Source organism: Pacificimonas pallii (assembly GCF_019204005.1).
Lineage (GTDB): Bacteria > Pseudomonadota > Alphaproteobacteria > Sphingomonadales > Sphingomonadaceae > Pacificimonas > Pacificimonas pallii.
Genome location: NZ_JAGSPA010000004.1, coordinates 226,614 through 280,000, shown reverse-complemented (window position 1 = coordinate 280,000; position 53,387 = coordinate 226,614). Strand labels below are relative to the sequence as shown.

At 62.9% G+C, this 53,387-nt stretch carries 52 protein-coding genes, 1 tRNA gene and 1 rRNA gene (2 of these 54 cut by a window edge); 19 read left to right on the top strand and 35 right to left on the bottom strand.

The window, feature by feature from the left end; translation table 11 throughout:
* Positions 1-507, bottom strand: a 16S ribosomal RNA gene (locus KCG44_RS13220) (it extends 980 nt beyond the left edge of the window).
* Positions 508-1,092: 585 nt separating this feature from the next.
* On the bottom strand, positions 1,093-1,518 hold the full coding sequence (locus tag KCG44_RS13215) for a CBS domain-containing protein (protein ID WP_218446577.1): 426 nt from the start codon (positions 1,516-1,518) through the stop codon (positions 1,093-1,095).
* Positions 1,519-1,615: 97 nt separating this feature from the next.
* Here KCG44_RS13215 and KCG44_RS13210 point away from each other — a divergent pair, with 97 nt between their 5' ends.
* The gene (locus tag KCG44_RS13210; RefSeq protein WP_218446576.1) at positions 1,616-1,888 is read left to right on the top strand and encodes a hypothetical protein; all 273 of its coding nucleotides are present in this window, start codon (positions 1,616-1,618) and stop codon (positions 1,886-1,888) included.
* Between the two features lie 53 nt (positions 1,889-1,941).
* On the opposite strand, the gene KCG44_RS13205 is transcribed toward KCG44_RS13210, so the two are convergent.
* The 5 genes from KCG44_RS13205 to hisS all read right to left on the bottom strand — a co-directional run bounded on the left by KCG44_RS13205 (position 1,942) and on the right by hisS (position 7,881).
* A complete protein-coding gene (locus KCG44_RS13205) occupies positions 1,942-3,348 on the bottom strand; it encodes an OprO/OprP family phosphate-selective porin (protein WP_218446575.1) in 1,407 nt (468 codons plus the stop codon).
* A 114-nt stretch (positions 3,349-3,462) separates the two neighbouring features.
* Positions 3,463-4,173 carry a DUF4167 domain-containing protein gene (locus KCG44_RS13200; protein ID WP_218446574.1) on the bottom strand — a complete coding sequence of 237 codons (711 nt, stop codon included), beginning with the start codon at positions 4,171-4,173 and terminating at the stop codon, positions 3,463-3,465.
* Between the two features lie 187 nt (positions 4,174-4,360).
* Positions 4,361-5,233, bottom strand: a complete 873-nt coding sequence (gene prmC / locus KCG44_RS13195; RefSeq protein ID WP_218446573.1) for a peptide chain release factor N(5)-glutamine methyltransferase — start codon at positions 5,231-5,233, stop codon at positions 4,361-4,363.
* A gap of 219 nt (positions 5,234-5,452) precedes the next feature.
* The gene (prfA, locus tag KCG44_RS13190) at positions 5,453-6,544 is read right to left on the bottom strand and encodes a peptide chain release factor 1 (protein ID WP_218446572.1); all 1,092 of its coding nucleotides are present in this window, start codon (positions 6,542-6,544) and stop codon (positions 5,453-5,455) included.
* Entirely contained in the window at positions 6,541-7,881 is a 1,341-nt protein-coding gene (gene hisS, locus KCG44_RS13185) for a histidine--tRNA ligase (RefSeq protein WP_439651449.1), read from the bottom strand. Before hisS ends, prfA begins: the two co-directional genes overlap by 4 nt.
* Positions 7,882-8,053: 172 nt before the next feature.
* Here hisS and rpmG point away from each other — a divergent pair, with 172 nt between their 5' ends.
* On the top strand, positions 8,054-8,221 hold the full coding sequence (gene rpmG, locus KCG44_RS13180) for a 50S ribosomal protein L33 (RefSeq protein WP_218446570.1): 168 nt from the start codon (positions 8,054-8,056) through the stop codon (positions 8,219-8,221).
* A 78-nt stretch (positions 8,222-8,299) separates the two neighbouring features.
* On the opposite strand, the gene KCG44_RS13175 is transcribed toward rpmG, so the two are convergent.
* Both KCG44_RS13175 and KCG44_RS13170 read right to left on the bottom strand, forming a co-directional pair.
* Entirely contained in the window at positions 8,300-9,685 is a 1,386-nt protein-coding gene (locus tag KCG44_RS13175) for a diguanylate cyclase (protein WP_218446569.1), read from the bottom strand.
* Between the two features lie 13 nt (positions 9,686-9,698).
* A complete protein-coding gene (locus KCG44_RS13170) occupies positions 9,699-10,061 on the bottom strand; it encodes a response regulator (protein ID WP_218446568.1) in 363 nt (120 codons plus the stop codon).
* Positions 10,062-10,177: 116 nt separating this feature from the next.
* Here KCG44_RS13170 and KCG44_RS13165 point away from each other — a divergent pair, with 116 nt between their 5' ends.
* The 5 genes from KCG44_RS13165 to KCG44_RS13145 all read left to right on the top strand — a co-directional run bounded on the left by KCG44_RS13165 (position 10,178) and on the right by KCG44_RS13145 (position 13,531).
* The gene (locus KCG44_RS13165; protein ID WP_218446567.1) at positions 10,178-10,423 is read left to right on the top strand and encodes a DUF3572 family protein; all 246 of its coding nucleotides are present in this window, start codon (positions 10,178-10,180) and stop codon (positions 10,421-10,423) included.
* Positions 10,420-11,061, top strand: coding sequence for an HAD family hydrolase (locus KCG44_RS13160; protein WP_218446566.1), 642 nt, complete (start codon positions 10,420-10,422; stop codon positions 11,059-11,061). Before KCG44_RS13165 ends, KCG44_RS13160 begins: the two co-directional genes overlap by 4 nt.
* 9 nt (positions 11,062-11,070) lie before the next feature.
* A complete protein-coding gene (locus tag KCG44_RS13155) occupies positions 11,071-11,535 on the top strand; it encodes a RidA family protein (protein ID WP_218446565.1) in 465 nt (154 codons plus the stop codon).
* Between the two features lie 37 nt (positions 11,536-11,572).
* Positions 11,573-12,316 (top strand): glycerophosphodiester phosphodiesterase family protein, encoded by a 744-nt coding sequence (locus KCG44_RS13150; protein WP_255536565.1) that lies wholly within the window; start codon positions 11,573-11,575, stop codon positions 12,314-12,316.
* A gap of 72 nt (positions 12,317-12,388) precedes the next feature.
* Positions 12,389-13,531 carry a GNAT family N-acetyltransferase gene (locus KCG44_RS13145; RefSeq protein ID WP_218446563.1) on the top strand — a complete coding sequence of 381 codons (1,143 nt, stop codon included), beginning with the start codon at positions 12,389-12,391 and terminating at the stop codon, positions 13,529-13,531.
* A gap of 9 nt (positions 13,532-13,540) precedes the next feature.
* Here KCG44_RS13145 and KCG44_RS13140 read toward each other — a convergent pair whose 3' ends face one another.
* The 4 genes from KCG44_RS13140 to KCG44_RS13125 form a co-directional block, all read right to left on the bottom strand.
* Complete coding sequence (locus KCG44_RS13140; protein WP_218446562.1) at positions 13,541-13,828, bottom strand: hypothetical protein; 288 nt, start codon at positions 13,826-13,828, stop codon at positions 13,541-13,543.
* A 48-nt stretch (positions 13,829-13,876) separates the two neighbouring features.
* On the bottom strand, positions 13,877-14,632 hold the full coding sequence (locus KCG44_RS13135; protein ID WP_218446561.1) for a sensor histidine kinase: 756 nt from the start codon (positions 14,630-14,632) through the stop codon (positions 13,877-13,879).
* Positions 14,633-14,952: 320 nt separating this feature from the next.
* A complete protein-coding gene (locus tag KCG44_RS13130; RefSeq protein ID WP_218446560.1) occupies positions 14,953-17,064 on the bottom strand; it encodes a malate synthase G in 2,112 nt (703 codons plus the stop codon).
* Between the two features lie 2 nt (positions 17,065-17,066).
* Positions 17,067-18,479: a helix-turn-helix domain-containing protein gene (locus KCG44_RS13125; RefSeq protein WP_218446559.1), complete on the bottom strand. Its 1,413-nt coding sequence runs from the start codon at positions 18,477-18,479 to the stop codon at positions 17,067-17,069.
* Between the two features lie 196 nt (positions 18,480-18,675).
* On the opposite strand from KCG44_RS13125, the gene KCG44_RS13120 reads away from it, so the two are divergent.
* Positions 18,676-20,271 (top strand): isocitrate lyase, encoded by a 1,596-nt coding sequence (locus KCG44_RS13120; protein ID WP_218446558.1) that lies wholly within the window; start codon positions 18,676-18,678, stop codon positions 20,269-20,271.
* A gap of 193 nt (positions 20,272-20,464) precedes the next feature.
* Here the strand turns inward: KCG44_RS13120 and KCG44_RS13115 are convergent, their stop codons facing one another.
* Positions 20,465-22,108: an alkaline phosphatase D family protein gene (locus tag KCG44_RS13115; protein WP_218446557.1), complete on the bottom strand. Its 1,644-nt coding sequence runs from the start codon at positions 22,106-22,108 to the stop codon at positions 20,465-20,467.
* Between the two features lie 50 nt (positions 22,109-22,158).
* Between KCG44_RS13115 and KCG44_RS13110 the strand changes: the two genes are divergently transcribed.
* On the top strand, positions 22,159-22,749 hold the full coding sequence (locus tag KCG44_RS13110; RefSeq protein ID WP_218446556.1) for a TIGR04282 family arsenosugar biosynthesis glycosyltransferase: 591 nt from the start codon (positions 22,159-22,161) through the stop codon (positions 22,747-22,749).
* Entirely contained in the window at positions 22,742-23,416 is a 675-nt protein-coding gene (locus tag KCG44_RS13105; RefSeq protein WP_218446555.1) for a TIGR04283 family arsenosugar biosynthesis glycosyltransferase, read from the top strand. The genes KCG44_RS13110 and KCG44_RS13105 overlap by 8 nt, the downstream gene beginning before the upstream one ends.
* Before the next feature lie 247 nt (positions 23,417-23,663).
* On the opposite strand, the gene KCG44_RS13100 is transcribed toward KCG44_RS13105, so the two are convergent.
* The 5 genes from KCG44_RS13100 to KCG44_RS13080 form a co-directional block, all read right to left on the bottom strand.
* Positions 23,664-23,750: transfer RNA gene (locus tag KCG44_RS13100), tRNA-Leu, on the bottom strand.
* Between the two features lie 173 nt (positions 23,751-23,923).
* Positions 23,924-24,490, bottom strand: coding sequence for a CarD family transcriptional regulator (locus KCG44_RS13095; RefSeq protein WP_218446554.1), 567 nt, complete (start codon positions 24,488-24,490; stop codon positions 23,924-23,926).
* A gap of 291 nt (positions 24,491-24,781) precedes the next feature.
* Entirely contained in the window at positions 24,782-25,117 is a 336-nt protein-coding gene (gene fdxA / locus KCG44_RS13090; RefSeq protein WP_218446553.1) for a ferredoxin FdxA, read from the bottom strand.
* 208 nt (positions 25,118-25,325) lie between these two features.
* Positions 25,326-25,661 (bottom strand): RNA-binding S4 domain-containing protein, encoded by a 336-nt coding sequence (locus KCG44_RS13085; RefSeq protein WP_255536563.1) that lies wholly within the window; start codon positions 25,659-25,661, stop codon positions 25,326-25,328.
* Positions 25,658-28,177 carry a helicase-related protein gene (locus KCG44_RS13080; RefSeq protein WP_255536562.1) on the bottom strand — a complete coding sequence of 840 codons (2,520 nt, stop codon included), beginning with the start codon at positions 28,175-28,177 and terminating at the stop codon, positions 25,658-25,660. The genes KCG44_RS13085 and KCG44_RS13080 overlap by 4 nt, the downstream gene beginning before the upstream one ends.
* Positions 28,178-28,475: 298 nt before the next feature.
* On the opposite strand from KCG44_RS13080, the gene KCG44_RS13075 reads away from it, so the two are divergent.
* Positions 28,476-29,921 carry a peptidoglycan DD-metalloendopeptidase family protein gene (locus KCG44_RS13075; RefSeq protein ID WP_218446552.1) on the top strand — a complete coding sequence of 482 codons (1,446 nt, stop codon included), beginning with the start codon at positions 28,476-28,478 and terminating at the stop codon, positions 29,919-29,921.
* A 107-nt stretch (positions 29,922-30,028) separates the two neighbouring features.
* Here the strand turns inward: KCG44_RS13075 and holA are convergent, their stop codons facing one another.
* Genes holA through KCG44_RS13055 form a run of 4 tightly spaced genes read right to left on the bottom strand, consistent with a single transcriptional unit; the run spans position 30,029 to position 34,534 of the window.
* Positions 30,029-31,099 (bottom strand): DNA polymerase III subunit delta, encoded by a 1,071-nt coding sequence (gene holA / locus KCG44_RS13070; protein ID WP_218446551.1) that lies wholly within the window; start codon positions 31,097-31,099, stop codon positions 30,029-30,031.
* On the bottom strand, positions 31,096-31,587 hold the full coding sequence (gene lptE / locus KCG44_RS13065) for an LPS assembly lipoprotein LptE (RefSeq protein ID WP_218446550.1): 492 nt from the start codon (positions 31,585-31,587) through the stop codon (positions 31,096-31,098). Before lptE ends, holA begins: the two co-directional genes overlap by 4 nt.
* Positions 31,584-34,094 carry a leucine--tRNA ligase gene (leuS, locus tag KCG44_RS13060; RefSeq protein ID WP_218446549.1) on the bottom strand — a complete coding sequence of 837 codons (2,511 nt, stop codon included), beginning with the start codon at positions 34,092-34,094 and terminating at the stop codon, positions 31,584-31,586. The genes lptE and leuS overlap by 4 nt, the downstream gene beginning before the upstream one ends.
* A gap of 11 nt (positions 34,095-34,105) precedes the next feature.
* Positions 34,106-34,534, bottom strand: a complete 429-nt coding sequence (locus KCG44_RS13055; protein WP_218446548.1) for a DUF3576 domain-containing protein — start codon at positions 34,532-34,534, stop codon at positions 34,106-34,108.
* A gap of 255 nt (positions 34,535-34,789) precedes the next feature.
* Between KCG44_RS13055 and KCG44_RS13050 the strand changes: the two genes are divergently transcribed.
* Positions 34,790-35,500, top strand: a complete 711-nt coding sequence (locus KCG44_RS13050) for a porin (RefSeq protein WP_218446547.1) — start codon at positions 34,790-34,792, stop codon at positions 35,498-35,500.
* On the opposite strand, the gene KCG44_RS13045 is transcribed toward KCG44_RS13050, so the two are convergent.
* Entirely contained in the window at positions 35,497-36,036 is a 540-nt protein-coding gene (locus KCG44_RS13045) for a thiamine phosphate synthase (RefSeq protein WP_218446546.1), read from the bottom strand. The genes KCG44_RS13050 and KCG44_RS13045 overlap by 4 nt on opposite strands.
* 22 nt (positions 36,037-36,058) lie before the next feature.
* On the opposite strand from KCG44_RS13045, the gene KCG44_RS13040 reads away from it, so the two are divergent.
* From KCG44_RS13040 to KCG44_RS13030, 3 genes are read left to right on the top strand one after another with little or no spacing between them, the layout of a single operon-like run.
* Entirely contained in the window at positions 36,059-36,721 is a 663-nt protein-coding gene (locus KCG44_RS13040; RefSeq protein ID WP_218446545.1) for a YggS family pyridoxal phosphate-dependent enzyme, read from the top strand.
* Positions 36,721-37,410: an HAD family hydrolase gene (locus tag KCG44_RS13035; RefSeq protein WP_218446544.1), complete on the top strand. Its 690-nt coding sequence runs from the start codon at positions 36,721-36,723 to the stop codon at positions 37,408-37,410. Before KCG44_RS13040 ends, KCG44_RS13035 begins: the two co-directional genes overlap by 1 nt.
* Position 37,411: 1 nt before the next feature.
* The gene (locus KCG44_RS13030) at positions 37,412-38,023 is read left to right on the top strand and encodes a glutathione S-transferase family protein (protein WP_218446543.1); all 612 of its coding nucleotides are present in this window, start codon (positions 37,412-37,414) and stop codon (positions 38,021-38,023) included.
* Position 38,024: 1 nt separating this feature from the next.
* Here KCG44_RS13030 and KCG44_RS13025 read toward each other — a convergent pair whose 3' ends face one another.
* Both KCG44_RS13025 and KCG44_RS13020 read right to left on the bottom strand, forming a co-directional pair.
* Complete coding sequence (locus tag KCG44_RS13025) at positions 38,025-39,470, bottom strand: ArnT family glycosyltransferase (RefSeq protein ID WP_218446542.1); 1,446 nt, start codon at positions 39,468-39,470, stop codon at positions 38,025-38,027.
* A 38-nt stretch (positions 39,471-39,508) separates the two neighbouring features.
* A complete protein-coding gene (locus KCG44_RS13020) occupies positions 39,509-40,633 on the bottom strand; it encodes a glycosyltransferase family 2 protein (protein ID WP_218446541.1) in 1,125 nt (374 codons plus the stop codon).
* A 111-nt stretch (positions 40,634-40,744) separates the two neighbouring features.
* On the opposite strand from KCG44_RS13020, the gene KCG44_RS13015 reads away from it, so the two are divergent.
* Complete coding sequence (locus tag KCG44_RS13015; protein WP_218446540.1) at positions 40,745-42,073, top strand: O-antigen ligase family protein; 1,329 nt, start codon at positions 40,745-40,747, stop codon at positions 42,071-42,073.
* Here the strand turns inward: KCG44_RS13015 and KCG44_RS13010 are convergent.
* The 8 genes from KCG44_RS13010 to KCG44_RS12975 form a co-directional block, all read right to left on the bottom strand.
* A complete protein-coding gene (locus tag KCG44_RS13010; protein ID WP_218446539.1) occupies positions 42,070-42,327 on the bottom strand; it encodes an ATP synthase F1 subunit epsilon in 258 nt (85 codons plus the stop codon). The genes KCG44_RS13015 and KCG44_RS13010 overlap by 4 nt on opposite strands.
* 1 nt (position 42,328) lies before the next feature.
* Complete coding sequence (gene atpD, locus KCG44_RS13005) at positions 42,329-43,783, bottom strand: F0F1 ATP synthase subunit beta (protein WP_218446538.1); 1,455 nt, start codon at positions 43,781-43,783, stop codon at positions 42,329-42,331.
* 17 nt (positions 43,784-43,800) lie between these two features.
* Positions 43,801-44,679 (bottom strand): F0F1 ATP synthase subunit gamma, encoded by an 879-nt coding sequence (locus tag KCG44_RS13000; RefSeq protein ID WP_218446537.1) that lies wholly within the window; start codon positions 44,677-44,679, stop codon positions 43,801-43,803.
* Positions 44,680-44,802: 123 nt separating this feature from the next.
* On the bottom strand, positions 44,803-46,332 hold the full coding sequence (atpA, locus tag KCG44_RS12995) for a F0F1 ATP synthase subunit alpha (protein ID WP_218446536.1): 1,530 nt from the start codon (positions 46,330-46,332) through the stop codon (positions 44,803-44,805).
* A gap of 3 nt (positions 46,333-46,335) precedes the next feature.
* Complete coding sequence (locus KCG44_RS12990; RefSeq protein ID WP_218446605.1) at positions 46,336-46,875, bottom strand: F0F1 ATP synthase subunit delta; 540 nt, start codon at positions 46,873-46,875, stop codon at positions 46,336-46,338.
* 214 nt (positions 46,876-47,089) lie between these two features.
* Positions 47,090-47,710 (bottom strand): peptide-methionine (S)-S-oxide reductase MsrA, encoded by a 621-nt coding sequence (gene msrA / locus KCG44_RS12985; RefSeq protein ID WP_218446535.1) that lies wholly within the window; start codon positions 47,708-47,710, stop codon positions 47,090-47,092.
* Positions 47,707-48,216, bottom strand: a complete 510-nt coding sequence (gene msrB / locus KCG44_RS12980; RefSeq protein WP_439651448.1) for a peptide-methionine (R)-S-oxide reductase MsrB — start codon at positions 48,214-48,216, stop codon at positions 47,707-47,709. Before msrB ends, msrA begins: the two co-directional genes overlap by 4 nt.
* 152 nt (positions 48,217-48,368) lie before the next feature.
* Entirely contained in the window at positions 48,369-48,722 is a 354-nt protein-coding gene (locus KCG44_RS12975; protein WP_218446533.1) for a GntR family transcriptional regulator, read from the bottom strand.
* Positions 48,723-48,849: 127 nt separating this feature from the next.
* Between KCG44_RS12975 and KCG44_RS12970 the strand changes: the two genes are divergently transcribed.
* On the top strand, positions 48,850-49,455 hold the full coding sequence (locus KCG44_RS12970) for a hypothetical protein (protein WP_218446532.1): 606 nt from the start codon (positions 48,850-48,852) through the stop codon (positions 49,453-49,455).
* Positions 49,456-49,480: 25 nt separating this feature from the next.
* Here the strand turns inward: KCG44_RS12970 and KCG44_RS12965 are convergent, their stop codons facing one another.
* A complete protein-coding gene (locus KCG44_RS12965) occupies positions 49,481-50,071 on the bottom strand; it encodes a nitroreductase family protein (protein WP_218446531.1) in 591 nt (196 codons plus the stop codon).
* Positions 50,072-50,215: 144 nt separating this feature from the next.
* Between KCG44_RS12965 and KCG44_RS12960 the strand changes: the two genes are divergently transcribed.
* Complete coding sequence (locus KCG44_RS12960) at positions 50,216-52,213, top strand: TonB-dependent receptor (protein WP_218446530.1); 1,998 nt, start codon at positions 50,216-50,218, stop codon at positions 52,211-52,213.
* 125 nt (positions 52,214-52,338) lie between these two features.
* Positions 52,339-53,387, top strand: the 5' portion of a protein-coding gene (locus KCG44_RS12955) for a peptide MFS transporter (RefSeq protein WP_218446529.1). Its footprint extends 568 nt past the window's final position; 1,049 of the gene's 1,617 nt are visible here — the first part of the coding sequence; its start codon is at positions 52,339-52,341; the stop codon falls past the right edge of the window.

Here is a 53,387-nt window from a genome sequence, read left to right as displayed (position 1 = left end):
GTAATTCCGAATAACGCTAGCCCCCTCCGTATTACCGCGGCTGCTGGCACGGAGTTAGCCGGGGCTTATTCTCCAGGTACTGTCATTATCATCCCTGGTAAAAGAGCTTTACAACCCTAAGGCCTTCTTCACTCACGCGGCATTGCTGGATCACACTTTCGTGCATTGTCCAATATTCCCCACTGCTGCCTCCCGTAGGAGTCTGGGCCGTGTCTCAGTCCCAGTGTGGCTGATCATCCTCTCAGACCAGCTACGGATCGTCGCCTTGGTGAGCTTTTACCTCACCAACAAGCTAATCCGGCGCGGGCTGATCCAGGGGCGATAAATCTTTGGACCGAAGTCATTATACGGTATTAGCAGTCATTTCTAACTGTTATTCCGTACCCCTGGGTACATTCCCACGTGTTACGCACCCGTGCGCCACTAAGTCCGAAGACTTCGTTCGACTTGCATGTGTTAGGCATGCCGCCAGCGTTCATTCTGAGCCAGGATCAAACTCTCAAGTTCATGATTGAATGGCAGGCCCGGACCGAAATCCAGACCAATCACCCAATGTTCAAGGAGCCAAATTCCTGCACATTACAAATGGTGTGTTGTAAGGACAGGTAGATGGCTTATTTGGTTACCGCAGTATCCGACCCCTTGTTGGTCAGACTACGGGCCGCCGCCCACATGTCCCTTCTTCATTATACGACAATGAGAAAGAGCGAAACGTGCCCCTTCCGACCTTGCGGCCGGACTACCGGTCGAGAGACAAGTTGGAGCGCTGCAGGCCGCTGTGTGCGTCGCTGCATCGTTGAGTGGCTTATATGGGCTGGGCTGGCAGATCGTCAACAGCGTTTTGAAAGAAAAGTGCGCCGTTCCCGCAATGCTTTGTAAACAAAGGGGATAAAAGCGCGTCCGGGTACCGTAGGGGCGCCCGCGCCGGTTGATAGATCGCCTTATGGCAGGAAAATATGACAGATTCGCGTGAATCACGTCTCGCGACTCCGTTGGACCCACCGATTCCCGTTACCGATTCTCCCGGCGCGGCGTTGGCACACCGGATATGTGCCCGCCGCGAATCACGCCGCCGGTCGCAGGGGGACCGGCTCAGCTGTGCGCGATATAGTCTTTGAGGGCGTCAGCCTCACGCACCGCCTCTTCGATGCGGCGCTTCACCAGATCGCCGATGGAGACGATGCCGAGAAGCTTGGCATCCTCAACAACCGGCAGATGACGGATGCGCCGCCGCGTCATGCGGGAGAGCGCGCTGACGACCGGATCGCTTGGCGGGACGGTGATCACATCGGCCGTCATGATCGCGCTCGCCGGACCATCCAATATCCCCGGGCCGCGCTCGGTTATGCAGCGGACGATATCGCGTTCCGAGACAATGCCCGCAATATGGTCGCCGATCATGACCAGAACAGCGCCAATGCGATGCTCCACGAGAATCTTCGCAACTTCTGAAACGGACTGGTCCGGTCCGACGCTGATCACGTCGCCGCGTCCTTCGATTATATTGCCGACAAACATATGCGTCCTCCCAACGGTCGCGCCGCGTCACCTTGCCCTACCCCGCGCGATCACACCCGGGTTGAGCATCGCGCAAAAACAGCGCAATGAAAAGGGCATGGCAAGAATATCCGCAAAACGCCGCTTCGGCTGGCTGTTCGGCTGCGCGGGCACGGCGGGAATCGCCGTCGCCGTCGCCGCGCTGGCATGGATATCGAAGGACGGCGCGGCGCTGCCCCTGCACATGATCATATCCGTCAGTCTGGCGTCGATCATGTCCATGCTGCTGGCCGCTGGACTGATGGGACTGATTTTCCTGTCGAGCGACAGCGGGCACGACCAGATCGCCGCCGATGAAGCGGCGAAGCAGGAACCGGAAGGCTGGCAATAGCCCCCCCCCGGGATCCCTGCGCCTCGCGTCTTGCTTAAGCCGGTGCCCGCAAATCAGAAGTCGACGAGCATGCCGACACCGACGCTGTCCGCGGAATAGCCGCCTTCGACAGGGTCGACCGCGACCGCGAACGGTCCGCCGTCGATGGACAGATGGTTATAATTGAGGAAAAATCGCAGATACGTGTCGGCGTACCAGTTCAGCGCCGCCTGATAAGCCGTCTGCTTGCCGCCATCGATACTGCCGTCCACAAGGTCGATATGGTCGAGCCGCGCCGCGATCTGCCAGGCGCCGGCACCGCCGGTCGCGATGCTTTCCGCAACCTTTGGACGTCCGAAGGTACCGTCCTTATAGGTACGCTGGCCGCCGGAGAGGAAATATCCGGCCTCGACATAACCGCCCCAGAAACCGGCGTCGGGAGCCGCGCCAAGGCCATCGACATTGGCGAACATCACTTCACCGGCGACGTGAAGCGGGCCGGACAGCACCGCGGCCTCAGCACCGTAAAGCGTGTCGGAGGCGGCCTCCAGGCGGTCCGTGTTCACAAGGCGCAGGTCGGTGGAGTGGATGCCCGGTCGTTGACGATAGCGGACCGTCTGGGCCTCGTCCGCGAATTCGGTGTGCTGGACACTGGCGCCGATATGCAGCTGCGTATCCTTGCCGAGGACGGGCGCATAGACGGCACGGGCCGCAAGGCTCCACTGGTTGTCGCCGTCCTCGATCAATGAACCGAGGTCGTTCGCAAACACGCCGCCGCTCAGGAACACGTCACCCGCGGCATAGTCGACGCGAATGCCGGCGCGGCGTTCCAGACCGAATGCATCGGTAAGGGCCGAACGCTCGATGAAGGTGATGTACCTTGAGGAGGTGAGCTCCTCCAGACTGACACCGGTATTCTGGTTGCCGATCGCCACCTTGGCATCGCCAAAAGACAGATAGGCGTAGGCATCGGCGAACTCGACCTCATTGTCGGCAAAGTCGACTTCGAGCTTATAGCCGATATTCGTGCGGATCTTACCCTCGACACCAAGACGGGCGCGGCGAAGTTCGGTGGTCCAGCCCCTGCCCTCATTGTCGATCGCATCGGGTACGCTCAGATGACCGCCGGCGAACTGCAGCCGTCCGCGCGGCTTGAAACTCCAGCCGTCACCGGAAATCACCGGCGCGCCCTTCCAGGCGACCTGGGAGACGTTCTTCTCGGCGGCGACCTCCACCGCACTCAGCCGGGTATCCTGGCCTTCGAGGACGGCCGACTGCGTCTCGGCAATGGCGGCCTGCCGCGCGTCACTGGTGGCGGTTTCGGCGCGAAGGGCCTCGACCTCCGCGCGAAGGGCCGCGAGCTCGGCCTGTAGCGCCTCGATCTGCTGCAAGGCCGCGTCGACGTTCCTATCCTGAGCGGCAGCGGGGAGGCAAAGCCCGGTTGTCAGCAATAGTGCCGCGGACAGATTGCGGAATATCATATGTTCAGCTTTCGAAAGAGGGGGCTTTCGACGCCAGATACTGAGGTTCGATGGCGCTTCCGTGACGTTTATGTTGTGCTTTTATGAAAGTGCCGTGCCTCTGTTACAAAACTGTCAAAGAAACGAGACCGAGGCGTCAATTGTATCCGGACCGCGCTCGTCGTCTTTCTCGTCATCCCGGTCCGCGGCCTTCTTGCGCGGAGCGGCCTTGCGCGGCTTGCGAACCGCGCGAACCGGCTTCTTGTCATCGCCCTGCTCTTTATCATCGCTGTCCGCCGAGGCATCGTCGGCCTTGCGGACACGATCAGCGGCCGGTTTCCGTCGCGCCCGGACAGGCGGCTTGCGCGCAACGCTGTCGTCACGCCCGTCATCATCATCGTCCTGATCGTCATCGCCGGAATCAGCGCCGTTATCGGCATTGCGGCCACGACCGCGCTGCTGCCGGTTATCGCTGCGATTGTCGTTCCGGTTGTTTTGGCCACGCCCGCTGCGCTGCTGCCGGTTATCGTCATCATCGCCGATGTCGTTATCATCGGAATCGTCATCGTCGTCGTTCTGATTCCGGTTACGGCCACGGCCGCGCGAATTCTGCTGCTCGTCCTTTTTGGACTGCATCTCGGCGACGACGCGGAAATAGTGATCGGCGAACTGCAGATAATATTCCGCCTGCACGCGCTCCCCGGTCTGCGCCGCGTCGCGCGCCATATTCTGATATTTCTCGAGAAGCTGTTTCGCGTTACCGCGCTGACGCTGGAAGTTCTGCGGCTGGCCGCCCTGCGGACGTCCGCCGGAACGGCGGCGACGACCCTGTTGCGCATTTCTCATGAGACGAATGTTATCCTTACCCATGCCGACCGGTATCCGGAACGGCGCGCGCTGTTATTGCGCATCTACAGCGGCCGCATGTCTGTTGGCCGGTGTATGTCGGAGGTCGCAGACGCGTTATCCACCTGTCAGGTGTGCATCCACGGTTCCGAACATAGCACGAAGCTTGTCCTTGCCAAGCCTGAAATTACGATCTGGTAAAGGAAAGCGCCCGCTCATGTCCGGCAAGGTCTTTCCGGCCGTCCGCGAAACGCAGCCCGTTCTTCGCCGCCATATCCCTAACAGCAGCCCCCTGCCCTGCACCGATTTCAAGAATCGCGACGCCGCGCTGCGTCAGCCGGGCGGCCAGTTGCGGCACGATGATGAGATAGTCGGCAAGGCCGTCTGCCGCCGCGAACAGCGCGGGATGCGGTTCATGCTCCCTGACCCCGGGGCCAAGAATATCCGCAGCATCGACATAGGGCGGATTGCACAGGATGAGGTCGAACGCTTCTGTCAGTTCCGCGCACCAGTCGCCGCGTCTGAACATCGCGCGGTCCGACATGCCAAGCGTTGCCGCATTCTCCATGGCAACGGCGAGCGCGGCTGGGCTTGCGTCTATGCCGGTACCGCCCGCATCCGGAAATTCGCTGAGCGCGGCCAGCAGGAGACAGCCGGATCCGGTGCCGAGATCGAGAATCCGGTGCGGGGGACGATCCCCGAAATGCGCAAGCGCCGCCTCGATCAGGCTTTCACTATCGGCGCGCGGAATCAGGGTGTCGGGCGTCACCTTCAACGCGAGTGACCAGAATTCAGCCTGCCCGGTAATGTAGGCAAGCGGCTCGCCCGCCGCGCGGCGGGCGATGAGGGCACGATATGCGTCCGCATCGATCTGGTGGCGCCTTGCACCAAGAAGAAGCGCGCTGCGGTCGGCGCCGATGACATGCGCGGCGAGCAGTTCCGCATCGAGGCGAGCCGTTTCGGGTTGAGCGGACGCGCTCAGTTCACGTGCTGCTGTGGATATGAGCGCGAAAAGCGAAGTGCCGTGATGACCGCCCTCATACCGAACTTGTGTCAGCATCCCTTTTTTCCTTCGAGTGGAGGAAAACCCGGCCGCGCAGCGTCGCCATGTTCAGACATCCGACCCTCAATATCGAAGCTGACATAAATATAAAGCGTGCCGAACGGCTTGCCTGCACGGAAATGGACGGCGGGATTCGGACGGCGCGGCGCCATTGGGGCATGAAACAAGATGGATGCCGAAACAAGTTCAGCATGACGTCCAGGGGTAGGCTCGCGCCTACCCGTCACCCAGCCCTGCCAGCCGCTCAGCCTCATCTTCCGCGATCAACGCGCCGACCAATTCGTCCAAGTCACCCTCGATGATCGTCGGCAGGCGGTGGAGGGTAAGGTTGATGCGATGGTCGGTGACGCGGCCCTGCGGGAAATTATAGGTGCGAATGCGTTCCGAGCGGTCGCCGGAGCCCACCATGGACTTGCGCGCGCCGGCGCGTTCATCGGCCAGTTTCTGGCGCTCCAGTTCGAACAGCCGCGCACGCAGGACCTTCATGGCCTTGGCGCGGTTCTTGTGCTGCGATTTCTCATCCTGCTGGATCACCACGAGACCGGTGGGAATGTGCGTGATGCGAACCGCCGAATCGGTCGTGTTCACGGACTGGCCGCCGGGGCCTGAAGCGCGGAACACGTCGACGCGCAAATCCTCATTATTGACCTGAACATCGACGTCCTCCGCCTCCGGCAGCACGGCGACGGTCGCCGCGCTTGTGTGGATACGGCCGGAGGCTTCGGTGGCGGGCACGCGCTGGACGCGGTGCACGCCGGATTCGAATTTCAGCTTCGCGAAGACGCCCGCGCCCGACACATTGGCGATCACCTCCTTAACGCCGCCGGCATCCGCGCCGGACATATCCATGGTTTCGACCTTCCAGCCCTGCGCCTCGGCATAGCGCGAATACATGCGGAACAGGTCCCCTGCGAACAGCGCGGCCTCCTCACCGCCGGTACCGGCGCGGATTTCCAAGATCGCACTGCGATCATCCGCGACATCCCTGGGTAGCAGCAGGACCGCAAGCCGCCGTTCCGCCGCCGGCAGCCTGCCGCGCACGTCCTCCAGCTCCGCCTCGGCGAGTTCGCGCATCTCCGCATCGCTTTCACCATCGGACGCGAGTGCCTCCAGTTCGGCAAGTTCCTCGCGGGCGCTGCGCACTTCCCTCGCCGCCGCGGCGACGGGATCAAGCTCGGCATATTCCTTGGACAGCTCGACAAAACGCTCCGCCGCCAGTTCGCCGGAGGCCATGTCGGATGTCAGCTCGGCATGGCGCGCGATGATGGCGTCGATGCGTTCGTCGGGGACGGTGGGCGTGTCGCTCATCGCGCCTGCCCCCCCAGATTGCGCGTTCGCCAGGCCGGAAAGTCCGGCACGTCGCCGTCATGTCCGGTCAATGCGACAAGGCGCAGTTCCGCGAGATAACCGCCGACGAACCCGGCCTCCGCCTGCGGAATGCGGACCTGTTCACCGGCGACGAGATCTTTGACCTGCATGGTGTCGTCCCGCATTTCATCGGCACCGATGATGATCGCGAGGCGCGCGCCGCTGGCGCTGGCGCGGGTCATGCGCTTCTTCATATTGCCTGCCGCGAAGGTTTCGACCGCCACGCCGCCGCCTTTGCGCAGCGCCGCCACCAGGCGCGCACCGCGCGCACTCGCCGCGTCATCCATCGGGATGAAGGCGAGATCGACCCCTTCGGGCGCAGGCGCATCGATCAGCATGGCGAGGCGTTCGATACCCGCCGCCCAGCCGACCGCCGGGGTATGCGGGCCGCCCATCGCCTCGATCAGGCCATCATAACGGCCACCGGCAAGGACAGTGCCCTGCGCGCCGAGCGCGTCGGTGACAAACTCAAAGGCGGTATGACGGTAATAATCAAGGCCCCGCACAAGCCGCGGATTGCGCGTCCATGCCACGCCCGCCGCATCGAGGCCGGAGGTCAACGCCGCGAAAAACGCCGCGGCTTCGGCAGTCAGGAAATCATCGATCACAGGCGCATCCGCGACGAGCGCGCGGTCGCCCTCGTTCTTGCTGTCGAGAATCCTGAGCGGATTCGCATCAAGGCGCCGCTGGCTGTCTTCGCCCAGGCTGTCACGGTGCCCGTTGAAATAGGCAAGCAGCGCCGCCTGCCATGCCGACCGGCTTTCAGGATCGCCCAGCGTATTCAGTTGCAGCGTCACATTCCCGGCGACACCGAGTTCTTCGATCAGATGCTGGCCCAGCGCGAGCAGTTCCACATCGGAATCGGGACCAGCGGACCCGATAATTTCCGCATCGAGCTGGTGAAACTGACGGAAGCGCCCCTTTTGCGGCCGCTCATACCGAAAGCAGGGTCCCGTTGCCGCCAGCTTCATGACACCATGCTGCTGCCAGCCGTTCGACAGATAGGCGCGCGAGATTCCGGCGGTGAATTCAGGACGCAGCGTCACCGAATCGCCAGAGCGATCCTCGAACGTGTACATCTCTTTCGAAACGACGTCCGTCGTCTCGCCAAGCGAGCGCGCAAAGACGCCGGTATGTTCGAAAACCGGAATATGGACGGAACGGAAGCCGTAAAGGCGGCGGACCCGCGCGAATGTGTCGACGACGTGGTCGAAGCGGGCGGCTTCCTCGGCAATGAAATCATTCGTGCCGCGAATGGCGGAAGGCTTGTTACTCATGAGCGGGGACATAGGGCGCTGGCCTTCGGAAGACCAGCGCGGAAGACGTCGCGGACAGACTCGGGCGCGCTTGACTTTTTACCGGGGCGGGGGCATTTGCGCTCGTCATGCTCGCGGGCGCAGCAATGCCGCCCGCGTTTTCTATTTTAACGAAGTAAAGGGAACGGGCGCCATGGCGAAACCGGCAAACGTGAAAATCAAACTCGTGTCGACCGCCGATACCGGCTTTTTCTACGTCACGAGAAAGAACCCGCGCAACATCACGGAAAAGATGGTCATGCGCAAATATGATCCCGTCGCGCGCAAGCATGTCGAGTTCAAGGAAGCCAAGATCAAGTAAGCGCCGGGCGGGCGCTATAACGGCCTGCCCCAACTGTTTCAGCGATTGCGGGTCCGGCAATGGGCAGCGGTTTCGGGATCAGCCGCCCGTCATATTCTCGCTTGTCCGGTTCATGCGGGCGTTTTCGACCTGTGTCTGATTCCGCCCCATGTCCTTGGCGACGTACAGGGCCCGGTCGGCCCGCGTGACCAGATTGTGCATATCGCCGTTCGTCGTCAGCGTGGCCACGCCAATGCTGATCGTTACGCCGACTTCCTGCCCGCCCACATTGATGCGGGTCTCCGCCACCAGCAGGCGAATCCGCTCGGCGACATGCACGGCCTCGTCTGAATCGATCCCGGGAAGCGCGACGGCAAACTCCTCGCCGCCAAATCGCGCGGCAACATCGACGCCGCGTATATTGGCGGCAATGGTTTCCGCCACGCGCCGCAGCATATGATCGCCGGCGGTATGCCCGTGCTGGTCGTTCACATCCTTGAAACGATCGAGGTCGAGAAGCAGCAGTGATAGCGGGGTCGCATCCGCATGCGCCGCACTTGCCAGCAGTTCGAGCTGGTGCGTCAGATAATGCCTGTTGAACAGCCCCGTTACCGCGTCGGTGGTCGCCAGCCGTAAAGACGCGTGCATATTGCCGCGCAGACGGTCGGAGAATTTCTTGCGCCGGATCATGTTGCGGATGCGCGTCTCGATCTCCAGCCGCGCGGAAGGCAGCTTCACGCATTCATTGGCACCCAGATCGAACGCCCGCGCAATGGGCGCGACCCTTTCATCAATGCTGGCGGCGAGGACGGGCAGCCCCCGCGTTTCGGCCGAGCCCCGCAGCCGCGCGAGCAGTTCCAGACCGTCCCGCTCATGCGCGGCGATCGGCAGCGCCACGAGATCCACTTCGGACGACCGGATCATGTCGAGCGCGCCGTCGATGGGCAGCGTCCGGATCGCGCCGAAGGTCGCAAGTCCGGGTTTCAGAGCGGTGAGGAGAGCCGAGCCATTATCCACCAGCGCGATGGTCCGCGCACGGTGCGGTGCCGATCCATCATAAAGTGGCACCAGCGCGGCGGAGACGTCCTCGGGCCCGCACATTTCATCAATCAGCTCTTTCTGCCTGAGGAGCGCGCGCACGCGGGCAATCAGTTCAACGGCGTTCAGCGGCTTGCAAACAAAGTCCTCCGCCCCGGCCGCGAGCCCCTCGGCGCGCGCCTCTGGCTCTGCGATCGCCGTCACGAAAATGACGGGCAGCATGCGCGTTTCGCTCAGTGCCTTCAGCCTGCGGCAGACGGAATAGCCGTCCTCCCCCGGCATCATGACGTCAAGCAGGACAAGGTCGGGCTTTTCCCGCTTGGCGATTTCGACGGCTTCCTCGCCGCTGCTCGCCTTGATCACATCGTAGAATTCATCCTCGAGAATAGCCTCAAGCAGCAGCAGATTGGTCGGCAGGTCGTCAACGATAAGGATACGTGCTGTCATCTAATAAGAGTTCCTATATGTACTGACGCACGATGTCGATGAAGCGAGCGACGGAGATCGGCTTTGCGATATACGCCTCGCAGCCGCCCGCCTTCATGCGCTCCTCATCGCCCTTCATCGCAAAGGCGGTGACGGCGACGACGGGAATGTCGGCCAAAGCGGGGTCGGCCTTCAGCCAGCCCGTCACTTCAAGGCCGGACACTTCCGGCAACTGAATGTCCATGAGAATAAGGTCGGGCCGCTGCTTGCGCACCATGTCGAGCACACGCCGTCCATCGCGTGTCTGCATCGTCTCATACCCATGTGCCGCCAGCAGATCGCAAAACAGTTTCATGTTGAGATCATTGTCCTCGACGACGAGAACTGTTTTCGCCATGTGTGTGGGATCCTTCCCGAACCCTGCCAGTTGCCAGCAAATGCAATTGCAAGAGCGTAACCCGCATAAATGGTGGTAGCTGAATGAACCCTTTACCAAGAGCTAGCAAAAGCAACATGCCAGACCACGAGGTTCTGGCGATATCGGCGATAGCGCATATCGCGTCGGACGAAAACCTTCTTGGCCGGTTCATCGACCTAAGCGGCCTGGATGTGCCGCAGCTGAGGTCCGGTCTGACGGACGCGGGCACCCAGCGCGCCGCACTGGAGTTTCTGGCCGCGCACGAACCTGACCTGATCCGCTGCGCCGAAGTCCTTTTGGTGGACCCCGCAGACCTGATCCGTGCAAGAGACGCCTTATGAAACCCCTGTTGATCTCCGACTGTGACGAAGTCCTCGTGTCGTTCGCGGCGCCCTTTGGCGCGCATCTCGAAGAGGCGCACAATATGCGACTGAGGCTCGACAGCTTCGCGCTGTCCGGTAATGTCCGGCACATGGCCGATGACAGCCCGGTCGCCGATGACGCGATGCCAGACCTTCTGATGGATTTTTTCCGGACCGGCATGCACCGCCAGACCGCCGCGCCCGGCGCGGCCGAAGCGCTCGCGGCGCTGGACACGCTCTACGATATTGTTATCCTGACCAATATCGAGGACGAGCATCGCGAGCGCCGGAAGTCACAGGTGAGGGCACTCGGCATGGACTATGAAGTCTATTGCAATCGCGGCCCCAAAGGCCCGGCGCTGAAGCGGATCCTGGAAGCGCATGGCAGTCCGCCCGCCGTTTTCATGGACGACCTGCCACCGCACCATCAGAGCGTGAAAACCGAGGTCCCGCATGTGCACTGTATTCATATGGTTGCCGATGCGCAGCTTCGCCAAATGATCCCGCCTGCGGCACATGCCGATGCCCGCATTGATGACTGGCCCGACGCAAGGGTCTATCTGGAACGTCTTATCAACGAGGAAAACCTTGCACGGACCGGGGTCCGTGTAAGATAGGAGCCGAATATGACCATTGAAGAAAAACTGAACGCCCGCGGGCTCACCCTGCCCGCCGCACCCGCCGCCGCCGCAAACTATGTCCCCTTCGTAAAAGCGGGCGGGCTGCTCCACATTGCAGGGCAGATACCGTTCGATGCGAATGGCGAGTTGATGTGCGGTACGGTGGGCGACACCGTGACAACGGATGAGGCCTATGCCATCGCCCAGCGCTGCGCGCTTGCCATCCTTGCCCAGACAAAGGCCGCCCTCGGCTCGCTGGAGGCGATTCGCCAGGTCGTGAAGCTGAACGTTTTTGTCGCATCCGTGCCGGGATATACCGAACAGCCGAAAGTCGCGAACGGCGCCAGCGACCTCCTCGCGGAGATTCTGGGAGAGCCGGGCCGACATGCCCGCAGCGCCGTCGGTGTGGCGGCACTGCCACTGGGCGTCGCGGTCGAGATAGATGCGGTGATCGAATTCGATGCTGATTGAAAGCAGTCGGAAAGCACGTGACGCACGGGAAGCCAAAATGGCGATCCTGTCTGCGAAACCCTTTGCGCATCGCGGCCTTCATGCGGAAAATGGGCCGGTGGAAAATAGTGTCGCCGCATTCGAGGCGGCGATCAACGCCGGTTTCGGTATCGAACTGGATGTCCAGTTGACGCAGGAGGCCGGGGCCGTCGTGTTCCACGACAGCACGCTGGAGCGGCTTTCGGAGGGGACCGGCCCCGTGCTGCACAAAAGCATGAAGGCCCTGGAGGCCATAAAGCTCAGGAACTCCGACGAAAAAATCCGGACGCTGCAGGATGTGCTGCTGCACATTGGCGGCCGTACCCCGGTGCTGATCGAGGCAAAGGTAGGTCAGGCAAGTCCGCTGGCACTGGCGCTGGCGGTTCGCCGCGCGCTGGAAGGATATGTCGGCCCTGTTGGCATCATGTCGTTTCATCCAGCGGTCTCGCGCTGGTTTCATGACCATTTTCCGCTGATGCTGAACGGGCTGGTCGTCAGCGAAGAGCCGGATACGGCCGGTTCCGCATGGCGTGCCAGCGCGCCCGCACGATTCTTCGCCATTCAGCGGGCCAGGCCCAAATTCATCGCCTATGATGTCCGTTCGCTGCCCAGCCGTCTGGCGCGGCATTTCCAGAAGCCGGGCAAACGCACCTTTACCTGGACGGTTCGCACCGATCAGGACATTGCCGTCGGCCGCGCTCATGCCGACCAGCTGATCCTTGAAGGGCACGCCGCCGCGCAGCTTGCTGGCCGGAAAGACTAGCGCGTCACTTCCAGAGCGCCTGCGTGAACATGCCGCTTTGCACATGTGCCGCTGACCATCGAGTCTGACCGAATGGCCGCTCCCCGCATCGAACTGGTTCCATCCGCCAGCGCCATCCCGGCCGCGGCATGGGATGCCTGTGCTGGCACCGGCAATCCGTTCGCAACGCACGCATTCGCCCATGCCCTTGAGCAATCGGGCAGCGTCAGTGCGCAGACGGGCTGGACGCCCGCACATCTCGCCGTCCGGCCCGATGAGGCCGCGGACCCGGTTTCGGTCATGCCCGCCTACGTCAAAACCCACAGCCGCGGAGAATTTGTCTTCGATCATGGCTGGGCCGAGGCGTTCGAAAGGGCGGGCGGGCAATATTATCCGAAATTGCAGATCAGTACGCCCTTCACGCCCGCTACGGGACCGCGGCTGCTGACACGCAGCGACGCCGACCCCGCCCTGCTCCTGAAGGGTGCGGAGGCGGTATGCCGGCATCACAGCCTGTCATCGGCCCATGCGACGTTCATACCGCCCGAGCAATTGCCGGTGTTCAGGGATGCGGACTGGCTGATCCGGCATGGTGAACAGTTCCACTGGTTCAATCGCGATTATCGCACGTTCGATGATTTTCTGGGCGCGCTTTCGTCCCGCAAGCGCAAGACCATCCGCCGGGAACGCCGGGGCGCGGCGGACAGCGGCCTGCGGATTCTACAGCTGCGCGGTGCGGATATTCGCGAAGAGGACTGGGATGATTTCTGGGTTTTCTATCAGGATACGGGCGCGCGGAAATGGGGGTCTCCCTATCTGACGCGGTCCTTCTTCACGCTGATGTCTCAAATGATGGCGGACCGCCTGCTGCTGGTGGTGGCGCGCATGGAGGGAAGGACCGTGGCCGCCGCGCTGAACTTCATAGGAGGGGACTGTCTTTATGGACGTTATTGGGGCACCGTCGTCGACGTGCCGTTCCTGCATTTCGAACTATGCTATTATCAGGCGATCGACTTTGCGATCGCGCATGGACTGGCGCGGGTCGAGGCGGGCGCGCAGGGTCCGCACAAGCTGGCACGGGGCTACGAACCCGTGACGACATATTCTGCGCATTTCATCGCCGATGCCGGATTGCGGACAGCCGTGGCGGAATTTCTGACCCATGAGCGCGACATGGTCGCCCGTGATATCGAGATCATGCGCGGAATGACGCCCTTTCGCAGGGACGAAGGCTAGTCTCGTCAGCTAGGCGGCGACGGCCGTCAGGAAGGTGCGCGCATTGCGCTGCGCTTCCGAAATCTGCTCATGAGTCATTTCCGCGGACACTTCGCTGCGGTCCTGCTTGGCACGCTCATCGCCCTTGAGCGCGGCGAGATTGAACCATTTATGCGCTTCGATCAGATCGACATCGACACCGGCACGGCCCACCGCATAGGCAACGCCCAGCTCGTAAAACGCATCCGGGTCGCCGCTCATCGCCTTCATGACCTGCTGTTGCAGAAAGCGCGCGTCTCCATTTTTGATCCGTCCCATTTTTCCGTCCCATCCGTTCTGTTGGCGCAATCAAAGCACCGATGGTGTTCAAAAATGGTTAACGGCCGGCGGCCTGCTGAAGATGAAGCTTTCCTGCCCGCCCGCAACAACCCGCTGGACGCGCGAAGCGGGCAGCAGGACGATCGCCCTGGTGCCCTTGCCTGAGGTGCCCACAAGACGGAACGTGCCCTCATGCAATTCCACGAGCGCCTTTGTCAGCGGCAGGCCAAGGCCGTGGCCGGGAATGGTATTGTCACGGCGAAGCCTGCCAAAAGGCCGCATGGCGACGTCGATCTCCGCGGCACTGATACCCGGACCATTATCCATGACCTCAAGCGCCATCCGGCCCTGCCGGTCGATGCGCGCGGTGACGCGGATACGGCCGCCATCAGGGCCATATTTGATCGCATTGGACAGCAGATTCACCACCACCTGACGCATCATGCGGCTGTCGCCCAGAAGCGGCGGCAGGTCGGGCGGTACACGCATGTCGATTTGAACATTATGCGCGGATGCCGACGTCGCGAGCATGCGCGCGGCGCTCTCAATACAATCGGAAATATGGAAGCTGTCGTCGGTCATATCCATTTCGCCCGAAGAAAACCGGGCGAGATCCAGCATGGCATCGACTGTGCCGCTGAGCGCCTGCGCCGCCTCCCAAAGCATACCGGCATGACGTTCGATCCGGTCCGGAGCGACATGGCCGCCGGCCAGCATCTCCGCATATCCCATGATCGCGCCCAGCGGCGTTTTCAGCTCATGCGCAAATGCGGACATGAAAAGGTCGGGCGCCGTGTTTGCCACGTTGTTTTCCGGCACGCTCTTCGAACTACCTGGCTTTTCCACGAAGGCCCCCACCATAACCGCGTTCAGCCCCCGCCGACACGGTAAGAAATAGTTAAAGGGTATTAACAAAGCGTAAATTTTGCCAATTATCCGTACATAAATCCTATGAAAATCGGGTCATGCCCGCGCGCGGCCATCTTGTCGGAAACGCAGGGGTGACCGGCATCGCCCGGCGCCTGTCACCGCACATATTCCGCGCCGGTCACGCGCCGGTCGCAGCGCCGAATGTCACCAATCGCCCGCATGGTTCGAGCGAAGCAGCCGGTGCCGCGACGCTGTCAGGCTTTCGCTTTTCGGCGCCATTCCGTCAGCAGAAACTCTGTGTAGCCATTGGCCTGCGCCGCCCCCTTCAGCACAAGCGCCTCGGCGGCCCGGTAGGCCGGCCCGGTATATTTCGGGGCCATTGGCCGATACGCCGGATCGTGCGCATTCTGTCTGTCGACCACTTCGGCCATGCGCCGCATTGCGGCGCGGACCTGCTTTTCAGTCACGACACCGTGCATGACCCAATTGGCGATATGCTGGGAAGAAATGCGAAGCGTCGCACGATCCTCCATCAGGCCCACATCATGCACGTCCGGCACTTTCGAGCAGCCGACACCCGCGTCGACCCAGCGGACGACATAACCAAGAATGCCCTGGCAATTATTGTCCAGCTCCTCGGCGATTTCCTCGTCCGACCAATTGTGGCCGTCGGCAAGCGGCGGGGTCAGAAGGTCGGAAAGACGATCGGTGACCGGTGACCGGGCAAGCTCGTCCTGCCGGTCAAGGACATTGACCTGATGATAATGCAGCGCATGCAGCGTCGCCGCGGTCGGACTTGGCACCCATGCACAGGTCGCCCCCGCCTTCAGATGGCCGATTTTCTGCGTCATCATATCGGCCATCATGTCGGGGGCAGCCCACATGCCCTTGCCGATCTGCGCCCTGCCCTTCAGACCCGCCGCGAGGCCGATGCCGACATTGCGCGCCTCATAGGCGTCGATCCAGGCATCGGCCTTGATCGCGCCCTTGCGCTTCACGGCACCCGCCCGCATCACCGTGTGGATCTCATCGCCCGTACGGTCGAGGAAACCCGTATTGATGAAGACGAGGCGCTTCTTCGCAGCCTGGATACAGGCGGCCAGATTCGCGCTCGTCCGGCGTTCCTCGTCCATGACACCGATCTTCAGCGTGTTCTTTTCCATGCCGAGCATTTTTTCCACGCGGTCGAACAGCGTGCAGGCGAAGGCGACTTCCTCGGGTCCGTGCAGCTTCGGCTTGACGATATAGACGCTGCCCTCGCGGCTGTTGGTGCCCCTGTCGTGCAGCGCGCAAAGCGCCGTGACAGCGGCGTCGACGAGCGTTTCGGGAACGTCATTGCCCGCGGCGTCCGTCACCATATCGGTCATCAGATGATGGCCAACATTACGGACGAGGAGCATGGACCGGCCCGCAAGCGTCACGGCGGCGCCGTCCGGCGCGGTGTAGTCACGGTCCTGCGCGAGGGCGCGGGTGAACGTCTCGCCGCCCTTGGTCACGTCCTCCCGCAGCGTGCCCTGCATCAGGCCGAGCCAATTGCCATAGGCCAGCACCTTGTCCTCCGCATCGACCGCCGCGACGGAATCTTCGCAGTCGATGATGGTCGAGATGGCGGATTCAACGATCAGGTCAGCGACACCGGCCTTGTCCGTCCTGCCAATGGCATGCGCACGGTCGATCAGGATTTCGACGTGGAGACCATTATTCTTCAAGAGGATCGCGGTTGGCGCGTCAGGGTCGCCGCGATAGCCCGCGAACTGGTCCGGATCGACAAGCGTCGGGGCGAGCTGTCCCGCCACGATCTTATAGGCGGCAAGCTTTGCATGACTGGTCGAGGCGAGTTTGAAATGCTGGTCAAGGAAAGCCTTCGCATAGTCGATGACCTGCTGGCCCCGCGCCGGGTCATAGGGGCCTTTTGGCGGCACGGAGCCGAGCACGTCCGTCCCGTAAAGAGCGTCGTAAAGGCTGCCCCAGCGGGCATTGGCCGCGTTCAGCGCATAGCGGGCGTTCGTGACCGGCACCACGAGCTGCGGGCCGGGGATCGTCGACAGTTCCGGATCGACATTCGTGGTTTCGATTTTGAAACCGGCAGGCTTCGGAACCAGATAGCCGATGCGCTCAAGTTCCTTCCGCTGCGCCTCGACATCGAGCGGCCTGCCCTGCTGCTTGGCGTACCATTCGTCCAGCAGGCGCTGCAACGTATCGCGCTTTTTCAGAAGTTTCGCGTTGATCGGCGCGAGATCGCGCATGATGCCCGACAGCCCCGACCAGAAGGCGTCGGCCTCGACACCGCTGCCCGGAAGCGCGCGGGTTTCTATAAAGTCGGCAAGGCGGGGGTCGACGCTGAGGTCGGCGCGAATGGTGGTCATATTCAGTCCTTTGCGAATTCAAAAGCGTTCGGGCCGCGCTGCGTCTCGTCGATAATCAGCCGGCGGTTCGTCGGGGGCACGGCGCGCTGGCGGCAGCCGGTGCGGGTGCAGGCGGCGCAGCCAAGACCGATCGGCATGGCCGTGCCATCGAGATCCAGCCCCTTGGCGTATGTCAGCCCGTGCGCATGCCGTGTTTCACAGCCAAGGCCAATGGCAAATTCAGGCGCGGCCATGCCGAACGGCTGGCGATATGCCGTGACGGTGCGGGCCATGGTCAAAAAGCGGCCACCATCCTCAAGCTCGACAAGCTGGGTCAACGTCTCGCCGCGCCGCTCAAATGCGCGGTGAAGCGTCCATAGCGGACAGGTGCCGCCCGTCTGCGCAAAAGGGAAGCTGCCCGCCGAAAAACGCTTCGAGATATTTCCGGCCCGGTCGACCCGGATCAGGAAGAACGGGATGCCGCGCGCGCCCGGGCGCTGCAGCGTGGTGAGCCGGTGCGCCACCTGCTCGAAGCCCGCGCCAAAGCGCGCTTCCAAAAGGGAAATGTCATACCCCGTCGCCTCCGCCGCCTCATAGAAGCGCCGGTAAGGCATCATCATGGCGGCGGCGGCATAATTGGTGAGGTTCTGCACCAGCAGGCGCTCGGCGGGTTTCGATGCCAGGTTTGCGCGCGAAGCGACGGCCTCGATCTGCGATTTCAACTCGAAGGTCGCCAGTTGATATGCCGCCTGGAACGAGCGGCTGGCATTGTCGAGAATTTCGCTCAGCTGAACCTGACGATTGTGGATATCGAAGCGGCGAAGCAGCTCCGGCATCACGTCGGCGGGAAGGATGCGTATGGTGAAACCGTGCTTCACCCGCAGCCGGTCGGACACGCTGCCCAGGAAATGCGGTCCGGCAAGACGCAATTCATCCGCAAGATCCTCGCAGGCCGCCTCCAGTTCGGGGAAATGATTGCGCGCGCCCTCGATGATCGCCCGAACGGCGGCAAGCGGGGTTTGCCCCTTGCCCGGCGTGGGTTCCGGATCGCCGCCGCTTTCCTTCGCGCGGTGCAGCTGGATCAGCGCCTGGGCAATGCCGGGCTGGGCGGCCACGAATTCCTGCAGCTCCGCCTTGCCGACATCAATGCCGCTGAGGAGAGGCGACGCCAGCGCTTCGGCGACCTCCCGCTCGACCTGTTCCTCTCCCTCGGAGATCAACTCCCGCAGATCCGCATTATAGGTTTCGGAAAGCTTTAGCAGGAAGGGTGCCGTCAGGGGGCGCTGGTTGCGCTCGATGAGATTGAGGTAGCTGGTGGAGACGCCGATTTCCTCGGCCATGCGCGTCTGCGTCAGACCCAGCCGCCCGCGCAGGCGGCGCATGCGCGGGCCTGCGAATATCTTACGATCGGGAAGGGAAAACCGCTCGCTCTTCATTGTAAAATATTTACAACTTTACAATACATTTTCGCGAAGTCCGCACTGGTACACATGATTTCCACAGGATTCCATTGACCGTTGCTACGATGTACCGGCAGAAGGGTCAATGTCAGTTTTCACCGCCGATCAGCGAATCTTTTCGCACATGCAATGTGAAAACAATGTAAATGAAATTAACCACTGGAGTGCCCGAATGACATATACGAACCAGATCACCGAGGCTGAACGACTGATCGGCCAGAACGGCGCTCCCTGGGCAGATGTAGAGGCGGAGGCCGTTGCGCGCATGCGCCTGCAGAACCGGTTCAAAACGGGTCTCGACATCGCGAAATACACCGCGAAAATCATGCGCGAGGACATGGCCGCATATGATGCCGATCCCGCGAACTACACCCAGTCGCTGGGCGCGTGGCACGGCTTTATCGGCCAGCAGCAGATGATTTCCATCAAAAAGCACTTCGGGTCCACGAAACGCAAATATCTGTACCTCAGCGGCTGGATGGTCGCCGCGCTGCGCAGCGCCTTTGGACCGCTGCCCGACCAGTCCATGCACGAGAAAACCACCGTCCCCATGCTGATCGAGGAACTTTACACGTTCCTGAAGCAGGCGGATGCCCGTGAGCTTGGCCTGATGTTCAGTGAACTCGATGCCGCCCGTGAAGCCGGCGACGAAGTGAAGGCGAAGGATCTGCAGAATCAGATCGACAATTTCCAGACGCACGTCGTGCCGATCATCGCCGACATCGATGCCGGTTTCGGCAATGCCGAAGCGACCTATCTGCTGGCGAAAAAGATGATCGAGGCGGGCGCCTGCGCCATCCAGATCGAGAATCAGGTGTCCGACGAAAAGCAGTGCGGCCATCAGGACGGCAAGGTGACCGTGCCGCATGAGGACTTCCACGCGAAGATCCGCGCCGTCCGCTATGCCTTTCTGGAACTGGGCGTTGACGATGGCATTATCGTTGCGCGCACCGATTCGCTGGGCGCGGGCCTGACGAAACAGATCGCGTTCACGAAGGAAGCGGGCGATCTTGCCGACCAGTATAATTCTTTCCTGGATGTGGAAGAGGTGGACGCGAACAATGTCGGTCACGGCGACGTGCTGATCAGCCGCGATGGCAAGCTGGTGAAGCCGAAGCGCCTGCCCTCCAACCTGTTCCAGTTCCGCGCCGGCACGGGCGAAGACCGCTGTGTCCTCGACAGCATCACGGCGCTGCAGAACGGTGCGGACCTGTTGTGGATCGAAACCGAGAAGCCGCACATCGGCCAGATCGGCGGCATGGTCAGCCGTATCCGCGAGGTCATGCCGAACGCAAAGCTGGTCTATAACAACTCGCCGTCATTCAACTGGACATTGAATTTCCGCCAGCAGGTTTACGATGCCTGGGCCGAGGCGGGTAAGGATGTCAGCGCATTCGACCGCGCCAAGCTGATGAGTGTCGATTATGATGGCACTGAACTGGCGGCAGAAGCCGACGAACGCATCCGCACCTTCCAGAAGGATGCCGCGCGCGAGGCCGGCATCTTCCATCACCTGATCACATTGCCGACCTATCATACGGCGGCCCTGTCGACGGATAATTTGTCCAAACGCTATTTTGGCGAGGAGGCCATGCTCGGCTACGTCCTGAACGTCCAGCGCGAGGAGATCCGTCAGGGCATCGCGTGCGTGAAGCATCAGAACATGTCGGGTTCCGACATTGGCGACGACCATAAGGAATATTTCGCCGGTGAGGCGGCCCTGAAGGCCAGCGGCAAGGACAATACGATGAACCAGTTCGCCGCCTGAGGCTAATTGTTTGGGCAGGCGGGAAAACAGCAACCCCGCCCGCCCCGTCCCTCTTCTGGGGAGGAGAGAGCGCCCGTTCGGACACTGGTCGTCGTACCAGGGTCCGGGCGGGCGTCTTTCATTTGGCCAGCTTTCGCAGACATGATCAAATTTTCGCGGGCGAGACCATGGCGACGGGGTCAGAAACGCCGGATCATGTGAGCACGTTCGCTCCTCTTTGCACCGACAGTCTCTTGCCGGGCTTCGCCGTCAGGCTGCGCGTCTTGATCGTATCAACATAGGTCCAGTCGCAGCGCGCCTGCTCCGCCTCCAGCGTTACCACACCATAGCCGCGCCGGGACAGGTCGGTCCATTGCAGTTCCGGGCTGCTGCCGATCATCGCGCTTTCGATGACCGCCGGGTCCGTTCGCGTGAAGAACGCTTCGTAACCGGGCGACGTGACGGACGAGACGGCGAATTCGACGCCCGCGGGCGCGCCATTTTCCGTCAGGTTGAATGCCCAGCTATTGTGGCTATCGCCCGCCAGAACCACCAGATTGGCGTCGACAGCCTGCGCGTCCGTCAGCAGGCGCGACCGCGCGGCGGGGTAGCCGGTCCAGGCATCCATGCTGGCCGGAATACCGGCCTGTGACAGGCCAAGCGCGGCATTGACCCTTTGTTTTACATAATCGGGCGCTGCCGGGTCGAGCCACGCGCCGATGGCGGACGGCGTATAGGTCGTCCCCATGACGACCTGCTGCGCCAGCACCTGCCAGCGCTGGCCCGATGAAACCGACGAGGCCAGCGCCTCCTTCAGCCAGGCTTCCTGCCGCATGCCCATCATCGTCCGTGCAGAGTCGCCCCAGTCGGCATCCTTCAACCGTGTGACCGCGGCCGCGAAGCTGCCCGCCTCTGCGAAGACCCGCGCGACATCGACCTGTTCGTCGCGGCCCTCGATGCGCGTGTCGAGCCGGAACAGCGTGGCCAGATCGCCGATGCGGTAGGCCTTGTACGGCTCGTCGCTGACCGGCATCCAGTGGCGATAGGCGGCCTTGGCGGTGGCTTTGCGCAGGTCCCAGTCGCCTTCTGTATCAGGCTGATGATTCTCCGCGCCGCCTTCCCATGCGTCATTGGTGATTTCATGATCGTCCCAGATGCTGACCATGGGCAGCACCTGGTGCAGGCGCCGCAGGTCGGGATCGGCGCGGTAGACGGCATAGCGGCGATGATAGTCGTCCATCGACACGATCTCATGCGCCGGGTCGACGTCCCGGCCCGCGATTTTCTGGTCCGCAGCCGGATAGGTGCCGGCGGCATATTCATAGAAATAGTCGCCGAGATGGACCGCCAGATGCAGGTCGTTCCGCATGGCCGCATGGGCATAGGCGTTGAAATAGCCGAAAGGCAGGTTCGAGCAGGACATGACCGCCATTGCGAATGGATCGGTCCCCGCCGCCGGCAGCGTGCGGGTGCGGCCGACCACCGAGGTCTCACCGCCGGGCGCGCGGAACCGATAGAAATACCACGTCGCGGGCGACAGGCCGGACAGCACCGCTTTTGCGCAGTGGCCCGAAGCCTCCGATGACGTCGCCTCGCCCGATGCGACGACGCGGCCAAACTCGGCGTCCTCGGCCAGTTCGACGGTGAGGCGCGTGTCGCTTGCCCCGGCCGCGCCGACATAGCGCGTCCACAGAAGAATGGCATCGGCAGCGGGCTCGCCAGAGGCAACGCCGTGCGTGAAGCCGCGCCCCATTGTGGCCGCCATCACGGCGCCTGGCAGCGTAAGCCCCGCCGTCATGCTCCCCGCCGCGGCGAGGGTGGCACCCAGAAACTGACGGCGGCGCAATTCGATACTCATGACATCTCCCCTAGGCTTCGTGGGCCTGCTAGGCCAAACCTGTGACAAACATGATACGCCCCATCATCTTCGCGCGCTATCCTGAGCCTGGCCGCTGCAAGACCCGCATGATTCCAATGCTGGGCGCGGACGGTGCGGCGATGCTGCAGGCGCGGCTGGTGACGCGCGCGCTTGACCGTCTGGCACCGCTCTTGCCGATATTGTCGGTGACAGGCGGAGACGACCGGGCATGGCGGACACGATTTGGCGCGGGCATCAGCCTGCGGAAAGACGCGGGCGACGACCTTGGCGCACGCATGCTCGCCGCGCTGATACCTGGCCCCGCGATCGTGGTGGGAAGCGATGTGCCGGGCATGAGCGCAGAGCTGGTCAGCGCCGCCGCCATGCAGCTTGATGCGCATGACGCGGTTTTTGGTCCCGCTGAAGATGGCGGATTCTGGCTGGTTGGCATGACCCGGCCCGATCCGCGCCTGTTTGAGGGCGTTCGCTGGGGCACGGACGATGTACTTGCCGCCGTCATGGCGAACGCGGCGCGCTGCGATATTTCGGTCGCGCGTGCCGCCACACTAGCCGACTGCGACTGTCCTGAGGACCTGCGGCACTGGCCGGAACTGGCGGCCGGTCTTGTTCCCGGTGCGTGACATCAGCGTCATCATCCCCGCCCTCGACGAGGCGGACAGGATCGGCGACTGCCTCGCTACGCTTGCGGGCGCGGAGGTGATCGTTGCCGATGGCGGCAGCACGGACGGCACCGTGGAGATCGCGCGTGCTCACGGCGCGAGTGTCGTCGCATCGACCGGCCCGCGCGGCGCGGCGCTGAATGCGGCTGCCGGTGCGGCCTCTGGTGACATACTCCTTTTCCTGCACGCGGACACGCATCTGCCAGCTGGATGGACGACGGGTGTTCGGGACAGCATGCAGGATCACGGCATCTCGCTCGGTGCCTTTTCACTGGCGATCAGGAATGCCCGGCGTGCGGAGCGCCTTCTCTGCTGGGGCGCGAATATGCGCAGCCGGGTATTCTCCCTGCCTTATGGCGATCAGGCGCTGTTCCTGCGGGCGGAAATGTTCCGGCGGCTGGGCGGGTTTCGGGCGGTCCCGATCATGGAGGATTTCGATCTTGTCCGCCGCGCCCGTGCGCTTGGCAGGGTCGTCACCCGGCCGGAACACGCCGTCACCTCGCCCCGCCGCTGGCGCAAGAAGGGAGCCGTGAAGACGACCGCGATCAATCAGGCCATGCTGCTCGGCTGGCAAATGGGGATTTCGCCCGAGCGGCTTTCCGCATTCTACCGCGGACGCCGCCTGTAGCGGGCGGGGATCAGAACACAGCCAGTCAATGGCGACACGCTCGCCGACCGTGCCCGTGACCGGGATATCAAGGCGCGCGCCGGGGGCAGAACATTGACGAAACCACCGAGCGCGGTGCACTTGGGTCACCCGCGATCTTCATCGACGAGACGCAGACGTGTTTCCGCGACGCTCAATTGCCGCCGGTCCGGCACGCGATTGCGCGCCGGCCTGGATAAAACCCTGATCTGGACCGGAGAAACCATCATGGTGCGGTCGAGAAGACTCGAACTTCCACGGGCTTTCGCCCACAACGACCTCAACGTTGCGCGTCTACCAATTCCGCCACGACCGCACTTGTGATGGCATGCGACGGGTCGGACCCGTCTGGCAAGCGCCGCGCCTTAGCAGAGCCATATTGGCCCCGCAAGCGCTGTCTCCCAAAGAAGGACGCCCGCTTCGATATCTCTATCGAAACGGGCGTTTGCCGCGTTCATTTTGAGCGGCTTTTCTCAGGGATGGAGGAAATCAGGCAGCTTGCGCCTGCTCCGTTTCCTCAGCCTTTGCCGCGGCGCGGGCGACCGCCGCGGCCTTTTTCACGAGAACACCGACGATCTTCTCCTGTGCCTGATCCTCATTAGTGCCTTCAAGCGCGGCGAGCTCGCGGGCGAGGCGACCGATCGCCGCCTCGAAAATCTGGCGTTCGGAATAGGACTGTTCCGGCTGGTCATCACCGCGGTGCAGGTCACGCACCACTTCGGCGATGGAGACAAGGTCACCGGAATTAATCTTCGCCTCATATTCCTGAGCGCGGCGCGACCACATGGTGCGTTTGACCTTCGGCTTGCCCTTCAGCGTCGTCATCGCGTCGGCGAGCGTCGCCTGGCTGGACAGCTTCCGCATGCCGACGGTTTCAGCCTTCATGGTGGGGACGCGCAGGGTCATTTTTTCCTTTTCGAAGCGCAGCACATAAAGCTCCAGCGCTTCCCCGGCGATTTCGGTTTTCTGAATTTCGATCACACGGCCCACACCGTGTTTTGGGTATACAACAAAGTCACCAGCAGCAAAGCTGAGAGAAGATTTCTTGGCGGCCATAAATACTCCTAGGACAGCATCGGCTTTACAGCCTGCACGAAACGGCGTGCCCGTCTGAATTCGCCATCGCTGTATGGTGCCTGCACCAATTGTCACAAACCGGATTCAGTCGCGCAGGCTGCAACTGGTCGGCCATATAGGTTTCATCGCAAGAACCGAAATTCTTACGATTATCACATTACCATAACAGAAAAGAACGAAATGCGCCAGTCGAGAAGGCGCGGCACCCCCGGCACGTTGCCAATCCGTTACTGTCGGCCGCGCCATCGGCGATGCGCGCGGCCGAAAACCTCAGCCCTCGCCGGGTTCGGCCGAGAAGTATTTCTCGAACTTGCCGTCTTCACCCTTGTGATCATCGGCCTCGGGAAGCTCGTCCTTCTTCACCGTGATGTTCGGCCATTCGGCGGAATAGGTATTGTTGAGTTCCAGCCATTTTTCGAGGCCGTCCTCCGTATCGGGCAGAATGGCCTCCGCGGGGCATTCAGGCTCGCACACGCCGCAATCGATGCACTCCGACGGGTTGATGACGAGCATGTTCTCGCCCTCGTAGAAACAGTCGACGGGGCATACCTCGACGCAGTCGGTATATTTGCATTTGATGCAGGCGTCGGTGACGACGTAGGTCATGGCGATCTGTAACCCCGATTAACTACTGGACAGCCGCGTTCGTAAGCGTGGGTCCGAACAGGGTCAATCCTGAGATTAGCGGGCGGGCGCCGCCGCTTCGCGTGCCTGTGACGATATGGATTCGGCTTGGCTGGCGAGGCGTTCGGAATGAACGCCATCATGGCACCGACATTGGCGGCGGGCCCCGCGCCCCGTCGCATATCCTCACCTATCCTGGACTGTCCTGAACATGATCCCGCCGATCCGAAACGGCAAAGCCTGGCGCCAGGTCGGTATAAAGTTCGCGCGCGTCGGTATAGGGTCCGCGGCGATCCCCCAGGGCACTGACACGCACGATCCTGACCCGCTCGCCCCGCGTGAACGCGATCACATCGCCGACGTGCACACAGGCGGAGGCGCGCCTGATCACCCGTCCTTCTATCCTGATCCGGCGGCGCTTGGCGAGACTTTGGGCTTCGCCGCGCGTTTTTGTCAGACGGGCAAACCACAGGAATTTGTCGATACGCTGCGCCGGGACCGGCCCATCTATCCGCGTACCGCTCAAACCTTCAGCGCCTTCAGCGCCGCGAACGGAGAGTGCGGCGACGGCGCGCGCTCGCCGCGGCGATCCCGCACGGGGCGGTCGAGGCCGCGCCAGAGGAATGCACGCCGCCCGTCAATCTCTGTTCGGCGATACCCCAGCGCGCGCATCACCTTGCCAAAATCCGCGGCGTCGAGGCCCAGCGTTGGCACCCAATTCTCATCGGGCATGAACGGTTTCATACCCTTGCGCTGCGTATGCAGGGCACGCGACAGGCGCTCGATCATGTCGAGCCGGATCGCGCGGCCGCCAATGACGGTAAATCCGGCCACCGGATAAAACGCATCGGGAGCGGCCGGATCGGCCGCAAAGGAGACGATTCCAGGCGCAGGCGGCTGCGGCATTTTCTCAAGGCCCGAGGCAATGGCCCAAAGGGCGAGCCGCCAGCGGGTCGGCGCCGGGCGCAGCAGCCCCGAAACGAACAGGTGGGTGATGCCGATGGTGACGCCGGCCTTCGACAGCAGTGCACGGTCTTCCCCGGTCATCGAGGCCAGCAACGGCGCGAGAGGCCGCTTTTCCAGAACGCCCAGCGCCTCGATCATCTGCACGGCCAGACCCCGCGCCGCCGGGCTGGCATTCTGCGAATCCGCCGTCTTCGCAAGCAGGGCGAGCGGGGCGAGATGATGTTCGATCCGGGCTGACAGCCACGATGACAGTTTTTCCGCCATCCTGACCGTCAAACCGGCATCGAGCGCACCGATCGCCCGCGCGAGCCGGATGCGCGGCCGCAGCGCCGTCGGTCCGCCATGAATGCGAGCCACGCGCGCGCCGCGCCACAGGATACGGGGCGGAAGTTTCCCGGTCAGCGCCAGCTCGAATTCGTGATCGGGCGCGGCAATCAGCTCGGCCCCGCGCTTTGCCAGCTCGCCGGACAGGCGGCGCTCGGCGGCGGCGATCAGACGCTTTTTCTCGCCTGCCTTCGCAGCCGTTTCCGCCGTGAAGCGAAACCCGGTGAGTGTTCCGATTTCCTCGCCGCCAATCGCGACGGTCCCGTCGCCGTCGATTTCCAGGGGCAGCATGTCGGCGCCGCCCGCAAGGTCGCGCATGAGGACCGACGTACGCCTGTCGACGAACCGCTGACGCAGCCGTTCGTGCAGCGCGTCCGAGAGCTTTTCCTCGAGCGCGCGCGTCCGGTCGGCCCACAGGCGCGGATTGGCCAGCCAGGCCTCGCGATGTGAAATATAGGTCCAGGTCCGCGCCGCCGAGATCCTGTGCGACAGCGCGTCGATGCCGCCCTGCCTGTCATCAAGGCGCGCCACTTCCGCCGCGATCCAGTCGGTCGGAATATGGCCATCGCCCTCCGTCAGATTGAGGAAGATACGCGCCGCGAGACGCGCATGTTCCTTTGCCCCGGACTTGCGATAATCGGGCAGGTTGCAAACCGACCATAATATACGAAGGCGCTCCGGCGACCCTGCGCGGCCCGCAATGACGGGATCTTCGGCAAGTAGCTTCAGCACCGCCTCGTCCGTCGCGCGGTTCGTCCGCGCCAGATCATCCCGTTCCGGACGCTGCTCCAGCGATTGGATCAGACTGGGCAGCGACCGCCAGTCGAGCCGGGCATTGCGCCACGTCAGCCGCTTCACGGGTGTGAAGTCGTGGCTCTCGATCGCCTCGACCTCCGGTTCCTGCAACTCGGGTCCGCCAGCGTCACCGTAGACCAGCGTGCCGAATGTACCGTCGGTCTGGTATCGCCCCGCCCGCCCGGCGATCTGGGCCATTTCCGCAGGCGAAAGTCGGCGGTTTCTCTGTCCATCGAATTTCGACAGGGCCGCGAAGGCGATATGATCGATGTCCATGTTGAGACCCATGCCAATGGCGTCGGTCGCGACAAGATAATCCACCTCGCCCGACTGGTAGAGGTCCACCTGAGCATTTCGTGTGCGCGGGCTGAGCGCGCCCATCACCACCGCCGCGCCGCCCTTTTGCCGCCGCAGCATTTCGGCAAGCGCATACACCTCTTCGACGCTGAACGCGATCAGTGCCGCGCGGCGCGGCAGGCGCGACAGTTTCTTTGGACCGGCGTGGGTGATCTGCGAAAAGCGGGGGCGGCTTTCGATGAAGGCGTCGGGCAACAGGCGCCGCACCATCGGGATCATCGTCGATGCGCCCAGCAGCATGGTTTCCGCCGTACCGCGCCGGTGGAGCAGGCGGTCGGTGAACACATGGCCGCGCTCCGGGTCAGCGGCGAGCTGCACCTCGTCTATGGCGATAAATTCGGGGTGAATATCGGTGGGCATCGCCTCTGCCGTACACAGCCAGTAGCGCGCGCCGTCGGGGACGATCTTTTCTTCGCCGGTCACCAGCGCGACCTGCGCCCGCCCCTTGATCGCGACGACCCGGTCGTAGACTTCGCGCGCCAGCAGCCGCAGCGGAAATCCCATCATCCCGGATGCATGGCCGCACATGCGCGTCACCGCGAGATGCGTCTTGCCCGTATTGGTGGGGCCAAGGACGGCGGTCAGCTTCGGGGCAGCCATGGCAGGAATGTGGCGGCTCCCTGCGCGCATCGCAAGCGCCAAGATTGCCGCGCTTGTGGATGGTTCCGGCGCGGACTCCGTTCATCCCTTCATGTGAACCGTTCACCGCAAGGAGGCGCTATCGCCGATTCCGTTTATTTGACATTAAGGATTCTGCGTGACTATTCGGATTCACAGGAAAATTCAGTCTCACCGAGATATGGTTTCCAGAAGTTGGCCAGCCTGGCATGCGCATGTGGACAGGCGGCGAGGGAGGGGTCTCTAATTGTACAAGGGCGCGGCACTTGATGGACTGGCGATGTTTGCGAACACGCAAGCACCCGCCCCGGCGCATCCCGCACAGCGCTTTTTTGTCGATCTGGGCGATGATATCGGCACGGGACGCTGGTGGCGCGGGATGGCGTCACTGGTCATCATGCTGGCGATCGCGTTCCTGATCGCAAGCAGTCCGGCATCGCTGCCGGCGCGCGCGGCACCCGCATTGCAAAGCGCACAGCTCGGTTCGCTCACCGCGATCCGCGTCGCACCGCTTTCCAAAGGCGGCCAGACGGGAATGAAGGTCAGCGCGACCGCTCTTGTCAAACCGCTGAAAGAAACGCCCGAGCGGCCGCGCATAGAGCTGGTGGCGGAGCTGGGCGCGGTCGACAGCTTCTCGGGCGCGCTGCGCCGCGCGGGCGTCAGCATGTCGGATATTGCGGAGGCCACTTCGCTGGTTCAGGATCACGCCGACATCTCCCGCCTGCAGCCCGGCACGACCTTCGATCTCGTCCTGGGCCGCCGTACCGACCGGACACAGCCGCGGCCCCTGGAAGAACTCGCCTTTCGCGCGGCCTTCGACCTGAAGATCGAAATCGCCCGCAACGCCAGCCGTGATCTGTTCGTGCGCCCGGTACCCATCCGGATCGATGACACGCCGCTGCGCGTGTCCGGCCTCGTCGGCGATAGCCTGTACAAATCGGCGCGGACCGCCGGCCTGCCAAGCCGCGTCGTTGCCAATTTTATCAAGGTGCTGAGCCCGCGCGTGAATTTCCAGCGCAACGTCTATGCCTCTGACGAATTCGATGTCGTCGTCGCGCACAAACGCGCCGAGACGGGGGAAACCCAGACCGGCGAATTGCTGTATGCGCGCCTTGATGGACAGGGAAAAGACCTGGAAATCGCCGCATGGGAAAAGGACGGCAAGACGCAGTATTTTCTTGCTGACGGCAAGGGCGTGAAAGAGGGGATGTCGCTGTCGCCTGTACGCGGCGCGCGCACCTCATCCGGGTTCGGTATGCGCCGTCACCCGGTCCTGAAGCGCACGCGCATGCACAAGGGCATTGATTACGCCGCGCGTTCCGGCACGCCTATCGAAGCGACCGCAGCGGGCACCGTCATTTTCGCCGGACGCAATGGCGGCTATGGCAATCAGGTCCGCATCCGTCACCGCAACGGCATCGTGACCAGCTACAGCCACATGCGCGGTTTCGCCGACGGTATCGGGCGCGGCACCAGCGTCAGTCAGGGACAGAAGATTGGCTATGTCGGGTCCACCGGCATGTCGACGGGGCCGCATCTGCATTATGAAGTGCACGTCGCCGGACGCGCGGTGAACCCGCGTTCGCAGAAACTGCCAACCGGCGTCGAACTGACCGGCAGCGAGCTGCGCGCATTCCAGACCGAACTTGCCCGCCTGCGCGGCATTTCGCCGGTCGGGAACAAGGACGAGGCAGGTGCCGATATTGAGGTCGTCAACGGGCCCTAGCGACCGGGAATTCCGCGCTGTCGGCTTTGCGGGTCCGACCGCGAATTCGCTGAGCCGATGATGCCAGGTGCAGCTGGGGACGCATCCGGGCTGAACCGCGTGAAGCCTTAGATCCGCCGCCCACGCGCCTGCGCACGGCGGGCGAGTGTCAGAAATATGTCCGCGGTCAGCAGGTCGCCATCCGCCGTCCCGCTGGACTTGAACTTCACTTCCGCCTCCGATAGCCGGCCGAGCGCGGTTTCGGCGTCGCGGGCATTCCACAGCTTCAGCTCCCGCGTCAGGGCGGCCTTCTCCTTCCAGAAGATACGTCGGCCCTCGGCCTCGATCACCGCTTCTGCGCTTTGCCCCGCCGCCGTGCCGCGCGCCAGCGACACCAGCTGGGAAAAGCGGCGCTGTACCGCGCGAAGCTGCGCGACGCTCACCTTGCCATCATGCAGCAGCCGCGCATGTTCACGTGCCGCCGCATCCGGGTTGCCGCCCGCCACCGCCATGGTGAGCGCCGAAAAATCGCCCTCTGAAAACGCCGCCCCCAACAGGTCCATGACATCTTCATTCAGCGCCTTTGGATCGTCCGCGGACGCATCCAGATAGAGCGCGAATTTCTCGATCTCCCGCTCGGCAATGGCACGATTGGCGACGATCATCTGCGCCATTGCCTGCTGTACGGCCCGGTCGGGCTGCAAACCCGCCGCCGCGCATAATTCCTGCGCCAGCTGAGCGGCATCACGCGCATTCGGCTGCCAGAATCTGAGCGCCGCGCCCAGATCGCTGCCGCCGATCATTTTCACCAGCGCCGAGGTCGCCTTGATATCGCCGCCGGACAGGATCACCGGATTGCCCGCCTCTGGCGCCTGCAGCAGCGCCTCGACAGCGGCGCGGATGTTCGATCCGGGGGCCTCGGACACCTGGTCGACACGGATCGTCCTGTTGCCGCCGAACATGGAAATCGCCGCGGCCTCCGCCGCCAACCGTGACGGATCGTCCTTCAGTTCGGCGGATGTGAAGTCGGTGCGGGCCATGGGGTCACCACCGATCAGTGCCGCGGTCAGCCGGTCGGCGGCGGACTTCGCGCCCGCCTCGTCCTGTCCATAAAACAGCCAGATGCGCGTCTGCGCGGAGCCATTGGCCATGGCGGCCGCCATGGCCGCGTCGATGGCGGGGCGTTTGTCGGCCTTCACCGGTCCCGCGATGCCGCGAAGCTGGCGATGCGCGCGGTAATCTGGCTGGCAATATCTTCCGACAGACGCTCAAGCGCGTCCTGTTCCGCCGCGACGACGGCATAATCGGAACTGACGACGTCGATGCCGCTGTCCGTCCGCACCGTCTCATCGATCAGCGTATTGCCCGTGACCTGGTCGATCAGCTGATAACGCGCGCGCAGCGTTCGCCGTTCGCGCGTGATGGAATCATCGCCGCGAATGCCAAGGCCGCTAATCTCGTCGTCAAGCGCGACATCCAGCCGGTAGCGCGTGTCCCCCTCGCCCGTCATCCGGTCGAGCAGCGCCTGCCGTACCAGATAGCCGGGACGGTCAGGAATGGATGACACGCTGATGCTGTTCAGCGTCTGCGCCGCCGCGCTATTGCCGCCGCCGCCATAAACGGGTGCCAGCTGGCACCCGCCAAGCGACAATGCCGTGACGGCGATCAAAAGCGCGCGGCGGGTCATCCGACCACCAGATTCACGAGACGGTCGGGAACGACGATGACTTTCCGCAGCGTCTTGCCGGCGAGCGCCGCGGCGACCTTTTCGCGCGCCATGACCGCGGCCTCCACCTCCTCGCGCGGCAGGCCCCTGGGGATGTCGAGCGTGTCCTTCAGCTTGCCGTTCATCTGAACGGCGATGGTCACACTGTCCTCGACCAGCATCGCGGGGTCGGCGACGGGCCAGGCCGTGTCGGCGGCAAGGCCTTCGCCGCCCAGGATCGACCAGGCTTCCTCGGCGATGTGCGGCATGGCGGGCGCGGCCAAGAGGACGAGGGTCCGGATCGCCTCGGCACGCGCGGCGCTGGGTTTCGCCTTCTCGATGGCCCCGGTCAATTCATAGCAGCGCGCGACCATCTTGTTGAAGCGCAGGGCGTCAATGTCTTCAGTGATGCCCTGAATGGCCTTGTGGACATTGCGGGTCAGGGCCTCGTCATCGCCGTCGCCCTCGCCCGCCTTGCCGACCAGTTTCCACAGGCGCTGGACGAAGCGATTGGCACCCTCAATGCCCGCATCGGACCATTCGAGGTCGCGCTCGGGCGGCGAGTCGGACAGCACGAACCAGCGTACAGCGTCCGCGCCATAGCGTTCGATGATGGGTTCGGGGTCGACCGTGTTTTTCTTGGACTTCGACATCTTTTCGATGCGGCCGGCTGTGATCGCGGCGCCGGTGCCCCGTTCGAAAAGGGCGCCGCCGCGCTTCTCAACGGATGTCGGCTCGACCCAGCGACCATCGTCAGACCGGTAGGTCTCGTGCGTGACCATGCCCTGCGTGAACAGCTGTTTGAACGGCTCTTTCACGTCGACCATGCCGATATGGTTTAGCGCGCGCGTCCAGAAGCGGGCGTAGAGCAGGTGCAGGATCGCGTGCTCGACGCCGCCGATATACTGGTCGACGGGCAGCCATTTGGCGATTTCCGCGGGATAGAAGGCCGTGTCGTCCGGCTGGCTGGCGAAGCGCAGGAAATACCAGCTGGAATCCGCGAATGTATCGAGCGTGTCGGTCTCGCGTTCCGCCGCCTCGCCGCATTTGGGACAGTTCGTGTCCTTCCACGTCGGGTGACGCAGCAGCGGGTTGCCGGGCCTGTCGAAATTCACGTCCTTCGGCAGCTCGATCGGCAATTGATCTTCGGGAACCGGCACGACGCCGCAGGCGGGGCAGTGCACGAAGGGAATCGGCGTACCCCAATAACGCTGGCGGCTGATGCCCCAGTCGCGCAGACGATATTGCACCGTCCCCTCGCCCCAGCCCTCGCTTTGGGCCTTTTCGATGACGGCGGCGATGGCGCCCTCGACCTCCATACCGGTCAGCCAGCCGGAATTCACCAGCTTGCCGGGCCCCGTATAGGCCTCGTCCTGAATGCCCTCGCCGGCCTCACCCTCCGGCGCGACGACGCGCGGCACGGGGAGTGCGTATTTCCGCGCAAAATCGAGATCACGCTGGTCGTGCGCCGGGCAACCGAAAACCGCGCCCGTGCCATATTCCATCAGCACGAAATTCGCGATGAAGACAGGTAGCGTCATGCCGTCATCCAGCGGATGCACGACGCGCAGGCCGGTGTCGTAGCCGCGCTTTTCCGCCGTTTCCAGCTCCGCCTCGGTTGTGCCTGTCGCGCGGCAACTGTCGATAAACGCCGCAATACCGGCATCGGTCCCGGCCAGCTCGGACGCCAGCGGGTGATCCGCGGCGATGGCGGCGAAGCTCGCGCCGAACAGCGTGTCCGGGCGGGTCGTGTAAACGCTCAGCCGGTCTTCGCGACCCTCAATCGCAAAGCTGAACCTCAGCCCCTGCGAGCGGCCAATCCAGTTTGCCTGCATGGTGCGCACCTTGTCGGGCCAGTTTTCCAGCCCTTCGAGACCGTCCAGCAGATCGTCGGCAAAGTCGGTGATTTTCAGGAACCACTGTGCCATCTTCTTGCGCTCGACATCCGCGCCGGAGCGCCAGCCCTTGCCATCGATGACCTGCTCATTGGCAAGGACGGTCATATCGACCGGGTCCCAGTTCACATAGGCCTCGCGCCGCTCGATCAGGCCAGCCTGGTGAAATTTCAGGAACAGCGCCTGTTCATGACCATAATAGCTGGCATCGCAGGTCGCGAATTCGCGGCTCCAGTCGATCGCGAAACCCAGCGTTTTCAGTTGCGCGCGCATTGCGGCGATGTTGCCGCGCGTCCAGCCTTCCGGATGCACGCCGCGCTCCATGGCGGCATTTTCCGCCGGCATGCCAAAGGCGTCCCAGCCCATCGGGTGCAGCACCTCGTCGCCCGCCATCCTGCGCTGGCGCGCGATGACGTCGCCCATCGCATAATTGCGGACGTGACCCATGTGGATGCGCCCGGAGGGATAAGGGAACATCTCAAGGACGTAGCGTTTCGGCTTTTCAGACGCACTGTCGGCGACGAACGTGCCGCGCGCATCCCATTCCCCCTGCCAGCGCGCCTCGGCGGCGGCGGCATCGAACTTCGCACTCATGGAATCGGGCACTAGCCGATCTGCGAACGGCGTATGTCACGCGCGCGGGTCAGGATCGTTTCTTCCAGCTTTTGCACCGTACCGGCGCGCACCGGCACATCGACCCAATTGCCATTGCTGTTCTGCTGGCGGACCGCGGCGACGCGCAGGCCATCGGCACGCAGCATCTGATCCAGAATATAGACGGTCACTTTCACGCGCTCTTCGGACACTTGCGGGTTGGTATACCAATCGGTCACGATCACGCCGCCGGTCGAATCGACCTGCGCCATCGGCATGAACGACAATGTTTCCAGGCTTGCGCGCCACAGGAAGGCATTGACGCCAATGGTGGTCGTCTGCGCAGCGGCGATGTCGGCGCGCGGTGTCTCGCCCCCACGGCTGCACGCGGCCAAAGCAAGGCCAATGGCGGTCAGAAGAAGCGGACGGACAAAATTCATGTGAAGACCTACCTCGGCAATTCGGTGTTGGATATCCAGGACGTCTATAGGCAGCTACGCAAAAGACGCCTAGCCCCCCTCGTAAACTGACAGGCCTGTCACCAGACTGCCACAGACAATGGACAAAAGGGGCCATCGCCAGTGTATCCGATAATTTTGATTCGGATATTTCGTGGGTTTCGGGCATTGTGCCTCGTAACGAGACCTGATGAGTCGAAGTGAAACAGGGGAACGCGCCGAGACGGCAATATTGTCATGGGTAGGAAAATCGCCATCGCGCCCCTGAAGGCCGCAGCGCTTCTAAGCGCGATGAGCCTTGCGCTCGCGATGCCCGTCATGGCCCAGGACAGGGCGGGTACGGATCGCCCCGTGACCGGCACCCTTGGCAGTTTCACGCCGTCGGGCAATGGCAATACCAGCCTGACCGAAAGCGAGAGCCGCTTTTCCTTCACGCCCTCTGGCGCGAAGGAAAAGAAGCGCGGTGTCAGCGTCGGTGTCACGGGCCGTGTCGTTCGTGATACGGTGAAGCCCGCACCGTCAGAGGTGACGGCAGCTCGTGCACGCACGGCACGGGCACCTATTGAGGTCGAGGCGAAACTGGACGTCGGCTATCGCGGCTTCAGCCTGTCAGGCGGTGTCGTGAAGGAAAATGACCGGACACTCGGTGTCGAACGCCAGGGTACGGAAGTCGGCTTTGCCTATGCGGGCAAGCGCTGGCGTGCGGGTGTCGAGGCCGGGGCAACCGCACCTGCCGACGCAAGCCGTATCCTGCCGAACGGCCTCGGCGAGGCTGAACATGTCGAACTGGGCGGCGCCTATTCGCTCAGCCCGCGCCTGTCGGTACGCGGCGGCGTGCGCTATGACCGCCTGCATCCGGAGGCCTATGGCCGCGATTTCGTGAACCTTGATGAGGACACCGCCGAAGAATCCGGTACGGTATACCTCGGGACGTCGTTCAGTTTCTAACTGAGGGCCGAAATTGCGCCCCACCCCGCGGCGCCCCACTGTTTTAACGACCGGTACCGATGCGGTGTCACGCCGCCGAGCGCCGCCACACGCACCTTTGCCGTGCGCGCCAGACGGCCAAAGCCGGTTCGACCCATTGCCCTGCCGTCTGGATGACTTTGGGTGGCGAACACCGGTGAGAGAAAGACCAGCCGCGCGCCGGCCCGCTCCGCCCTGATCAGCTCTGTCCGGTTGTGCGCCGCCGCCGTGAAAGGCCGCGCCATGCGCGCGAAACCCGGCATGTGTGTGCCGTCCGCGCCCACCCGCCGCGCCAGTTTTTCATCTCCGGCCACCAGAAAAACATGCCCCTTCTGGCGGGCGATGCGCGCGCAGCGGCGGGCCAGCGGCTCACGCCGGGGATCTGCATAATGCCGGAAAATCACACCGCTGCCCCTCGGCAGGCGGCGTATCGCGGCGCATGGGTCGCCGCCCCGCTTTTCATCGGTGAACAGCCAGCATTCCGGCAGGCACTGATTTCTGGGATTGCGGCGGAACATGATCCTCCTTTAGCGAGAGCGCATGACCACTCAACATGCTCCGCTCGACAAGGTCCGCGACTCGATCGCCCGCACGGCCGGAATCGCAGGCCGCGAGGCGGGCGATGTCACGCTGATCGCCGTCTCCAAAACCATGGCGGCGGACGACATCCGGCCCGTACTGGCGGCGGGGCAGCGGGACTTCGGCGAAAACCGGGTACAGGAGGCCGCGGAAAAATGGCCGGGCCTGCGAAAGGAATTTCCAAAGACGCGCCTGCACATGATCGGGCAGCTTCAGTCCAACAAGGCCGAAGATGCGGCCGGGCTGTTCGATGTCATCCACAGCGTCGACCGCGCATCGCTGGTGAAGGCACTGGGCAAGGCCATGAAGAAGACAGGCAGGCGCCCGGACTGTTTCGTGCAACTGGATATTGGCGACGAGCCGCAAAAGGGCGGCTGCCCTCCTGGCGGACTGCCCGACCTCCTGGAACTGTGCCGGGCGCACGACCTGCCGATTGTCGGCCTGATGTGCATTCCGCCGGCCGATACCGAAGCCGCGCCCTATTTCGCGCTGATGCGGAAACTGGCGGAGCGGCACGGCCTGCCGGGTCTCTCAATGGGGATGTCCTCCGATTATGAAACCGCGATCATGGTCGGCGCGACACATGTCCGGGTCGGTACGGCTATTTTTGGGGCGCGAACCTGATGCCTGCGTCTAACCTCCGGCCAATCATCTTCGATTTCGATGGTGTGCTGATCGAAAGCGAACTGGCCGGAAACCAGCAGCTCGCCGAGGCGCTGACTGAACTTGGGACGCCGACGACGACCGAACAGGCCATCCGGGCCTTCATGGGTCTGTCCGGTGAGAATTTTTTCCGCGCGGTGGAAGGCTGGATCGGCGGCAGCATTCCGGACCGTTTCCATGACCTGCGCCGGGCCGAGGACGCGCGCGTTCTTGGCACAGGCCTTGACCCGGTGCCGGGCGCACTGGCCTTTCTCGACGCGCTGCCATCCGCCCGTCCCCGCGCCATCGCCTCATCAAGTTCGACGGACTGGATCCTGCGCCATCTTGGCCATGTCGCACGGACAGGGCACTTCGGCGGCATGATCTTCAGCGGCAAGGAACATGTCGAGCGCGGCAAGCCCGCGCCCGACCTTTACCTGCATGCGGCGGCGGCACTTGGCGCTGATCCTGCCGATTGCTTCGTCATCGAGGATTCCCCCGTTGGCGTCACCGCCGCCCGCGCCGCGGGAACATTTGTCTGCGGGCTGGCGGCCGGCGGGCATTGCCTGGACGGGCATGACGAAGACCTGCGCGGCGCCGGTGCGGATGTCATCGCCTTCAGTTATGAAGATGTCGCGGCACATCTGGCCACATTCGATGAGAGGGACTGACATGATTACATTATACTGGTCTCCGCAAACCCGCGCTGCCCGTGCGCTTTGGGCACTGGAAGAGGTCGGCGCCGATTATGATGTGAAGCATATCGATATCCGCGCGGAAGGCCGAACCGATCCGGAAGAGTTTCACGCGGCCAGTCCGCTTGGCAAGGTCCCCGCCCTTGTCGACGGCGAAGCAATGGTCGCCGATTCCGCTGCCATCGCCATGTATCTCGGTGATCGCTATGCCGCCGGAACGCTGGCCCCAAAGCTGAATGATCCAGCGCGCGGCGAATATCTCTTTTGGCTGTTCTTCACCCCGTCCGTGATCGAACCTGCCATGGCCGAGAAAATCGCGAAACTGGAACCGAACCCTGTCTCCCATGGCTGGGGCAGTTTCGACAGGATGATCGCTGCCCTGGAAACACGCCTTGGCGAAAATGAGTGGGCAGCCGCGGGGCGTTTCACAATGGCCGACCTGATGCTGTCGGGTTCGATCCAGTTTCTTACCATGTTCGGACTTCTGGACGCACCGCCTGTCCTCAGATCCTACATGGACCGCTGTCTGGCCCGCCCGGCATTTGCGGCCGCCATGGCGCGGGACAAGAAGGAAACGGATGCCGACTGAGTCAATCGCGAGTCTGCAAATGCCAGACCTGTACCGGCCTTGCGCGCGCTTCGTCGTGAATATTTGCCGTGCCGGCCAGGATATACTCTTCTGCCAGTACGAGATTCAGCGCGGCACGCGTATCGCTGTTCTGATCGATGATGTCGAGCGGCGCGGCGGTAACGATAATGGCGGGACGTGACGCGAGAATACGCTGCATTTCCGCCGACACGTCCACGCCGATGGCACCTGCCTCTGCGGCGTTGTTCAGATGCTCCGGGAAGAGGTAGGGCGTGGCTGTGCACCGGGCGGCGCGTCCATTGGCGAGCGGCGGACCGTCAAATATGAACAGGCAGCCCGGCCGTGGCTGCGCGTCGATGAGGCCAAGCAGCCGGGAGAACCCCGCCTGCGAGCGGGCGGTCCTGTCCGCATTCGGGAACCCCGACCAAAGCAATGATGACGCGATCAGCGCGGTCGCCAACACAGGCCCCAGCCGGCGACGCGCGAATGCGGCGGCGGATGCGACACAAAGCGGAACCAGCAGCGGCAGCGCATAATGGTCCCAGAAATTCGGAACGCTGAGAAACCCGGCCGCTGCGCCAATCAGCCAGAATAGCATGAACGTGCGAAGCCGCGTACCGGGACGCATGACGGCGAAACCGAAAGCAGCGACGGCAATTAGCGGTAACAGGCGCGGCGCGAGATGTGCAAGCTTGTCCATCGACACGGCCCAAGTCTGACCAGTCTTCAGAAATACGGATTCCACCGTGGCAAACCAGTAGGCGTCAAACAGTCCGGCGGCGCCAAACGCGGCAAGGATCAGCAGCGTCGGCAGGGCACCGACAAATGCCAGGATCGCCGCCACGGGAACGACGCGGCGACCGCTGCCCCTTTTCTCCCACCATATGAAAACGAGAAACAGGCCAAGCGCCGCACCCTCGAAGAGCGCAGTCGGTTTCACGGTAATCGCCGTGCCGCACAGCAGCATCGCACCCAAGGCATGCCAGCGGCTCTCAGGGTGTTCGGGAGCCAGCGCAATTCGCGCGCAAAGATACGCCCCGCCCGCGATCAGACTGTTGTAAAACACCGGAGCCTGGCCGCCGCCGCCGGCGAAGGGTTCCAGTGCCGCCACATAGACCAGCCCGGCAAGCAGACCCGCCGCCGACGTTCCCACGCGGCGCGCGGTGGCGCAGATAAACGCCGCCGTCACAAATACCGAGGACGACGCCATCATCTGATAGGCCAGAATGCCGTCGCCGAACTGTGCGGCACCCAGGTAGATCAGGAACAGGCCGAACGGCTTGCGGTCCCAGATGTCGACATAGGGCACCGCGCCATCGGAAATCAGGTGGCCGACCAGCAGATAGAAGCCCTCGTCGACATGGTAGTTCGGGTCGCCAAAACCTGGCGAGCGAATGGCGAGGGTAAACAGGAACAGGATGCCCAAAGGCAGGATACGGGCCCGCATGTCTCGGCCCGCTTCCCGTGAACGTGCGGAGGCTGATGCTATTTGCGTCGCCATACGAACCACGAGGTTGCGACATAATTCCAGACAGAGCCAATCACCGCACCGGCAAGACCGGCCTGCCACCAGCTGGCATCCTGCGCATAGAGCGCCGACCCCGCACCGATATTCGCAACCGCCCCCAGGCCGCATGCCGCTGCGAAAACGCCCAGGCCCTTCACCCAGCGCAGCCCCGTCAGGCGGCGATCCCGGTATGTGAAATGGTTGTTCAGCGTGAAATTGAATGTCATCGCCGTGCCCACCGCGACGGCCTGCGCGACTGCAAATGACATGGGTAGTTCCAGCGACAGCGCCAGGGCGATCAGGTGCACCCCCATCCCAAGCGCGCCCACCGCGCCGAACATGACGAATTTCACCGGAACGACCCGCCCGATCAGCTTGTCCAGCAGCAGTTCGAAATATTCGAGCGCAACGGCGCTATCGAGCTTCGAATTGCCCGCCGTTCGGCTACGGAACGTATACGCCACCTCTTTCGCCCGGAGGCCCGCGGGTAAGGTCGCCACAATGTCCAGCAGCAGCTTGTACCCCGTCGAAGACAAGCCTGGGGCGGCGGCGATCGCGACATCCCTGCGGATGGCGAAAAAGCCGCTCATCGGATCCGACAAGGGCGTTTTCATGAAGGGGAGCGCGGCCTTCGTTGCCAGCTGGCTGATCCTGTGCCGCGCCGCCGACCAGTCCCCAACCGATCCGTCAGCGGCGTAGCGTGTGCCGACCGCCAATTCGCAGCCACCTTCAAAGACCGCCCGGAACAGGTCTGGCAGGATTGTTTCATCGTGCTGGCCATCGCCATCAATGACCGCCACGACGGGCGCGATCGTGCTGAGGAACCCCTCCATGACAGCGGACGACAATCCGCGCCTGCCGATACGCCGGGTGACGCGGATACGCTGATCCGCGCTGGCCATTTGCTCAAGCCGTTCGATGGTGCCATCCGTCGATCCGTCATCGACGAAGATCATCTCCCACTCGATCCCCGCAAGCGCAACAGCGAGCGCTCTGGCGAGCGGCACGACACTATCGGCTTCATTCAGCACGGGCACGACCACGGCCAGTTCGAGCGCGCACGGGTCCGCCCGTGCGAAGAGTTCTGGAGCGAGCTGTTCCACACCCACGCCCTAGCGCAGCAGGCGTAAAGAACCCGTCAACCATAGCGGGGGCATGACAATGACCGGGCCGCCGTTAACCATGGCTTCGTTTTCCATGGCTATTGGGCAGGGATGACCGCGCTTAGCCGAGCCTCTCAGACCACCGCGCAATCGACCCCGCGTGCGACCGGCCTTACATTGCTGGGGGGGACGCTGGCGATATTACCGCTCGTGCTCGCCGTGATGTATCGCACCTATTGGTACCATATCCCGAACGAACTGGTCGAAGCGACGCGGCAGGCCAGCCTGCCTTTCATCATTGCAGAGATTTGCGTCATCGCCATCGCCATGCGCGGAGGCTACTCGCCTGTCAGGCTGATCCAGAGGCTTGATCCGGTCCGGATGATCGCACTCCTGGTCTTTCTCGCGACATTCTGGATCAGCTCGGCCACGACGTCCGAAATGCGCGCGCATTCCGTCATGTGGGCGGCATATTGGCCCATTCACCTGCTATTCGCCGGCGCCGCGTTCCACCTGTGCCAGGGCGCGACGAAGCGGCAGATGCACCGGCTGGCCTATCTGACGGTACTCGGCCTGGCGGCTTATGTGCCCATACTTGTCATGCACCTGGCATATGGCGGGCCGGAGACGATCTGGAACTCGGCCATGCCCGGCTATTTGAGCGTTCGGCACCTTGGCATATTCTGCGCGGCCGTTCTGGCGGGGCTGCTCGGCATGCTCTGGCTGCGCGAGGACGAAAAGAGCGCACATGCCTACGTCGTTGTTGGTATCCTGCTATCGGCGACGCTGCTGATGTGGAGCGGAACGAGAAGCGGTATCTATGCGATTGTCGGCGCGTCCGTCATTACCATGATCATGTTGCAGCGTGCGCCATCATGGCGGCGCATGGTTCAGACAATCGCCTTGCTACTCACCGCCCTTGCCCTTTCGTTCGTCGTCTGGATGCCACCATCGGGTAGTTTTGGAATGATCCGCGTGCTGGACACGGGCGGCGGCGACGCCGGGTTTTCAACCGGACGCATGGATATCTGGCTGCGCATGATGGCTGCCTTTATTGAGCGCCCATTTCTGGGCCATGGTGAAGGGGCAAGCCTGTGGCTGATGCAACCATTGGATCTGATGTACATCCAGCCGCACAATGCGCCGCTACAATTTTTAGTGAGTTGGGGTTTGATACCGACGGCGGCAATCACGGTCTTCGCGCTCAGCACCTGGTGGCGCGCGATCCGCGCGGTGCGGCGGACATCATGGCTGCTGCCATGCATATTGGTGATCAACAGCCTGTTGATCATTGCCCTGGTCGACGGCGTCTTTTTCTTCCCGAGATTTATCGTGCTCGCGATGGCAGCTACAGCGTGCTGCCTTGCCGTAAACGCAAGGCTATCACTTGAGGAGCAGTCCCGCGCGCGCCGCCCTATCGCGGTGCGGCGCGGGCGCTAGGCTTCGACCTTCTCCGCCAGGATGGTCAGGCTGTTATCGCCAACCTCGGCAAAGCCGCCTTCGATCTTCATCACGAGCGGCTCTGCGCCCGCCGTCTCGTAAATGGCGATCTCGCCATCCCGGATGGTGGACATGAACGGCGCATGGCCCTCCAGCACGGCGAAGTCACCCTCGGTCCCGGGGACGACGACCTGATGTACCGGGCCGCTACGGACCTGGCGCTCGGGACTGACGAGTTCGAAATTAAAGGGCATCCTACGCCGCTTCCGCTGCCATCTTCTGGGCCTTTTCACGGGCTTCGGCGATGCCGCCGACCATGTAGAAAGCGTTTTCAGGCAGGTCGTCATGCTTGCCCTCGACGACTTCCTTGAAGCTCTTCACCGTGTCTTCCAGGTCGACGAACTTGCCCGGGATGGAGGTGAAGACCTCTGCCACGTGGAATGGCTGCGACAGGAATTTCTGCAGCTTGCGTGCGCGGGCAACGGTCAGCTTGTCCTCTTCCGACAGCTCGTCCATGCCGAGAATGGCGATAATATCCTGTAGCGACTTGTACTTCTGCAGGATTTCCTGAACGGCGCGGGCGGTTTCATAATGTTCCTGACCGACGACGCGCGGCTCAAGAACGCGCGACGTGGAATCGAGCGGATCGACGGCGGGGTAGATGCCCAGCTCGGAAATCGCACGGTTCAGCACGGTCGTCGCGTCGAGGTGGGCGAACGATGTCGCGGGCGCCGGGTCGGTAAGGTCATCGGCAGGCACGTAAATGGCCTGCACCGACGTGATCGAGCCCTTGTTGGTGGAGGTAATCCGCTCCTGAAGGTTGCCCATGTCCGTCGCCAGCGTCGGCTGATAGCCCACGGCCGAAGGAATGCGGCCAAGCAGTGCCGACACTTCCGAACCCGCCTGTGTGAAGCGGAAGATGTTGTCGACGAAGAACAGCACGTCCTGATTCTCGATATCGCGGAAATATTCGGCGATCGTCAGGCCGCTGAGCGCGACACGTGCGCGGGCACCCGGAGGCTCGTTCATCTGGCCATAGACCAGCGCCACTTTCGAACCTTCCGAAATCGCATTGCCGTCGGCGTCCTTGGCGATCACGCCGGCGTCGAGGAATTCGTGGTAAAGGTCGTTGCCTTCACGCGTCCGCTCGCCAACGCCCGCGAAGACCGACGTGCCGCCATGGCCCTTGGCGATGTTGTTGATGAGCTCCTGAATCAGCACGGTCTTGCCGACCCCGGCGCCGCCGAACAGGCCGATCTTACCGCCCTTTGCGTAGGGCGCGAGAAGGTCGATGACCTTGATGCCCGTGACCAGAATGGAACTGTCGGTCGACTGGTCAACGAACAGAGGCGCCTCCGCGTGGATCGGCATGGTCTGCGCCGCGCTGATCGGGCCGCGCTCGTCGATCGGCTCACCGATGACGTTCATGATACGGCCGAGCGTTTCCGGGCCAACCGGCATGCGGATCTGCGAGCCGGTGTCGGTGACTTCCTGACCGCGCACAAGGCCTTCGGTCGCATCCATGGCGATGGTGCGCACCATGCTTTCGCCGAGGTGCTGTGCAACCTCGAGAACCAGGCGCTTGTCGCCGTTCTTTGTTTCCAGCGCCGACAGGATCGCGGGCAGGTCGGTATCGAACTGCACGTCGACGACGGCACCGATGACCTGCGCGATGCGGCCGATATTGTTCGTGGTTGGGGTGGTTGCCATGGTCTTTTCCTCAGCCTCTACAGCGCTTCTGCGCCGGAAATGATTTCGACGAGTTCGGTCGTGATGACCGCCTGTCTCGTGCGGTTATACTGGATGGTCAGGTCGTTGATCAGGTCGCCTGCGTTGCGCGTGGCATTGTCCATTGCGGTCATCGATGCGCCCTGCTCCGATGCGCCATTTTCAAGCAGCGCCTTGAACAGCTGCACGGCGACGTTGCGCGGCAGCAGGTCATCGAGGATCGCTTCTTCCGACGGTTCATATTCGATGGCACCGGTGGCCTTGTCGCCATCGGCGTGGCCGTCGATGGGAACGGGAATCACCTGCTGCTCCGTCGGCACCTGCGTCAGTGCGGATTTGAATTTCGAATAATAGAGCTGCGCGACGTCGAACTCACCGGCGTCGAAACGCGTGATGATATCGTCGGCGATCTTTGCTGCGTAATCGAAATCGGGGTCCTTGATGTCGCTGAAATCCTGAAAATGGACGATCATGTCAGGATATAGGCGGCGGATGACCGCGCGGCCCTTCTTGCCGAGCAGGTAGAACTTCACCGTCTTGCCCGCTGCGATCAGGCTGTCCGCGGTTTCACGCGCCTTCTTGACGATATTCGCGTTGAAGGCACCGGCAAGGCCGCGATCGGACGTGGCGATGATCAGGAGATGCGTCTGGTTCCCGCCCGTCCCCACGAGCAGAGGGGATGCCTGCGCATCGTCACCGAGGCGACCCGCAAGCGACGCCATGACGGACTGCATTTTTTCCGCATATGGACGCGACGCCTCGACGCGTTCCTGCGCACGGCGCAGTTTCGCGGCGGCGACCATCTTTTTCGCCTTCGTGATCTTCTGGGTCGATTTGACCGATCCGATCCGATTTTTCAGGTCTTTGAGGCTGGCCATGAGGCGCTAGTCTCTCTTCCTTCTTTCATCATCCCGGCAAGACCGGGATCCAAAATCAACGACCGCGTCTTGTCCGGTGCGTTTGAAATGGGCCCCGGCTTTCACCGGGGTGACGGTTGGTGTTTATGCGAACGTCCGCGCGAATTCCTTGCAGAGATCGTGCAGCTTTTTCGTCGTGTCGTCTTCCAGCTTGCCGGTATCGCGAATGGTCGTGAGCACACCGGCATGATTTGCACGGACATCGGTCAGCAGCGCACTTTCGAAACGCGTCACGTCACTGGCGGGAATGCCATCCAGATAACCGTTCACGCCCGCGAAAATCGAAACGACCTGCTCTTCCATCGGCATCGGGCTATACTGTGCCTGCTTCAGCAGTTCCGTCAGGCGCTCACCGCGGGCGAGCAGCTTTTGCGTCGAAGCGTCAAGATCGGAACCGAACTGCGCGAACGCCGCCATTTCGCGATACTGGGCAAGATCGAGCTTGATCGAACCTGCGACCTTTTTCATCGCCTTGGTCTGTGCGGCGCCGCCGACGCGGCTGACCGACAGGCCGACATTAATGGCCGGGCGGATGCCCTGATAGAAGAGTTCCGTCTCAAGGAAGATCTGGCCGTCGGTGATCGAAATCACATTGGTCGGAATATAGGCCGACACGTCACCAGCCTGCGTTTCGATGATGGGCAGGGCCGTCATGGAGCCGCTGCCATTGGCGTCGTTCATCTTCGCCGAACGCTCGAGCAGGCGGGAGTGCAGATAGAAAACGTCACCCGGATAGGCTTCGCGGCCCGGCGGGCGGCGCAGCAGCAGGGACATCTGACGATAGGCGACGGCCTGTTTCGACAGATCGTCATAAACGATCAGCGAGTGCATGCCATTGTCGCGGAAATATTCCGCCATCGCACAGCCCGTGTAAGGCGCGAGATACTGCAGCGGCGCAGGCTCGGACGCCGTCGCGGCGACCACGATGGAATATTCCATCGCGCCGTTTTCTTCGAGAGCGCGAACGATCTGCGCGACGGTCGAACGCTTTTGCCCGATGGCCACGTAGACGCAATAGAGCTTCTTCGACTCGTCGTCGCTGGCATTATTGCCCTTCTGGTTGATGAAGGCGTCGATGGCGACGGCGGACTTGCCGGTCTGGCGGTCGCCGATGATCAGTTCGCGCTGGCCGCGGCCGACGGGAACGAGTGCGTCAACAGCCTTCAGGCCGGTCTGCATGGGTTCGTGTACGGATGTACGCGGAATGATGCCCGGCGCCTTCACTTCGACCAGGCTGCGCGTCACGTCGGTCAGCGGGCCCTTGCCGTCGATCGGATTGCCAAGGCCATCGACCACGCGGCCGAGCAGGCCCTTGCCGACGGGCACATCGACGATCTCGCCGGTGCGCTTGACCGTATCGCCTTCCTTGATCCCCGAATCGTTGCCGAAGATCACGACGCCGACATTGTCCGCCTCGAGGTTCAGGGCCATGCCCTTCACGCCGCCGGGGAATTCGACCATCTCACCGGCCTGGACCTGGTCGAGGCCGTAGACGCGGGCGATGCCGTCACCGACGGAGAGCACTTCACCGACTTCCGAGACCTGGGCCTCGGTGCCGAAATCGGCAATCTGCTGCTTGATAACGTCGGAAATTTCAGACGGGCGAATGTCCATGTGTTAAGCGCCTTTCATGGCCCGACCGATATTGTCGAGCTTGGTCTTCAAGGAGGAATCGATGAGGCGGCTGCCGACCTGAACGATCAGGCCGCCGAGAATGTCGGGATCAATTTTCGTGTTGAGGGCGACGTCGCGTTTGAAGCGGGCGCGAAGAACGGTTTTCACCGCGCCTTCCTGATCCTTCGTAAGCGCATGTGCGCTCGTCACGTCAGCCGTAATCTCGCCGCGCGCCTCGGCGGCAAGCTGCTGATAATTGCGGATGATGAGGGGCAGCGCGGCAAGGCGCCGGTTTTTCGACAGGACGCCCAGGAACTTCACCGTCAGCGCGTCCAGTTTCATCTTTTGCGCGACCGCCATCATGCCCTTCGACGCCTGCTCCCGGTCAAGGAGCGGGGAAGAGATCAGGGTGTTCAGATCCTTCGACTCGCCAAGAGCCTCTTTCAAGCGCGCGAGCGATGTTTCCACCTCGTCCGCCTGGTTTTCGGTCCGCGCAAGATCGAACAGGGCGGACGCATAACGCCCGCCAAGCCCATGGACCATGCTGCCCGTTGTATCGCTGCCTGCCGTTTGCACGCCGTTCCGTTTCCGCACCTTGTGGGATCAATTTCGAATGCCGTTACCGCCACGTGAAAAGGCGGCGCGGAGACGACTCCGTACCGGCGCTGCGCCCGCTAACATGCAGACGTTTATGTTGCAAGGCAGCATTAGCCGCGGCGATAGCAAAAACGCGACGCCGGAAAGGATCGAGCCCTGATCAGCCGCCGAGACGCTCTGCAATCTCCGCGAGCCGCGCGTCGCGTCCGCACCCCTCGCGGTAGAAGGCGTAGCGCAGTTTGTTCTTGATGTAATAATCCTGATGATAGCGTTCGGCGGCGTAAAAAACATTCGCCGCCACGATGCGCGTGGCGACCTCTTCGCCAAGTTTTTCCTGAACCGAGTCGCGGCTTGCCTCCGCAGCGCGGCGCTCGCCGCCGTTGCGCGGGAAAATCGCGCTTCGATAACTTGGACCCTTGTCGCAGAACTGGCCGGACGGGTCGAGCGGGTCGACGTTCCGCCAGAAGATATCGAGGAGGTCCCGGTAGCTGACGATGTTCGGGTCATAGCTGACGCGGACGGCTTCATAATGGCCGGTCCCGCCCGCTGTGACCTGCTGATATGTCGGATTTTCGGTCGTGCCGCCCGCATATCCCGACACCGCTTCGTAAACGCCGTCGATCTTTTCGAAATCGGCCTCGCCGCACCAGAAACAGCCCATCGCGAAATAGGCGCGCTCCCGTTTCGATTCCCCGCCGGAGGCGGCAGGGGCGTTCTGCGCTTCCGCGGAGCAGGCGCACATCGCCAAGAGCCCTGCGGTAAGGATGAATATGCGCATCATGCGCCCTTCTTTGGTCTATGAACGAAATTCAGTGCGGCACCGTTGATGCAGTGGCGCTTCCCCGTCGGTGCCGGGCCATCACCAAACATATGGCCAAGATGGCCGCCGCACCTTGCGCAGTGCACTTCGGTGCGGACCGTGAAGAAGCCGCGATCCCTGGAGGTTCCGACCGAATTCTTGCGGATCGGCGCCCAGAAACTCGGCCAGCCCGTGCCCGAATCATATTTGGTGAGCGACGAATAGACAGGATTGCCGCAGCCCGCGCAGGTAAACACGCCGCGGCGCTTTTCCGCGTTCAGCGGCGACGTGCCCGGACGTTCGGTGCGCGCTTGCCGCAGGACATGATATTCCCGGTCGGTCAGGCGTTTCTTCCATTCGGCATCGCTATAGCTGACGGGAAAATCGCCGCGCGCAGCGTTACCGGCGCGCGCGGACGTGGCCGCGAAAAGCGCGGCAACCCCGCCCGCGCCAAGCCTGAGAAACTCGCGTTTCGTTGTCATAGACATATCCATGTTCGCATATTCGTGACCGGCATCCTGCCGGTTACAATCTTAAAGCAACATGACTCGTCATCAGACGAGTAAGACGCGCGCGCGCACAAAATACCTGGGATGTCACGTTTCCGGACGGGAGGACATGTCGCCGCGGAACATGCCGTTCACGCGTCCTCGGGTTCGCTTTCCAGCAGATCGCGAATATCAAAGCCAAGGCGTTCGACATGGGCGCGGATGCGCGGCCAGTCACCCTTCAGGAAGATGCGGCGCTGCTCCGTCACCAGCCGCTCACGCGCACCGGCGGTCACGAACAGGCCGAGACCGCGGCGCGCCTGGACAAGTCCGGCGACCTGCAATTCCTGATAGGCCTTGGATACGGTCAGCGGATTGACCTCCTCCTTCGCGGCCAGAACACGAACGGACGGCAAGGGCTCGCCCACGCCGAATTCGCCATCAATGATGGATGCTGAAATCCGGTCCCGGATCTGCAGATAAATGGGTCTAGCGTCCTGCCACATGAGTGTTCTAACACCATAGCACAGTAAGGCAGTCAACCCCGATGCCGCAGGTCGCCCTGCCCAACTGCGTTGATTCGCGCGTGCGGTGGCGGCAAGGGGAAGTTCAGGTTCAAGACAAGGAAGCAACATGTCCCGTTCCCCCCGTCGTCCGCTTATCGCTGGCCTTTCCGTTCTGATCGCGACGGGCTTTACCGCCAGCGCGGCAGCCGAGATCAATGAAGCGGAGTTCATCTCCTGCGCCGCGAAGGTGGATCAAGAAGAACGCCTTGCCTGCTATGACGGCATGGCGACCCGCTTGAATACCGAGGCACAGCAGATCGTCGCGGATCGCGCCGCGAAGGAAAAGCGCCTTGCCGAGGCCCGCGCCGCCGAAGCCGCGAAACTGGCCGCGGAACAGGCAGCGGCGGAGGCTGCGCGTCAGGCCGCCCTGGCCGCGGCGGAAGCGCAGGCCGTCGAAGCGGCGTTCGGTGCGGAAGACCTGAAGGCGGGGGACGGCCGCGTCGCGCGCGGAATAGACGATATCTCCTCGACCCTCGCGCAGATGATCCCCGGTAACAGCTTTGTCGGAAGCACCTTCGTTCTGGCGAACGGTCAGGCATGGCGGCAGAAGGGGGGGCGCCCGTTCAAGGCAAAACCGGGCGCCGAGATCACGGTCAAACGCGCGGCGCTATCGGGCTATGAACTGCGCGTGAGCGGCCGCAAGCGGGCGGTGCGCGTCGACAGGGTCAATTAGCGAAAAAAACCGGGCACCCGCAGGATCACCACGTGCTGACGACTTCGTCCAGTTCGGGGCGCGGGCGCTCGATGAGCGTCTTGCCGGGCGACCCGATGAAGAAGAAGCCGATGATGGTATCGCCCTCCTCCCCCAGCGCCCGTGTCACGCTTTTGGAATAGGCCGCCCAGCCGGTCAGCCAGCCCGATACATAGCCTGACGCATGGACGGCGTGCTCAAGCGTCATGGCCGCCGCCGCCGCGCTCCATTCCTGCTCCTTGAGGGGAATGGAACGGGACGGATCCGGGCGATGCAGCACGGCAATCAGCAGCGGCGCCTGCTGCGCGAAATCGTCAATGGCCTTTCCCTCCAGCCTGCCGGCATTCGGGCGTTCCTCGGCATAGGCCGCGTGCAGCATGGCCGCGAAGGCATCGCGCCGGTCACGCGGGATGACCACAAATCGCCACGGCGCAATCTTGCCATGATCCGGCACGCGCGTTGCCGCGGTCAGGATCGCCGTCAGTTCCTCTGCGTCAGGCGCGGGTTCCACCATATCGCGCGGGCGGCCCGATCGCCGGCTCATCAACAGGGCAAGAGGTGTCGAGCGATCATTCATCGGCTCTGGCGTCGGCGGCATCGAGACATACTTTCACATGGAGCGGGACAGGGTTGCACGTTCGGCTGCCTGCATTAGCAAGATACACTCCATCCCCCAATCCGGAATTCCAAGCCAGCCGTGTCCAGCAATCTGTTTCCTCGTGCGGCGTTTTACAGCGCTTTCATGTTCGCAATCGCAGCGCCCGGCCGTGCGCATGCGAATGACGAAATCATTGTCACCGGTACCGCGCTGCCCGCAGCGCCCGGCGTGGCGGCGGATGCGACGCTGGTGCTGCCGCCCGCCCTGCTGGCCGATGCGCCGTCGGGACAGACCGAGAATATGCTGGCGGCCATTCCCGGATTTCAGCTGTTCCGCCGGTCCGATGCGCGCAGTGCCAATGCGACCAGCCAGGGGGTCACTTTGCGCGGAATCGGCGGCAATGCCGCGGGGCGCGCGCTCGTCCTGCTGGACGGCGTTCCCGTCACCGACCCCTTTGCGGGCTGGGTACCGTGGCCAGCGATCGCAGCGGGCAGTCTGTCGGCCGTTCGGGTCAGGACAGGCGGCGGGACGGGCGCCTTCAGCGCAGGCGCGCTGTCGGGCGCGATCGAATTGATGAGTGCGGGGCCGGACACGCGCAGCAGCGGCCTTTCGGCGCGCTATGGCAGTCGTGACGGCATCGACGTGGACGGCGCGCTGGTGGGGCGGATCGGCGGTGGCTTTGTCGCAATCGACGCGAGCCATGCGTCGGGAGATGGATTTTTCATCACCGCGCCGGAGGATCGCGGCGCCGTCGATACCGCGTCGCCTTATGATCAGCAGAGCCTGAGCGCGCGCGCCGTCTTTCCCGTTGGCGCGGATAAGGAACTGCAGGTCCGCGGCGCATGGTTTCAGGACAGCCGCCAGCGCGGCCAGCGTCTGGTCACCAGCGGCATTGACGGCGCCGACGCAAGCGTCCGCTTCGTATCGCGCGGGGCCGTTCCGGTGGAGGCGCTGGCCTACGTTCAGGCCCGCTCTTACCGCGCGACCTTCGCGCGGACCGCAGGCGATCGTTCGGCCGAACAGCCGGCGCTCGACCAGTTCAACGTTCCCGCCACGGGGATCGGCGCGAAGTTGGAGGCCAGGCCCTCCTTTGGCGCACACGATCTGCGCGTCGGCGCCGATTGGCGTCACGCGAGCGGAACGACCAATGAGCGATTTGCCTTCGATGGCACGCGGCTGACCGCTTTGCGTGAGGCGGGCGGACGCAGCGATATTTTTGGCATGTTCCTGCAGCACGACTGGCAGGCGAGCGATGCACTGCTGCTGACCGCGAGCGTACGGATGGACCGCTGGTCGCTGACAAATGGCCGGTTTTCCGAACGGAGCACCTCGACGGACTTTGCCGACCGGTCGGGCTGGGAACCAAGTGGGCGCGCCGGTTTCGCGTTCAGCGCCGCGCCCGCCCTGACCATAAGGAGTGCCGCCTATACGAATTGGCGGCTGCCGACCCTGAATGAACTGTACCGCCCCTTCCGCGTCGGCCCCGATGCGACCGCCGCAAACGCAGCGCTTCGTCCAGAACGAACCTATGGTGTCGACGTCGGCTTTGATTACCGCCCGCTGTCCACCGCCCGGCTGAGCGTCACCGGTTTCATTCTGCGCGCCGACGATATCGTCAGCAACATCACGCTCGCGCGCGGACCGGGCGTATTTCCCGGCACCGGCTTCGTCTTCGGCGCGTTTCGCCAGCGGCTGAACCTGGACGCGGTCGAAGCGCGCGGGATTGAGGCCAGCGCGGATCTGGAGATCGGCAGACTGTCGCTATTTGCGAGCTATGCGTTCACGGATGCGGAACAGAGGGGCAGCGGCGCGGCGGCCGCGCAGGATGGCTTTCGTCCGCCGCAGGTCGCCCGCAACCGTGCCTTTGCCAGCGCACGCTACCGGATCGGCGAGAACGGTCATGTCGGCGCATCGATCCGCCACGTCTCCCGCCAGTTCGAGGACGATCTAGAACGCCGTCCGCTGGACAGTTTCGTTCACATCGACGCGGGCGCGGCCATCCCCATCGCACGCGGCTTTGCCGTCACCCTTTCCGGCGAAAACCTGACCGATGCCCGTATCGAGGATGGCATCGATATTCGCGGCGCGACAACGCTTGCCCGCCCGCGCACCATGTGGGCGGGGATCAAGTGGACCGGCTGACCGCGGACTGTTGCGCCGCGGCGCACGAATCGAACGGGCTTTCAATAACAAATTGTCGCGGCTAATGTCCGGCACTTGAATGCGGCATCGGGGAGGTGCCGCGCGGAAAAAGAGGGCTTATATACATGGCGAACACGTCAGCGGCGGCCGCACCCGGCCTGCCATCCACCGACAGTGCAGGCACATTCCTGGGGCATCCAAAAGGACTCTTCGTCCTTTTCTTTGCCGAAATGTGGGAGCGCTTTTCCTATTACGGCATGCGCGCGCTGCTGATCTTCTATCTGGTGAAGCACTGGGCATTTTCCGACGGCGAAGGTTCGATCATCTACGGCGCGTATACCGCGCTCGTTTACATTACGCCGGTGGTGGGCGGCTATCTTGCCGACAGGTATCTGGGGCAAAGAAAAGCCGTTCTTTTCGGGGCTATCCTGCTGACGCTCGGCCACTTCTTCATGGCGTTCGAAGGAGATGGATCGCTCGGACAGGACAACCCGATGATGTCCGTCTTCTGGCTGGCCCTCGCGCTTATCATCGTGGGCTCAGGGTTTCTGAAGGCGAACATATCGGTGATCGTCGGTCAGCTTTACACGCGCACGGATATCCGCAGGGACCCTGCGTACACAATTTTTTACATGGGCATTAATCTCGGCGCGGCGCTCGGTTCGCTGCTCTGCGGTTACATTGGCGAAACCTATGGCTGGGCCTATGGCTTCGGCCTCGCCGGTTTCGGCATGCTGGCGGGCCTGATCGTCTTCATCTGGGGCAAGCCGCTATTGCTTGGCCGCGGTGAGGCGAAGAACCCCGCACGCCTGAAGGAAAAGGTCGCGGGCATTTCCGTCGAATGGTGGATGTACGTCGCAGGGTTCGCGCTTGTCGGGCTGTGCTGGCTCGCCATTCAGAACCAGGCGCTGGTCGGCTATGTTCTGGGCGGTTTCGGCGGCGCGCTCGTGCTGTATGTCATCTTCATCGCCGTGGTCCGCTTACCGGCAGAGGATCGCGACCGCATCTTTGCCGCGCTGTTCCTGATCCTGACGTCGATCATTTTCTGGGCCCTTTTCGAGCAGGCGGGTTCCTCGCTCAACCTGTTCACTGACCGCCATGTCGACCGCGGCGGTGTCCCGGCATCGGTGTTCCAGTCGATCAACGCGATTTACATCATCATGCTCGCGCCGAT

Coding starts and splice junctions, on each gene's coding strand:
- KCG44_RS13215 (WP_218446577.1), bottom strand. CDS start 1,518: ATGTTTGTCGGCAATATAATCGAAGGACGCGGCGACGTGATCAGCGTC.
- KCG44_RS13210 (WP_218446576.1), top strand. CDS start 1,616: ATGGCAAGAATATCCGCAAAACGCCGCTTCGGCTGGCTGTTCGGCTGC.
- KCG44_RS13205 (WP_218446575.1), bottom strand. CDS start 3,348: ATGATATTCCGCAATCTGTCCGCGGCACTATTGCTGACAACCGGGCTT.
- KCG44_RS13200 (WP_218446574.1), bottom strand. CDS start 4,173: ATGAGAAATGCGCAACAGGGTCGTCGCCGCCGTTCCGGCGGACGTCCG.
- prmC (WP_218446573.1), bottom strand. CDS start 5,233: ATGCTGACACAAGTTCGGTATGAGGGCGGTCATCACGGCACTTCGCTT.
- prfA (WP_218446572.1), bottom strand. CDS start 6,544: ATGAGCGACACGCCCACCGTCCCCGACGAACGCATCGACGCCATCATC.
- hisS (WP_439651449.1), bottom strand. CDS start 7,881: ATGAGTAACAAGCCTTCCGCCATTCGCGGCACGAATGATTTCATTGCC.
- rpmG (WP_218446570.1), top strand. CDS start 8,054: ATGGCGAAACCGGCAAACGTGAAAATCAAACTCGTGTCGACCGCCGAT.
- KCG44_RS13175 (WP_218446569.1), bottom strand. CDS start 9,685: ATGACAGCACGTATCCTTATCGTTGACGACCTGCCGACCAATCTGCTG.
- KCG44_RS13170 (WP_218446568.1), bottom strand. CDS start 10,061: ATGGCGAAAACAGTTCTCGTCGTCGAGGACAATGATCTCAACATGAAA.
- KCG44_RS13165 (WP_218446567.1), top strand. CDS start 10,178: ATGCCAGACCACGAGGTTCTGGCGATATCGGCGATAGCGCATATCGCG.
- KCG44_RS13160 (WP_218446566.1), top strand. CDS start 10,420: ATGAAACCCCTGTTGATCTCCGACTGTGACGAAGTCCTCGTGTCGTTC.
- KCG44_RS13155 (WP_218446565.1), top strand. CDS start 11,071: ATGACCATTGAAGAAAAACTGAACGCCCGCGGGCTCACCCTGCCCGCC.
- KCG44_RS13150 (WP_255536565.1), top strand. CDS start 11,573: ATGGCGATCCTGTCTGCGAAACCCTTTGCGCATCGCGGCCTTCATGCG.
- KCG44_RS13145 (WP_218446563.1), top strand. CDS start 12,389: ATGGCCGCTCCCCGCATCGAACTGGTTCCATCCGCCAGCGCCATCCCG.
- KCG44_RS13140 (WP_218446562.1), bottom strand. CDS start 13,828: ATGGGACGGATCAAAAATGGAGACGCGCGCTTTCTGCAACAGCAGGTC.
- KCG44_RS13130 (WP_218446560.1), bottom strand. CDS start 17,064: ATGACCACCATTCGCGCCGACCTCAGCGTCGACCCCCGCCTTGCCGAC.
- KCG44_RS13125 (WP_218446559.1), bottom strand. CDS start 18,479: ATGAAGAGCGAGCGGTTTTCCCTTCCCGATCGTAAGATATTCGCAGGC.
- KCG44_RS13120 (WP_218446558.1), top strand. CDS start 18,676: ATGACATATACGAACCAGATCACCGAGGCTGAACGACTGATCGGCCAG.
- KCG44_RS13115 (WP_218446557.1), bottom strand. CDS start 22,108: ATGAGTATCGAATTGCGCCGCCGTCAGTTTCTGGGTGCCACCCTCGCC.
- KCG44_RS13110 (WP_218446556.1), top strand. CDS start 22,159: ATGATACGCCCCATCATCTTCGCGCGCTATCCTGAGCCTGGCCGCTGC.
- KCG44_RS13095 (WP_218446554.1), bottom strand. CDS start 24,490: ATGGCCGCCAAGAAATCTTCTCTCAGCTTTGCTGCTGGTGACTTTGTT.
- fdxA (WP_218446553.1), bottom strand. CDS start 25,117: ATGACCTACGTCGTCACCGACGCCTGCATCAAATGCAAATATACCGAC.
- KCG44_RS13080 (WP_255536562.1), bottom strand. CDS start 28,177: ATGGCTGCCCCGAAGCTGACCGCCGTCCTTGGCCCCACCAATACGGGC.
- KCG44_RS13075 (WP_218446552.1), top strand. CDS start 28,476: ATGTTTGCGAACACGCAAGCACCCGCCCCGGCGCATCCCGCACAGCGC.
- lptE (WP_218446550.1), bottom strand. CDS start 31,587: ATGACCCGCCGCGCGCTTTTGATCGCCGTCACGGCATTGTCGCTTGGC.
- leuS (WP_218446549.1), bottom strand. CDS start 34,094: ATGAGTGCGAAGTTCGATGCCGCCGCCGCCGAGGCGCGCTGGCAGGGG.
- KCG44_RS13055 (WP_218446548.1), bottom strand. CDS start 34,534: ATGAATTTTGTCCGTCCGCTTCTTCTGACCGCCATTGGCCTTGCTTTG.
- KCG44_RS13050 (WP_218446547.1), top strand. CDS start 34,790: ATGGGTAGGAAAATCGCCATCGCGCCCCTGAAGGCCGCAGCGCTTCTA.
- KCG44_RS13045 (WP_218446546.1), bottom strand. CDS start 36,036: ATGTTCCGCCGCAATCCCAGAAATCAGTGCCTGCCGGAATGCTGGCTG.
- KCG44_RS13040 (WP_218446545.1), top strand. CDS start 36,059: ATGACCACTCAACATGCTCCGCTCGACAAGGTCCGCGACTCGATCGCC.
- KCG44_RS13035 (WP_218446544.1), top strand. CDS start 36,721: ATGCCTGCGTCTAACCTCCGGCCAATCATCTTCGATTTCGATGGTGTG.
- KCG44_RS13030 (WP_218446543.1), top strand. CDS start 37,412: ATGATTACATTATACTGGTCTCCGCAAACCCGCGCTGCCCGTGCGCTT.
- KCG44_RS13025 (WP_218446542.1), bottom strand. CDS start 39,470: ATGCGGGCCCGTATCCTGCCTTTGGGCATCCTGTTCCTGTTTACCCTC.
- KCG44_RS13015 (WP_218446540.1), top strand. CDS start 40,745: ATGACCGCGCTTAGCCGAGCCTCTCAGACCACCGCGCAATCGACCCCG.
- KCG44_RS13010 (WP_218446539.1), bottom strand. CDS start 42,327: ATGCCCTTTAATTTCGAACTCGTCAGTCCCGAGCGCCAGGTCCGTAGC.
- atpD (WP_218446538.1), bottom strand. CDS start 43,783: ATGGCAACCACCCCAACCACGAACAATATCGGCCGCATCGCGCAGGTC.
- KCG44_RS13000 (WP_218446537.1), bottom strand. CDS start 44,679: ATGGCCAGCCTCAAAGACCTGAAAAATCGGATCGGATCGGTCAAATCG.
- atpA (WP_218446536.1), bottom strand. CDS start 46,332: ATGGACATTCGCCCGTCTGAAATTTCCGACGTTATCAAGCAGCAGATT.
- KCG44_RS12990 (WP_218446605.1), bottom strand. CDS start 46,875: ATGGTCCATGGGCTTGGCGGGCGTTATGCGTCCGCCCTGTTCGATCTT.
- msrA (WP_218446535.1), bottom strand. CDS start 47,710: ATGATGCGCATATTCATCCTTACCGCAGGGCTCTTGGCGATGTGCGCC.
- msrB (WP_439651448.1), bottom strand. CDS start 48,216: ATGTCTATGACAACGAAACGCGAGTTTCTCAGGCTTGGCGCGGGCGGG.
- KCG44_RS12975 (WP_218446533.1), bottom strand. CDS start 48,722: ATGTGGCAGGACGCTAGACCCATTTATCTGCAGATCCGGGACCGGATT.
- KCG44_RS12970 (WP_218446532.1), top strand. CDS start 48,850: ATGTCCCGTTCCCCCCGTCGTCCGCTTATCGCTGGCCTTTCCGTTCTG.
- KCG44_RS12965 (WP_218446531.1), bottom strand. CDS start 50,071: ATGCCGCCGACGCCAGAGCCGATGAATGATCGCTCGACACCTCTTGCC.
- KCG44_RS12960 (WP_218446530.1), top strand. CDS start 50,216: ATGTTCGCAATCGCAGCGCCCGGCCGTGCGCATGCGAATGACGAAATC.